Genomic DNA, 56,614 nt, shown 5'->3' on the forward strand with positions numbered 1-56,614 from the left:
AAACTGGGCGGGCGGGCCGCCAGCTGGTTTGCCCTTAAGTGGCTACAGTGTGCGCTGGGCAGCTCAGCTTACCGCGCCGGTTGATGGTCATTATGATTGGTTAATTCATGCCAATGACGGAGTACGTTTTTACCTAGATGGAATACTGCTGATTGATAGCTGGCAGCAACAAGCACAAGTTAATCACAAAGCTAAAAGCCAATTACAGGCGGGTAAAAGTTATGCATTGGTGGTGGAGTATGCTCATTGGCAAGGTTCATCAAAATGCAGCCTTAGCTGGGCTCACCGTGGTTTAAGTCAAACTAAAACGCAACTGTACCCTGCTGAGCGAGAGGTGGTGCTACCGGATGGGGTCGCTTGGTACAACTACTGGAATAAACAGTGTTACCTAGGCGGACAAACCCTATCTATGGCGACCCCGATAGATAGTATGCCTTTGTTGGTAAAAGCGGGAGCCATCATTCCCCATGGCCCTGATGTGCAATATCATGATGAGCTCCCTTATGAGCCATTAAATATTCAAATCTATGCGGGTCAAGATGGCGAATTTATCCTGTATGAAGACGAAGGCGATAGTTATCGATATGAGCAAGGTAAATACAGTGAAATTAGTTTTTTTTGGCACGATGCTAAAGCCTATTTAGAGATTGCTGAGCGCCAAGGCAGCTATAGCGGTATGCAGCAGCAACGCCATTTTGTGATTACCCTTATCAGCGCCAGCGGTACACAGCGACAAAACGTTGGTTATCAAGGAGAGGCGCTAAGTTTGCAGTTTTGAGTATCGGTTGAGTATGTTGTGGCTGGGTAGAACCGTATTTAACTGATTCAGCCATTGTTTTATCCTTGAGGGACTATGTTATCGCAGAGTAGTTATTATTTTAATAAACTAAACAATTACTTGGCTTTTTTTCTATACTAATCGTCATCTGCTAATGGCATTTAATTGAGTGCTGAGCGTTAAATAACCAAGAGAACAGGGATATGTTGAATCAAAAAGGATTTGAACGCGGTGTGCTAGAGGCTGCGGTAAAAATAGGGTTATTGTTTGTGTTGGTGGCGTGGTGTTTTGAGATTATTAGACCCTTTATTACCCCGGTTGTTTGGGCAATGATTCTAGCGGTTGCTTTAAATCCTTTATACATAAAACTTAAAAACATTTTAGGTAAGGGCGGGCTAGCTGCCACCGTGATTGTGCTGGTCTCGCTGGCGATCATTTTGCTGCCAGGAGTAAAAATCACCACGGCAGCAGTGGATAGCATCGCTGCCATTAGCGATAAGATTCAGCAGGGTACTTTTGAAATACCGCCTCCATCGGAATCAATCAAAACCTGGCCCTTGGTCGGTGACAAATTACATCAACAATGGAGCCTAGCTGCCAGTGACCTTCAACGTTACTTAGTCGGTTATGCCAGCCAAGTGGGTGATATAGCTGGAGCGGCTTTGAGTTTTGCGGGGGGGCTTGTGAGTGGCTTACTGATGTTTTGCTTTTCGGTGATCATTGCTGGTGTATTTATGGCAAACGGTGAAAAGTCGGTACATGGTGCGACATTGCTAGCGAAAGCTCTAGCCGGTGATCACGGACCTCAGTTAACCAATTTAGCCAGCAATACCATTCAAAGTGTAGCTAAAGGAGTCTTAGGGGTAGCAGTGATTCAAGCTGCATTATTGTCTATTGGTTTTTTTGCGGTGGGTGTACCTGGCGCTGCGATTTGGTCGGTATTGGTATTAGTATTGGCCATTGCCCAGTTACCACCGATATTGGTGGTTTTACCAATAATCTTATATGTGTTTAACAATGAATCGACGACCGTCGCAGTTGTTTTCGCTGTATGGAGCGTATTGGCTGGATTTAGTGAAAATGTATTAAAACCTTTGTTGTTAGCTCGCGGTGTTGATGTGCCTATGCTAGTGATTTTGTTAGGGTCACTAGGTGGAATGCTAATGTCAGGATTTGTGGGATTATTTTTAGGTGCGGTAGTTCTGGCGGTAAGCTATCGTATTCTACTCGCTTGGTTAGAATTGAATAATCAAGCTAGCACCGATTAAGTCTTTTTGTGTATTTACACGCCAATTTACAACGGAAGTAAGAGAAACATTGATGTCTGAACAAAATGAGCAAGCCCTAGCCACCACCAAGCCCAATCCCATTCGTAATAGCTCTTTAGTGGTGCTGTTACTTTGTGCGCTGGTGTTCATTGTTTATGTGGTCGCTGATCGGGTAACCCCCACAACAGATAACGCTCGGGTCTTTGGATTTGTGGTTCCAATATCTGCCTCGGTGTCGGGTAAATTGGTGAATGTGAGGGTTACGAGTAACCAGCTGGTAAAAAAAGGTCAACCTTTAGCCAAAATAGCGGAAGAAGAATACATCTTAGCAGTAAACCAAGCTGAAGCAGCCTTGGCCACTGCCGGGCAAGAAATCGGCGCAGGAACCGCGGGGGTGTCGGCTGCGCAAGCTCGCTTACTTGAGGCTACGACCTCCTATCAATCGGTGCTAAGCGATGCCAATCGTTTGTTTGCTGTAGAAGATAAGAATGTGGTGCCGCAGCAAAATATTGACCGCGCGCGCAGTGATGTGGCTAAAGCCAAAGCGGGGGTGGCTAAAGCCACCGCCGAGTTAGAACAAGCTAAACATAGTTTAGGGGCTAGCGGTGAAGACAATCCTAAGTTGCAATCGGCCATTGCTAAATTAGGTAAGGCACGTTTAGATTTGAGTAAAACGGTGATCTTAGCGCCGGCCGATGGTGGTGTGACTAATCTACAGCTAGACGCAGGCTACTATGCTAACAAAGGGCAGCCGCTAATGACCTTTGTTACCACCAAGGATGTATGGATTGAAGCGTATATGCGTGAAAATAATATCGCGCACATAAAAGAAGGGGACCCGGTGGAGATTGCGCTAGACGTAGCCCCAGGCAGAATATTTAAAGGTCAGGTTCGTTCTATCGGCTTTGCCGTCAATTTTGGGCAATCCAACAACTTGGGAAGCTTACCTTCTATCCCTCAAACTGCGGGATGGTTACGCGACCCGCAGCGATTCCCAGTGATTATTCAGTTCAGTGATGAAGATGCACATGGCCTGCGTAGAATAGGCGCTCAGGCCAATGTTACGGTATATACTGAAGGCACCGTTGTCATGAAAACTCTCGCTAAACTCTCATTACGAGTGAAAAGCTGGCTGTCGTATGTCTACTAGTTTCATGCCTGAGCAAATTCAGCATGATAGCTTGAAACGGCATATGCTGCGTTTTAGCATTACCAGCTGTTTAATATTGGTACTAGCTGTAAGCGTTGAATGGAGCATGTCGTTTGTAACCGCATTATTCGTAGCGCAGTTTTTGTTACCCGGTAAACCCCCTTTACGTCTTAAAATGGTGAAGGTTCTAGCCTTGGCTGTTTTAAGTTGTTTTGTCGCGGGGCTGGCTATTGTATTGGTGGCTCAACCCTACCCAATACTATTGATGATAATCATCGCTTGGTGCCTGTTCTATGTATTTTATCGCGCTAATACAGGCTTAAATGAGCTGGTGGTGTTGTTTTTGTTGGTGGCTATCATTGCTTTACCTATGTTAGCCAGTATTAGTCGAGCAGTTGCTTTAGGCTTTGTGGTCGATTTTATGCTGGCCTTTGTTTTTGCATTATTGATTGTTGCCTTAGTTCAATATTTAGTGCCAGTAGATGATAGTTTTGCTAGCAAAACTCCGGCTGCCCCAGTATGTGTTGTTGGCACTGACGTAGCGATTCGCAAAGCCTTGGTCAGCACTATGGTGGTGTTTCCTTTGGTGGTTTACTTTTTTGCTTTTGATAAACTCACTGACTTATTGGTTGTTATCTTCGTGGCTATTTTGGCACAGCATCCAGAGCTATCAAAAGGTGCCAAAGCTAGTGTGGGCATCGTGTTCACTAATATTTTGGGCGGACTGATCGCCATTGCGGTGTTTAATCTATTAGTCGCCGTGCCGCACATGCTGTTTTTAACGCTGCTGGTGCTGCTCAGTTTTATGCTGTTAGCCCAAGCCATTTATTTACACCCAAAAGGGGCGATAGTTGCTGCTGGTTTATCGGCCTACCTGGTGATATTAGGTAGCACCATAGGCAGCGATGGTGGTTTAGCCAATGAAAAATTTGTCGGGCGTATTGTTCAGTTATCGATGGTGGGCTTATACATTGTTGGTAGCTTTTATTTGGTACACAAACTTGATGTTTTTAAGTTGTCTAAGCGCGGCTAAATGTTTGTGATTTAGTACCATATATAGGTGCTTATTTAAGGAGTATGTAATGTGGGATGAAAGATATAGCTCTGAAGAGTACGCCTATGGAACACAGCCAAACGAATTTTTAGCCGCTAATTTTGCCGATATTGCTCGAGGTCGTGTTTTGAGCTTGGCTGAAGGAGAGGGGCGAAATGCGGTTTTTCTGGCTCAACAGGGCTTCAGCGTCACTGCCGTTGATTCTTCATTGGTGGGTTTAGCTAAAGCGAAGAAGCTCGCCGATAAACATGGGGTGAGCATTGAGCTTGTTCATGCAGACCTTGCTGATTATGATCTAGGTGAAAGCAAATGGGATGGGATCATCTCTATCTTTAACCCTTTGCCTTCAGCCTTAAGAGCTCAGCTGCATAACCAAGTGGTTGGCGCGTTAAAGGCCAATGGGGTATTCCTGCTAGAAGCTTATACGCCTAAGCAGCTTCAGTTCGCAACTGGTGGCGGTAATTCATTGGATGTAATGCAATCTAAAGAGTCGTTACAGGCTGAACTAAAGGCCTTGGAATTTACACACCTTCTCGAATTAGAGCGTATTGTCGTAGAAGGTATTTATCACACTGGTAAGGGCGCAGTAGTGCAGGCGATTGCTTGTAAAACTCTTTAGATATGTCAGTAAGGTATGGCGACCTTAACCACGATATTAAGTGTGATAGCTTCCGATGTGGTATGCAATGTTTTATCGAATAAAGCCAGCGACAGTCGCTTTTAGTGATTAACTCGAACAATGGCAATAAAAAAAGGCGCTAATCTAGCGCCTTTTTTATCATCGAGCGTTTAATTTACTTGAAGCGTCGAGCAACTAATCCCAACAGCGCCAAAGCAAATAACGCAATGCTACCAGGCTCAGGAACCGAAAACTTAATGTTGTCGATAGCGCCTGAACCATTTAGCTTAATACGTATCGAAGCCACCTCCGCTACATCAAAGTTCAAGCGATCCCAAGTATTGTCTCCGCCAGTATGCGGGGTGAAAAACTCGGTAGGGAATAATTCATTATTCTGCGCATCAAACAAATGAATTGCATTTTCCGGTGTATAGCCGTTTTCAGCCAATTCGATGTCGAAGAAGTCGATGCTCTCTAAATACACCGAGCTTGAAAAATTAATAGTGAAATAACCCGCTGGGCGGCTACCTTCATCATCAGGGTTTTGACAGCTGAGAAGATCACAGGAGCTGGCGTTCTCATGGATAATTAAAATATTACCTGGGTTAGAAATGCCCAATGATGGGTTGTTAATATTAGTGAACGGTGACTCAAGGTCTGGGTCTTCTGTTTGCAGTAAACTTGAATCGAATATAACGGCCATATTATTTTGATTACGCGCCACATTCGTCGCATTAATCGTCACGCCGTAATTGAGCTGGTACTCGTTATCTACGATGGTTCCGTTGCTTAACTCGTTAAAGTCGATAATGGTTGCGTGACTAATTGTACTGCAACATAAGGCTGCAAATGACAATACAAGGTGCTTAAAATTCAAAGTAGAGTTCCTGATTTAACTGATTTAACTGATACGACCAGTTAAAGGCAAAAACTATACCAAAGTGAATGAACCCTTGTGTGGCCGCTCTTTTCTTATTGTTTTTATTGATAATAAGCGCTGTTTGTAAAGAAAGCTGACAAGTTCTGGCTTCCCCGGTTTTTGCTGACTTAGCCGCTGATTATTGATGGGGTGGTACCAGCGCAGGGCTGGATATACGAGCGATTTACAGTCTTCAGACTAAAAGTCTAGTGAAGCGCATGCCTGCCCTTGCATTTTAACCATAGGGCTGAATACCACATCGGGTGCTGTTTCCCGCGATTGGGAGCAATATATCGGTGTTCTTAAGGGCTTTTTAGGTCTGCTGCTAAAAGCACCGATTGTTTATCAAGGCTAGATCGGCGAAAATAGCCGCCAATTACGATTAACTAAACGCTGGGTGATTGTGCTGTAAGGGCCAAGTTGCCGCTTTGCTGCATCCTCGCGTTACTCAACTAGAAGAATCTATTCGATGTCTAACGCTTCACTGTTGCATGATATTTCTTGCAGAAGAACCTTTGCAATCATTTCTCACCCGGATGCGGGTAAAACCACCATTACTGAAAAAGTATTGTTGTTCGGAAATGCGATTCAAAAAGCCGGTACGGTTAAAGGCCGCGGTAATGCTACGCATGCTAAATCTGACTGGATGGAAATGGAGAAAGAGCGTGGTATTTCGGTCACCACTTCGGTAATGCAGTTTCCCTTTAACGATTGCATCGTAAACCTACTGGATACGCCTGGACACGAAGACTTCTCGGAAGATACCTACCGAACACTTACTGCGGTTGATTCATGTTTAATGGTGATAGACGCCGCCAAGGGTGTAGAAGATCGTACCCGCAAATTAATGGAAGTGACGCGTTTACGTGATACACCGATCGTAACCTTCATGAACAAACTGGACCGTGATATTCGTGACCCAATGGAGGTCATGGACGAGGTAGAGAGTGAACTCAACATTATGTGTGCGCCCATCACTTGGCCCATCGGTTGTGGCAAGTTGTTTAAAGGTGTTTACCATATTCTGAAAGATGAAGTGATTTTATACCAAACAGGTAAAGGTCACACCATCCAAGAGCAGCAAATAATCAAGGGTTTAGATAATCCAGAGGTTGAAGCTGCAGTGGGCGAAGAGTTAGCTGAACAAATGCGTGAAGAGCTCGAGCTGGTATTGGGCGCTTCTAATGAGTTTGACCAAGAGCTATTTTTAACGGGTGAACTCACTCCCGTATACTTTGGTACGGCTTTGGGTAATTTTGGTGTAGACCATATGTTAGAAGGTTTAACTAACTGGGCGCCAGCCCCTAAACCACGTGCTACCGATATAGGTGAAGTAAGCGCAAGTGATGACAGTTTTTCGGGCTTTGTGTTTAAAATTCAAGCCAACATGGACCCTAAACACCGTGACCGTATTGCCTTTATGCGCATAGTATCAGGTGAATACAACAAGGGAATGAAAATGCGCCATGTGCGCTTAGGCAAAGACGTCAGTATTTCAGATGCGGTAACCTTTATGGCGGGCGACCGCAGCGCCGCCGAAAAAGCGATTGCTGGCGATATTATTGGCTTGCACAACCATGGCACGATTCAAATTGGCGATACCTTTAGCCAAGGTCAAGCGATGAAGTTTACCGGTATTCCAAACTTTGCCCCTGAAATGTTCCGCCGTATTCGCTTGAAAGATCCCTTGAAGCAAAAACAGTTGCTTAAAGGTTTGATTCAACTCTCTGAAGAAGGTGCAGTGCAGTTATTTCGCCCAATGCGCAATAACGATTTAATTGTTGGCGCGGTAGGTGTATTGCAGTTTGACGTGGTGGTTCATCGCCTACGTACTGAATACAAAGTAGAAGCGGTATATGAGGGTATTAGTGTAGCCACTGCGCGTTGGTGTGCTGGTGATGACACTAAGAAATTTGAAGAATTTAAGAAAAAAGCGCATGACAACTTGGCCCTAGATGGTGGTGACAACCTTACTTACCTCGCGCCTACAATGGTTAACTTAAACTTGGCCACTGAACGCTACCCTAGTGTTAAGTTTTTGAAAACCCGCGAACACTAAATTTGTCATCATTACTGACGCATAAAAAAGGTCGCAATTGCGACCTTTTTTATGGCTATTGGATAGCCTCACACCAATACTATTGGTTCAATGGTGATATTATTCACGTTCTTTAGTATAAGGCACACCAATCGCCTTAGGCGCTACTGCTTTGCCTATGAATCCCGCTAATAAGAACACTGTTAGCACGTAAGGTATGGCTTCAATGGCCTGTACTGGAATGGTAAAGTCGCCAATTGAAACACCTTGTAAGCGAATAGCCATAGCATCCAAAAAGCCAAATAACAAACATGCACCTAAGGCGGTAAAAGGTCGCCATTTACCAAAGATTAGCGCAGCCAGTGCCATGTAACCTTTACCTGCACTCATATTAGGGATGAATTGTGCGGTTTGCGCCACCGATAGGTAAACCCCACCAATGCCCACCAGTAAGCCACAAATAATCACCGCGCTATAACGCATCTTGACCACTGAAATACCAGCGGTATCAACCGCTGCTGGGGATTCGCCAACCGCTCTTAAGCGCAGCCCAAAGCGGGTTTTGAACATCACATACCAGGCTAATGGCACGGTAATTAGCAGCAGGTAAACTAAGGCCGAGTGGCCGCTGACCAGTTCAGAGTAAAGCAAACCAATCACTGGAATATCTGCCACTGCATCGGCACCGGGTAAATGGATTGGGGCAAATCTAGCATCACCACTTAACGCGGGCGTTTGTCCACCTTGGTGAAACCAATGGCGGCCCAAAGTCACAGTTAAGCCAGCCGCTAAAATGTTGATGGCCATGCCACTTACTACATGGTCACCGCGATGGGTAATCGTAGCGAATCCATGGAGCAGTGCGAGTAGCACTGAAATAGCCACACCGGCTAACAGGCCTAACCATGCTGAGCCTGTAACATGAGCGGTGGCTGCGCCAACAAAAGCGGCCGCCAGTAGCTTACCTTCGAGGGCAATATTTACAATGCCAGAGCGTTCGCAGAACATACCTGCTAAGGATGCAAAAATTAGCGGTGTTGCAACTCGAATAGTTGCATCTAGCATTAAGATTATCGTTTCAAACATCTTAAGCAGTTCCTTCTGAATGGCTTTGCTTTTTCCCAAAAATTTTCAGGTAGCTGCGCTCAAGTGAGGGTTTAAACATGTGCTCCAAAGCACCAGAAAATAAAATCACTAAGCCTTGGAGTACCACCACAATGTTACGGTCAACGCCGTATTCAAAGCTCAGCTCAGCACCACCTTGATAAAGAAAACCAAACAGTAAACTGGCTAACAGCACACCTAGCGGGTGGTTACGGCCCATTAATGCAACCGCTATCCCAGTAAAACCAAAACCTTCAACGAAGTTGAGTTTAATTTGGTGCAGTTCACCTTGTAAGACGTTAAGTCCAAAGAACCCCGCCAACATGCCCGATATTAGCATCGCTACTACAACAGTTTTCAGGTAGCTAATACCAGCGTAGCCCGCAGCACTGGGGTTTGACCCCACAGAGCGAACTTCATAGCCCCAACGTGTTCTCCAGATAAATAACCATACAAAGACACAACAAAGCAGCGCAAAGATGAAGCTCAAATTTAGCGGACTACGGGACATGCTAATGCCAAACCAAGCGAGCATTTCGTGCATTTTAGGTAACCACGAAGATACCGCAAATACTCGGCTTTCAGTCGCCATGGTATCGTCTGGCTTTAATACATCTACCAGTAAGTAGGCCATTAAAGACGCTGCGATAAAATTGAACATGATGGTAGTGATGACAATGTGCGAGCCGCGTTTAGCTTGTAAGTAGGCCGGAATAAACGCCCAAGCTGCACCAAATAAACCACCAACAATAATGGCCACCGGAAACACGATATACCAAGGCATATATTCGCCCAATGTTAAGCACACTAGGCCTACGCCCAGCCCGCCTATATAGGCTTGGCCTTCACCTCCGATATTAAATAAACCTGCGTGAAATGCCACTGCTACCGCTAAGCCAGTAAAAATAAAACCGGTGGTGTAGTAGAGGGTATAACCAAAGCCCTCAGCGTAACCAAAAGCACCAGTCCACATTACTTTTATAGCGTCGATAGGCGAAATGTCTATATACATAAACAATAGTGCCGACACCAGAAAAGCTGCAAATACGTTAATAGCAGGTAATAGGGCAACACTTACCCATGCAGGTACTTGTGCTTGACTCATAACCCGCCTCCCTGAGCAGTGTGCTTAATATGCTCTGGCACAATGTTGGCCATCATTAATCCTAAGGTTTTTTCATCAGCTTGCTCGGCACTAACTTCACCGACAATAGCACCGTCAAATACCACTAAAATACGGTCTGCTAGATTGATGATTTCATCCAGTTCTACAGAAACCAGCAGTACTGCTTTACCGGCGTCTCGCGAGTGAATAATTTGCTGGTGAATATATTCAATCGCACCGATATCTACACCGCGAGTAGGCTGGCCTACTAATAAAATGTCTGGGTTTTGTTCCATCTCTCGAGCAATGACCAGCTTTTGCTGGTTTCCGCCAGAGAAATTCGCAGTTTTCAGATTGCTGTCACTGGGGCGAACATCCCATTTCTGCATGCTTTCTTGGCAGGCGTGGTCAATCGCGCTTTTATCTTGCAACAAGCCGTTGTTGTATTGTTCGAGATGATGATAGCCAAGAATGTAAGCTTCTTTTGCCGCAAACTTATTGATCAAGCCCTGTTTATGTCTATCTTCGGGAATATGACCCACCCCCATGGCTCTTACTTCACGAGGGTCTTTGGCGTGCTCATGGCTAATGTGTTTTCCATTGAGGCTAATGCTGCCGCTAGCGGGTTTAAGAATACCGCTAAGTAATGCCAGTATTTCAGATTGTCCGTTGCCCGAAACTCCAGCTATACCGACTATTTCTCCGGCTCGCACCTTGAAAGAGACCTCTTTTACTCGGGCGACACCGGCTGCGTCGGTATAGCTGAGTTGGTCCACTTCAATGAGGGCTTGTTGAGGTTTTGCTTGGCCTCGCTCTACTTGTAGCAGTACTTTTCTGCCTACCATGAACTCGGCAAGCTGTTCTTGATTGGTTTTTGCTGTGACGACATGTTCTACCATTGCACCTTGGCGCATTACCGATACGTTATCGGTAATCGCTAATACTTCGCGCAACTTATGGGTGATGATCATTATCGTCGTGCCTTGATCGCGTAATTTACCCAAAATAGTAAACAGGTGATTGGCTTCCTGAGGGGTCAACACCCCTGTGGGTTCATCAAGGATGAGGATTTTGGCATCTCGATACAGCGCTTTGAGGATCTCTACCCTCTGCTGAAGACCTACCGCTAGATCGCCAACTAAGGCATCTAAAGGCACATCTAGGCCGTAATCTTTGGCCAATTGTTCTAGTTTTTTACGCGCTTTGGAGAGGCTAATGTCTAACTGCCATCCGCCTTCTGCGCCTAAGACAATATTCTCTAATACAGTGAAGGTGTCTACCAACATGAAATGTTGATGCACCATGCCAATACCCGCGCTGATCGCTTCTTGAGAATTTTGCGGTTTATAGGGCTGGCCGTTAACTCGCATTAAACCTGCATCGGCATGATAGAAGCCGTAGATAATGCTCATTAAAGTGGATTTACCGGCACCATTTTCACCAATAATGCCATGAATTGTGCCTTTGGGAACTGCCAGATCGATACTGCGATTAGCGTGAACGCTACCAAAGCGTTTATCGATTTTTTCCAGTTCAATGGCAAAATCAGCTGCTTGTGTCAATTTAGATTTCCAATATCTAGCGAGTAAAAACACGCCAACTCGAGGTTGGCGTGGTGGCTAAGCGCTTACTTAGTAGTTACAAGTATTGTCAGACATGTAGTCATGAACGCTAATCTTTCCAGCGATAATGTCAGCTTTAATAGTCTCAACATAGGCTTCTAATTCAGGCGTGATTAACGCGGCATTGTGCTCATCTTGAGCCCAATCAACAGCATCTTCTTTTAGACCTAAGGCTTTGATACCGGGCTGCCAAGTATCGTTCATGCCTTCTTCCCAGGTGCTGTAGGCTACGGCGCCCACTTTTTTAACCATAGATGTCAGCATAGTGCCTGGCTGCAGGTGGTTTTGGTTTGAATCAACGCCAATCGCGAGTTTACCCGCGTCTTTTGCTGCTTGGTATACACCTAAACCGGTTCCACCAGCTGCTGCGTAGATGACATCAGCGCCTTGAGAAAATTGCGATTTAGCTAGTTCAGAACCTTTAGCTGGATCAGCAAAAGCCGCTGGCGTTGAGCCGGTCATGTTTTCCAGTACTTTGATATCAGCGTTGGCATACAAAGCACCTTGTTTGTAACCACAAGCAAATTTACGAATCAGTGGAATATCCATTCCACCAACAAAGCCAACGGTCGCTGTTTTAGAGGTTTTAGCTGCTAATGCGCCGACCAAAAAAGACCCTTCGTGTTCTTTAAACACCACCGATTGAACGTTTGGCTTATCAATTACCATGTCAATAATAGTGAAATTAGTGTCTGGGAACTCAGTGGCAACTTTCTCAACGGCAGATGCCATATTGAAGCCCACTGCGACAATTGGGCTAAAACCGCGGCTGGCTAGGCGACGTAAACCTTGCTCTCGTTGCGCTTCGTTTTGTGGCTCAAATTCGCGAACATCAACGCCTTTGTCTTTTTTGAATACTTCAACGCCGTTGCGGAACACTGCTTCATTGAAAGATTTATCAAATTTACCGGCGGTATCATAAACAACGGCTGGTTTAGCGGCCAAAGCGCCAAAAGATGCTACTGCTATAGCTGCAGCAGTTAGGTTGGTGGTGAATTTTTTCACGTTAAACTCCCTGTTTGTATGGAAACGTCTACTCTAATTACATCAATATGACTAGTTTGACTTGAGCGCTTTGCAGTCTGGGGTGACACCAATAGCTTGCCTAGAAGCACTTATATTCAATTGCCTATGCATTTTTGGCGATGACTTGGCCAACAATGCAGTAAGTATAATCTATAAGTAGAGGCTTGGTGCGCTGGACTAGATTGCCTGACTCATTAAGTGTAGTCCGCGTCGCGTCATGAAATTATTTTATGTTAATCCCTGCAATCACTATAAAATAGAGTGATTGAGCTTTAGGGTAGGGCTAAGGATAAGTGAATTCAATATCGTTTCCCTAGTATTTCTCTGAATCAATAGCCGAATTAAGAGATATTACCTAGTTATGTGGGTAAAATTCGCATAAACGTTGTGTTAGCCAGCTTAAGGGAAGAATATGTTTGCAGGTATGCTCAAGTTTTTTCGAGATAAGTTAGCAGGTTACGACCATTGGCTAGCGATAAATGGGTTAGATAAGCCTTGTCGTAGCTGTATACCCCAAGAGCATGATAAAACTGTTCATGAAAAAGCTGTTCATGAAAAAACTGATCATGAAACAATAGGGCAATAGTTAATATGGCTTGGTTTGATACGCATTGCCATTTAGATTTCTTGCCGTTTAGTGACGAGCTGGCTAAAAACTTGACTGAGTTTGAGCTGCACGATATTCAGTTATGTATGGTGCCGGCAGTGGGTCCACAAAACTGGCAAACCGTTCTCTCCTTAGCTGAACATCCCATGCTCAAAGTGGGCTTAGGTTACCACCCGTGCTTTTTAGAACGGAGCGCATTATTGGGAAAGCCTGAGCAATTGCTACCGCAGCTAGATACGCTAGACCAGCTAGTTTACAAGCATCGGCAAACACTTAGCGCATGGGGAGAGTGCGGCTTAGATGGCCGTTTTCCTGAAACCCTCGCTCATCAAGAGTTTGCATTTGTTCAGCAAATTGTCGCCGCCAAAAAACATCGACTGCCTCTATTGGTGCACTCTGTTCGTTTGCACGACCGCCTTGCTCAGTTGATTAAACAGCAGCAATTTGATGTGGGGGGTATTATTCATGGTTTTAGTGGTAGCTATACGCAAGCCAGTCGGTTTGTCGATTTAGGCTTTAAGATTGGCGTGGGCGGCGGGATCACTTGGCCTCGCTCAGAAAAAACCCGTAAAGCATTGCGTCGCTTACCTATCGATGCTTTAGTTTTAGAGACTGATGCCCCCGATATGCCGCTATACCAAATGACAACAGAGCATAATACTCCGTTGCATTTGGCCGCTATTTTTCAGTGCTTGAGTGAGTTACGCAGTGAGTCACACGGTCAGTTAAAACACATGCTTTGGTCTAATAGCCTTCAAGTATTAAACTTAAGCACATGATCTTGGTTGACCGCCGCGACCGCGGCATTGACTAATTCGCTACCCGTCATTAGTTTTTGGCTAGCGCCTAACCGCATTGCAGGGCTTACGCCTTGTTGATCTGGAATCACGTAATTAAAAAGGGCTCGGTTGATTTCAAATAGTGCATCGACAGAACTGGCACTTTTCAGCTGCTTCGACATATTTTCTTGCAGATGTGTGAAGTAGTTTTGGCATGCTTCTGGTTGCGGCAATGAAATAGGTGCGGGGACTTGCTGAACAGAAGTAATACCGCAAAAAGCGCCAAAGTCTGCAGGAAACCAACGGTCGTTCCACCAACCGACTTTATTGCCGGTGGTCCCCATATCAGATTGGGTACGAGGGTGGCGGTATAGGTAAAAGATTTCAGCTCTTTGCTGTTTGATTTCGTCTACACAGCACATCAATGCCGCACCTCGAATACTGCTTTCATGCTCAATATAATGATGAAAATTTTCACTATGTTGGGTAAAACCCGAGAGCAGTTGAAAGTGTGCATAAGCACAAACCGAGGGTTGCAATAGTTTGGTTCCCCGCAAGTTTACTGTAGGCCCATAGTGTAAATCTTCAAAATGATAGCGGTTTAATGTGAGTTGATAACGTCGCTTTAGCGCTTCTACGATTGGGCTTTCGGTCAGCGAGGGGAGCAACGTTGAGGCTTTTTGCTGGTAATAAGCATTGTCGTTCAGTTCAAGCTGAGTTTGATTGTGGCTATGAAGTAATACGTAACCCGAGTTCACTTCGGTAGAGCATAAGGTCCAAATTTTCTTTTGTTCAGAAAATGCATGTATCTGACTTTCGGTATGAATCGCAATAAAACTACCGTTTAAGCTTTTTTGTTCTTGCTGGCGAGTATAAAAGCGTAAGCAATGAAATAGTCTTTGTAGTAATTGATAATAAATTTTGGGTGCAATACTTAGCTGCTGCATTATTTTCTGCGGGCTATGCCCCAAGCTTAAACTATTGAATAATGTAGCTAATTGCTCCTCTCCTTTGATACTGACCTGAGTAAAAACTGACTCACATTGCCGACATTGATAACGTTGGCTATTGGCACCTGTTTTACCATAGCGCTTAACGCCAACACTAGGGCCGAGGAAGAAGCCGGGTTCGCAATTACCGCATCCGCAGGGCGCTTTGCTGAGGTATTGCTTAGCACGCTCGTCAATAATGCGATTAACGCTTTCACTGTCTACCAAAGGGGGATAGCTGCCACAGGCTTTGCAATGCAGGGCGGGGTAACCCAGTTGGAAGCTTTCAGCCAAATAATCAGCGCTTTCGACTAAACCAAAATTCTGGCAGCGACAGTTTTTACAACAATTGTAATGCAGCCTGAAGTGTAGGGCTGCAGAGTCTTGCACTGCTTTTGCAGCTTTCAGTTTACTACTTGGCACACAGAAGTCCTTTCAACACTTTTGGTTATTATCTTGTTGTTGCATAGTTATTAACAATAATCTGGTGACTTTCATCACAAATTTTAACCGGTTTAATACCTACACTGCCCATCGTTAACTGATTGAGTTAAAAACAAGCAGCCTCTTTTACCTCTATTTTAAAAAGTAAAAGTACTGAGCCGTTCAGTCAGTTTGTCATTACTTTGTCATCTTAGGCAATTAGTGAATACTTATCAACATATTGGGTTATTAAGCGATGGGAATGCTTATGTAAGTCATTTTGGTTTGATCTGGCTATCATTTTGGGGCAGAAGCCACGGTATGATTGCCGACGAAAATATTGCCACGTTTGGTTTTTTAAATGAGATTGTCTCAATTAGCTACGAAGCGTGAATAAATACTATATTAAATGTTGTGCTAGCTCATCGAAACATCTCGAGATCGAGCAACGCGATGTTGATTCAACTGAAAGATAACTAAACAATTAGGGACATGTATGAACAGTACAGTAATGAGCTTAGTGGGTGTGATTGCGCTACTTGGCGTTGCATTTTTGCTCTCCGACAATAAGAAAAAAATTAATAAGCGCACTGTGTTTGGTGCGTTTGCTATCCAAGCTGGCTTTGGTGCTTTTGTATTGTACCTTCCATTTGGTCAAGATGTACTTGCTGCGGTATCTGGCGGCGTGCAAGCGGTTATTGATAGTGCACAAGCGGGCATTAACTTCTTATTTGGTGGTTTAGGCACCGACGCCATGTTTGGCAACGGTGTCGGCTTTGTATTCGCAATCCGCGTATTGCCTATCATTGTATTCTTCTCTTCATTAATCGCAGTGCTGTACTACTTGGGCATTATGCAGAAGATTATTTTGGTCATTGGCGGCGCACTACAAAAAGCCTTAGGCACGAGTCGCCCTGAGTCTATGTCTGCAACGGCAAATATTTTTGTTGGTCAAACAGAAGCGCCAATTGTCGTTAAGCCGTTCATTCCAAAAATGAGTGAATCTGAATTGTTCGCCATTATGGTTGGTGGTTTAGCTTCAGTAGCAGGTTCAGTACTAGCAGGCTACGCCGGTTTAGGTGTAGAGCTTAAGTATTTGATTGCGGCTTCTTTCATGGCCGCCCCCGGCGGATTGTTGATGGCTAAGATCATCAAGCCTGAAACCGCTGCTTCAGAGCAAGATATGGAAGCCACTTTAGCCGAAGAAGAACGCCCTGCAAACGTCATTGATGCAGCAGCATCAGGTGCGTCAACGGGTTTACACTTAGCCTTAAACGTAGGTGCAATGTTATTAGCCTTTATTGGTTTAATTGCCTTGCTTAACGGTATGGTGGGTGGCATTGGTGGTTGGTTTGGTGTTGATAACCTGACGATTGAGCTTATCCTAGGCTACATTTTCGCGCCGGTTGCTTGGATTATTGGTGTGCCATGGGCTGAAGCGGTTCAGGCAGGTAGCTTTATTGGTCAAAAACTGGTGGTAAACGAATTTGTCGCTTACATCAACTTTGTCGAGATTCGTGAAACCTTATCAGAGCATACTCAAGTGATTATCACCTTTGCGCTATGTGGTTTTGCTAACCTTTCATCAATCGCTATTTTACTCGGTGGTTTGGGTAGCATGGCTCCCACCCGCCGCAGCGACATTGCTCGTTTAGGCCTTAAAGCAGTTGCTGCTGCTTCATTGGCTAACTTAATGAGTGCTGCACTTGCAGGTTTCTTTTTCAGTCTGCTATAGCTAGTAGGGCTTCTTGGTAAATTGCCAAGAAGCCGTTATCAGCCTTGTCTATTACTCGTCTAGTAATAGCTTATATCTTAAATTTTGAGGAATAGTTATGTCTCAGTCTATAAACGCTGTTGCGCGTCAGGCCCTTTCGTTGATGGACCTTACCACCCTAAATGATGACGATACGCGTGAAAGTGTCGCGGCATTATGTGCTCAAGCTAAGTCGGCTCAAGGACAAGTGGCTGCAATATGTATATACCCTCGATTCATCCCGTTTGCGCGTAAAGTATTAGCGGAACACGGCGCAAGCGATGTAAAAATAGCTACAGTGACTAACTTCCCATTGGGTGAAGATGACGTGGCCTTAGCGGTTGCCGAAACCAAGGCTGCAGTCGCTTACGGTGCTGATGAAGTAGATGTGGTCTTCCCATGGCGGGCGCTAATCGCGGGTAATGAGCAAGTAGGCTTTGATTTAGTTCAACAATGTAAAGCCGCTTGTGGCGATGCCATCAAGTTAAAAGTCATTATTGAAAGTGGCGAGCTTAAAACGTCAGCATTGATCGCTAAAGCCAGTGAGTTGGCGATTAAAGCCGGTGCAGACTTTATTAAAACGTCTACCGGAAAAGTACCGGTAAACGCAACCCCTGAAGCGGCAGAAATCATGTTAAATGCGATTGCTGAGTTTAACCCTGACTGTGGCTTTAAAGCTGCCGGCGGAGTGAAAAGTGCCGAACAAGCGAAAATTTATCTCGATATTGCCACTAAAGCACTGGGTGATGAATGGCTGAGCGAAGCGCACTTCCGTTTTGGCGCCTCAAGTTTGTTAGCTGCATTACAAGCAACAATTTCTGGCGATGAAAATGCTCAAGCAGGCGCTGGTTATTAAGGTTAGTCCCGTTTAAGGAATGCTTATGTTGTTACCTCAAGAAATAATTCGACGTAAACGAGATGGCCAAGTGCTATCTCTGGCAGAAATCCAATTCATCGTTGACGGTATTACCAATGGTCAACTGAGTGACAGCCAAATAGGCGCTTTTGCTATGGCGGTCTATTTCAACAGTATGAATGCGAGTGAAGCTACAGCTCTTACTTGTGCGATGCGTGATTCCGGCCAAGTACTCAATTGGGAACACCTCAACTTGCCAGGTCCAGTAGTCGATAAACACTCTACTGGCGGTGTAGGGGATTTAACGTCATTAATCTTGGGGCCAATGGTTGCAGCCTGCGGTGGACATGTGCCGATGATTTCGGGGCGGGGCTTAGGCCACACCGGCGGAACCTTAGACAAACTGGAAGCTATTCCTGGATATTCAATCAGTCCAAGTTCACAGCAATTTGAAACGATCGTCAAAGAGGTTGGCATTGCCATTATTGGGCAAACTGGCGAATTAGCCCCTGCCGATAAGCGTCTTTATGGGATCCGAGATGTAACCGCGACCGTAGAATCTATCCCACTGATTACTGGGTCGATTCTTAGTAAAAAGTTGGCTTCTGGCCTTCAAGCCTTAGTGATGGACGTTAAAGTCGGCAGTGGAGCCTTTATGCCTGATTATGCTCAGTCTAAAGCCCTTGCTGACAGTATTGTTGAAGTGAGTAACGCGGCGGGTGTTAAATGTTGCGCCTTGCTGACCGATATGAACCAACCTTTAGCACCTAGTGCTGGTAATGCGGTAGAAATAGCCGAGACTTTGAGGTACTTAAAAGGGGATACCTCGGCGCATCGTTTGCATCAAGTCACTACTGCGTTAGCAGCAGAAATGCTGTTATCGAGCGGCTTAGCAGAGAGCCAACAACAAGCCGAACAAAAGCTTGCCGACAGTATTAGCTCGGGAGCGGCTTTAGAGCGTTTTGCCAAAATGGTGAGCGCCTTAGGCGGCCCAAATGACTTTGTTGAGCGTAGCGAACACTATTTACCGCAAGCAAAAGTGATTAGGCCTGTAATGGCCAAGCATAGCGGTATGGTGAAACAACTGGATTGCCGAGAGCTAGGTATGGCGGTAGTCGGCTTAGGTGGCGGCAGAAGTGTGCCAGGAGCGGCGATAGATCACAGCGTGGGCATTACTGAACTCGTAGAGTTAGGGGCTGTGGTTGACCAAGGGCAAAACTTATTGATGCTGCACGCCGATGACGAAAATGCTTGGCAAGCGGCAGCAAAACAAATTCAGCAGGCCATCAATCTTGATGACCCTAGCGCAGAGCTGGCCGATGTAAATCCTGTTTATCAGCGGATTGGCCCGCAGTAAGGAGTTCCTATGAAACGTGCAATTATTTTAATGCTAGATTCTTTTGGTATTGGCGCTAGCGATGATGCCGAAAAATTTGGTGACCAAGGTGCCAACACCATGCTGCATATTGCTGAGCAATGTGCCCAAGGTAAAGCAGATATAGGCCGTGCAGGTCCTTTGCATATTCCTAACCTTAATCGCTTAGGATTAGGAAAAGCCTGTGGCGAAAGTGGTGGGGTTTTTCCGCCAGGTTTAGATGCTGACGTTACGCCAACCGGCCATTATGGCTATGCCGCCGAGATGTCTAGCGGTAAAGATACACCCAGTGGTCACTGGGAAATCGCCGGGGTACCGGTATTGTTTGAGTGGGGGTATTTTAGTGAGCCAGAAAACAGTTTCCCGCAGAGTTTGCTTGATGAATTAGTGGAGCGTGCGGGACTACCCGGTTACTTAGGTAACTGTCATGCCTCTGGCACTGAAGTATTAGAGCGCCTAGGTGAAGAGCACATGGCTAGCGGTAAGCCGATATTTTACACCTCTGCTGATAGTGTGTTTCAGATTGCCGCTCATGAAGAAACCTTTGGCTTAGAGCGTCTGCTGAAACTGTGTGAATTAGCCCGTGAACTGGTTGATCCTTACAACATTGGCCGAGTGATTGCGCGGCCGTTTTTAGGTAATAATGCAAGCGAATTTGCTCGTACTGGTAATCGTCGCGACTTATCGGTATTGCCGCCGGCTCCCACCTTATTAGACCGTATGGCTGAGTCGGGTGGTGAAGTGGTTAGTATTGGTAAAATTGCCGATATTTACGCTCAGCAAGGGATTACTCGTAAAGTAAAAGCGACCGGCCTTGAGGGCTTGTTTGATTTAACCTTGAGTGAGATGGCACGGCAGGTAGACAACAGTATCATTTTTACCAACTTTGTCGATTTTGATTCTTCCTATGGTCACCGCCGCGATGTCGCTGGCTACGCTGCAGCGCTTGAATATTTTGATCAGCGCTTACCTGAACTGTTAGCGCAGTTGAGTGATGACGACATTGTTATTCTTACTGCCGATCACGGTTGTGATCCTACTTGGCCTGGCAGCGATCATACCCGTGAACATATTCCGGTTATTTTCTATGGCAAAAATTTGGGCGCTAAAAATGTCGGCAAGCGTGATACTTTTGCTGACATTGGCCAAACCATTGCAGATTACATGAGATTGCCTGCCTTAGAATATGGCAGCAGCTTTTTACAAAAATAATACCGAAAGTGGTAAGCCAATGGCTTACTGCTCTCACACTAACTTTTATTAGGAGACTATATGGCTACCCCTCATATCAACGCTAATCCAGGTGATTTCGCAGAAACGGTATTAATGCCAGGCGATCCGCTACGGGCAAAACACATCGCTGAAACCTTCTTAGAAGATGTGGTTGAAGTTACAGGTGTACGTAACATGCTTGGTTATACCGGCACTTACAAAGGTAAACGAGTATCGGTAATGGGCTCAGGCATGGGCATTCCAAGCTGTTCTATCTACGCCCATGAGCTTTACACCCAATACGGTGTAGAAAATATCATTCGTGTAGGCAGTGCTGGTGCTGTGAGCAATGATATTAAGTTGCGTGACGTAGTGATCGCTATGGGCGCCTGTACTGATTCTAAAGTAAACCGTAGCCGTTTTAACGGCCATGACTTTGCCGCTATTGCCAACTATGAGCTGTTGCGTGCCGCAGTAGATAGCGCTAAAGCGCAAGGTATTGATGCCAAAGTAGGTAACATTTTTTCAGCTGATTTGTTCTATTCACCTGAGCCTGAAATGTTTGATGTAATGGAAAAACACAATGTTTACGCAGTAGAAATGGAAGCGGCAGGCCTGTATGGGGTAGCCGCTGAGTGCGGTAAAGCGGCTTTATGTGTAGTGACTATTTCAGATCATATTCGCAGTGGTGAGCAAACTACTGCTGAAGAGCGTCAAACCACCTTCAATGAGATGATCACCCTAACCCTTGAGTCTCTGCTTTAATTTTTCACTGATTGCTTCTAGCGGCGATGTCCGCTAGAAGTTTATTTGCTTGCTTGGTTTTCTTTCGTCGCGCCCTAGCGTTAATGTTGAACAGGGTCGCTAAATGGCGTTTTCGCGACAATACCCTCGTTAACAAAAATCCAATGCTAATCGACATTAAAAACATAATCATGATCTTAGATTGACCGCGAGTGATGTAAGTATTTGCTTCGGCAAGTAAGGCTGTGTGTTCAAGGGTTATTCGTAAATACCCTAAGTTGTCGCCGTTTTCTCCCCGTATTTCGGCAATATAAGGTCGCCTGCCTAATCCTTCTAAGGGAGTATGGCTATTTCCGGCCAGCGGCAAAATTTGAGAAAGTGGCAAGGCCAGTTGTGAAGCGGCTAGGCGTAAACCTTGATGGTTATATATGGTAGCATCTTTAACAAAGTGCTCTTTAACTAAGGCGTTGACTAATTCAGTGAGGTCATCTTGGTTGTTTTCGCCAATATAACCGGCAGCGTTTAGGGCTGCGAGTGAAGTCAGTGAACGGGCCAGTTTTTCTGTTTGGTTTTCTATTAACTGTTCACCACTGTGTTTTAAGTCAACGTAGTAATAAAGTACCCAAACACAACACGCAATAGCTAACAGCAATTGGGTAAATTGGATAATTCGATAGCGTCTAACAGCTGATTTGGCCACAGTAACCTCTTTTTTATGCCTAAAGCCATTGTAGGTGCTTGCCAAACCAAAAAGCAATACGCTATCTTGATGCGCTGCAATTTTGTTACTAATAAGGAATTAGTTTGCAATCACCACATCTTCTAGACAGCTTGCCGCAGTCATTAACTCAATGGTCTGTGGCATTAAAGCAATTCCCTTATCAAGTTTGCCCAAATCAAGGTTTGCTTGAAACGGATGAGTCACTCTCTGGCGCCTATATATTGGTGTGGGCAAAGGATTTGCTCATTCCCGATTTCGCGGTTCTTCGCCCTTTGTTTGAAGAGTCTATGTCTTTGCATTTATGCGGCGTTATGCCCGAAGCGGGCAACATTTGCGTATTGTTGCGCAGTGAAGCCGATACTCAGTGGTGTAAACAGAAACTTAAAGACCTTGAACTGAGCTTTGACTTAGTGGTGTTGGATGCTTTACCAGACTTAAGTCAGCCGGGTGTGGTATTGATGGATATGGACTCAACCACCATTCAAATTGAGTGTATCGATGAAATCGCGGCATTGGCTGGAGTCGGTGAGCAGGTGAGCGCGGTAACCGCCGCTGCAATGCGCGGTGAATTAGATTTTGAACAAAGTCTACGTAGCAGAGTGGCCTTATTAGAAGACGCGCCAGAGAGTATTCTTAAGCAGGTGGCTGATAGTATGCCCTTAATGCCGGGTTTGGAGTGCTTAATTAAAACTGTGCATCAAGCTGGCTGGAAAGTTGCCATTGCTTCTGGCGGTTTTACCTATTTTGCAGAACGTTTACAGCAAGATTTAGGCTTTGATTTCGTACAGGCAAACTTATTAGAGATCACCAACAAAAAGTTGACCGGACAAGTACTGGGTGATGTCGTTGATGCGCAAGCAAAAGCAGATATCTTAGCTCAACTTAAACAGCAGTACTCGGTGAGTCAAACAATGGCCATTGGCGACGGCGCCAATGACTTGAAGATGTTAGCTGCTGCTGATTTTGGGGTTGCTATCCATGCTAAACCGCTAGTTCAACAGCAAGCCCAGCTAGCGATTAAACACAGTGATTTAGATGGGGTTGTCTGTATTTTGCAAGCCGCTAAATTGCTAACTCGATAAACTAAGTTCTTGCTCTGATGTAACGCTCAAATTAAAGCGTTGCATCAGTTCTTCGGTGACATCGGTCACTTCAATAACGCCTGCAACACTCCACAGCTCATCTTCTAATTGTTTGGCCCTATGTATTGCATAGTGGCTGATGTAATCAAGCTCACGCTGGATATATTCGGTGTCTGGGCGGCCAACTCTGGATAGTTGTAATGAAAAACAATGAACCAAGCCTCGCCCTAAACTTAAATTAACAAATTCCCGTAATTGGCTGGGAGAGCTAAAGCTTTCGGCGTTGCGCACCGAAACGAGTTTGTCTTTTCGCTTGTGAATGACGGCGATAATTTCAATTTTTTCTGGGTTATCGCTTGGCGCATGGCTGCGAAGTTGGGTGGCCAAGAACGAGGCTAAATTATCACTGGCTAATAACTGGCTAAGGTCAGCCTTATGGGTACTGGTGTCGATATTAAATAGTTCGTCAGCACTATGGCCTAATGAGCCATAAGCAATACAACCTACATCTAAGCTACCCGGTACCTTATTGATGAACATGGCTCTACAAAACAGCGGTGCGCACACAATTTGCCGTAAGGCGTCAGATAACCCCGCAACTATTTTTCCTTCAGGAACGGTTGCCAATTTGTTCAGGTTATTGTCGATTAACTGTGTGAAAAAGCGGCTCCCTTGGTGCGTTTGCCCTTTTTGCTCAAGCGCTTTTAAATTATAAATGGTATGGCTGACATTACAGTTGGTGACCACATATTTTAAGTTAACTAACTCAAAGTTTTTGGCGATTTTTTGAAATTGTGGCAGCGCTAAACTGACGGTATCACCGGTTTCATAACTTAGTGGTGCTTCAACTTCTATCTTCATCCCGCTCACTGAGAAATCACTCGTCCAAGCGGCTTCTTTACTCCCTTCGAGCTCTACTTCTACTAAAGAACGATATTGATAACGCATCTCTTTACGAAGCTGTAAGTACTTATAGTTTACCTGCTCAAAGGGCGGAATAGCTTGCTTGCTTTGATTAAACAATGCCAACTTATTAGGGTTGCCTGTCAGTGGGTAATGATGCTGGTAGGTCTGGTCTACATACTGACTGGTAATATCACTGAGCAAGCCAACCATCGCTAAATTTTCGAGCGCTTTGGATACGCGTTCAAGTGAAATTTTAGAATCTTTTTTGGGTAGCGGTGAACTGACCTCTGCATCACTGGCTTGTGCGGTTTGCCACTGAAACTTAAATATTTTCCAGCTGGGTTTACGGCTGCCAAAGGCAAAATAGAGTTCTTTTAATTCAGGGTGTTCGGCCAGTTCTTCTGAACTGGCAGAATAGAAAAACAGCTTATTATTCGCGGTATGAGTAAAGCAATAAATCAGACTTTCACCCTGGGAGGTCGCTTGGTAACGCATCATTCGTGGTGGGTGGAATAGCTGCGAAAGGTGGCTGTTGTTGTTCTCATCTCGCCAATAAGACAGGGCATCCAAATTATTCTGAGTGGCTAGGGCATAACAGAGTTGAGCGGGTAACTCGCCGGAAAAATACAAAGGAATACTGCTGAGTCGCGGCATCAGGTATTGTTCATACCCTTTGGTGATCACTGCGGCTGTAATGTTATCCACATCAACCCGGTAGCGGCCTCGGTAGGAGTTCAAAAAGGTAGCAAAGAAGCTATTAAACTCTTCACTTGGGTCAACCACGATCATACGTACCCATTGCTGGTCATCTTTTTGGTCAATACCTACGACTTGATATTCGCAACCCGCACTAAGGATGCGATTGACGAATTCTTTCTCTAACCCTGTGAAATAGATAAAGTAATGCTCACCTGGAGTAAATACTCGCTGTCGATCAACTTTAGCGCGCAAGCCAGAAACCGACATATTTGAGGTTCTCGCATCAAACAGCACCCCATCAACACCGGCCATTTTTAATGGCGCGGTTAAATGCATTCTCTCTTCACTACGTCCAATGTAATGACCTAAACGCACGGCACGGGCAATAATGCTTTTTTGGCGGCGAGCAGCGGCTTGTTGGGGGCTAACATTGTTCTTCTGCATCACCTTTAAGTTGTTCTCAGTGGTTTGCAGCTTCTCGTAAATACCTAGGGTGTATTGGTCTCGATATAGTTTAAGTTGTTGTTTAAATACCTTAATCGCAACGGCATCTAAAAAATGGCTGATACCTTGATAGTGAAATTCTTGGCAGTCGCCGTCTACCTTACCACGCAAGTCTATTAAACGTTGGCAGGGGGCCGACAGGCGGTTCATCTCCATTTTTAATAAAAAACGTTCGTTGTTGGATAGATCCTGAGTGGCACGACTAAACACCTGGTTAAAGTCGCTGCTTCCCATTACCGGTAATAAACGTTCAATTATCGCGTTGTGCTTGGTATCTGGCATGCCGTTAGTATTGTTCCTAACTGTGTTGTTTTTCTGTCAAATCTTTGGCTTAGTCATTAGACTAAGCAAAGTTTGTGCCCTTAGCTTGAGCTAAGGCGAGTGTTTTGAATACTATTTTAGCACTGGAAGCGTTGGTTCTTTGAAGTATGCAACAAAGTTCAGCTGATCCGGTCGCTAGCGTGGAGCGAAAATGGCAAAAGTGAAAACGGCTTATGTTTGTAATGATTGTGGAGCCGATTTTCCGCGTTGGCAAGGGCAATGCGGCGAGTGTAAAGCTTGGAATACTGTTAGCGAAGTGCGCTTAAGTGCTGCGCCCGCACGGAATGACCGTTTTAGCGGTTATGCCGGCACCAATGTGGGTAAAGTGCAAACCTTAGACAGTATTGATCTTGCCGAGTTACCTCGATTTTCTACCGGTTTTAAAGAATTTGACCGGGTGCTTGGTGGTGGGGTCGTGCCGGGAAGCGCCATTTTAATTGGTGGTAGCCCTGGAGCGGGTAAAAGTACCTTGCTACTGCAAACCATGTGTGGTCTGGCCCAAACCATGGACACGTTGTATGTCACTGGTGAAGAATCTTTACAGCAAATAGCGCTGCGTGCACAGCGTTTGGGCTTACCCAAAGACAAGCTTAAGCTGCTCGCCGAAACCAGTGTTGAACAAATTGGCCAAGTCGCGTTGGAAGTTAAACCCAAAATGATGGTGATAGACTCGATTCAGGTAATGCATATGGCGGATATTCAATCAGCCCCTGGTGGGGTAAGCCAAGTGCGTGAAAGTGCCGCATGGTTAACCCGTTTTGCCAAGCAGCACAATATCGCGATGTTTATGGTGGGCCATGTGACTAAAGATGGATCATTGGCTGGTCCTAAAGTTCTCGAACACTGCATTGATTGCTCTATCATGTTAGAAGGTGATGCCGATGGGCGCTTTCGTACCTTGCGTGGAAACAAAAACCGTTTTGGTGCGATTAACGAATTGGGTGTCTTTGCCATGACAGAGCAAGGTATGCGTGAAGTGTCCAACCCTTCAGCTATCTTCTTATCAAGAGGCCAAGAAGCGGCGCCTGGCTCGGTGGTAATGGTTGTGTGGGAAGGTACTCGCCCGCTCTTAGTGGAGATACAAGCCTTGGTCGATTACAGTCAAATGGCTAACCCGCGACGGATTGCGGTTGGTTTAGAGCAAAATCGCTTGGCGATGCTGCTGGCGGTGATGCATCGCCATGCCGGTGTGCAGATGTCTGATCAAGACGTGTTTACCAACGTCGTGGGCGGTGTACGGGTGGCTGAGACGGGCGCCGACTTAGCCTTGCTGGTTGCGATGATCTCGAGTTTTCGCAATCAAATATTACCGCAAGAATTAGTGGTATTTGGTGAAGTGGGTTTATCGGGAGAGATTCGCCCAGTGAGCAATGGTCAAGAGCGCTTAAATGAAGCCGCTAAACACGGCTTTAAACGTGCTATTGTCCCCTTAGGCAATCGGCCTAAGCAGCCAATTGCTGGGTTAGAGGTCATCGCCGTGGGTAAACTGGCTGAAGCCTTAGAGGCGGTTTAATCTGCTTCTTGCTGCTGGTCTACCAAGTGCTCTAATTCTCGATGTAATAAGCCATCGTCACCTAGATTTAGCTCAATTAAGCGTTTCAGATGGCTAACGCTCTCAATATCAATATGAATACAACGTAAGCCGAGCTGATCGTTACGCACGTGCTTAACTTCCACATCCATAGTGATGCTCAATTCTTCTACAGCAACATCGCTCAAACTAAAGCTTAAGGTGAGTTGCGTCAATTCCGCATCCCAGTCATTAGGCAGCGTAACTAGTGCACCTTGCAAGGATAAATCCAACAACTGGCATGACCATGACTGCTCCCCATGGTTTAGGTAGGCGGGGCGGTCAAAGAGTACTCGCAAAAATTGCCGACGCTCATGCATACAGGTTTCCTATTTGTCTTTTAATCTAAGTGTAAGCCTAGCTTAAATAGGCTTTATTTGCAGCTAGCACTTTATTGTTTGCGGCTCGGCGTCAGCAATTTTTACTCAGTATGTGATGCTAATTCGACTATCCTCGATAGGGGACATAAGGGACCGGAATTCGGCGCGGCTGCAGATATTGCTATATTAAGTTAGCCTATCGGTTAGCGGCCATTTGTAGTTTCCTTTATCTCAAATCACTCTAAACAAGGCGCTAAGCAATTGACGTAGCATTTGCCTATGCTTATTTGAGTTGCAGTGCTAAATAATCACGATATGAAGAATTCACTATGACCAAGACACGCAATCAACTATCTATTTTATTGATTCAGATCCGCGATGATGTAGATACGCGCATTGAAGAGCTGGCGAGCTTTAGTCATTTTTGTGGTTTACCCGTAGAGCAATTCACGGTGCTCAACGTATTTGATACACCTCATTGTGAAAATTTCGCCGTGGAGGATTTTGATGCAGTACTGGTGGGAGGCTCTAGTGAGGCGAGCGTTCTGCAGCCAGAGCGTTACCCCTTTGTGCTCGATATCCAAGAATTACTGCTACGCTGCATTGAGAAAAAAATAGCGACTTTCGCATCTTGCTTTGGTTTTCAATTAGCGGTTTTGGCCTTAGGAGGAGAGATCCATCATCAGCAGCAAGGCTTTGAGATGGGAACTTTGCCAATAAAGTTAAGCGGTTCAGCGGCTAGTGATCGTTTATTTACGGATTTACCTAACCCTTTTATGGCGGTGTCGGTCCATCGTGATAGTGCTTGGCAAGTTCCTGATAGCTGCCTAGCCTTGGCCTATACTGAGCAATGCGTACACGCTTTTAAACATAGTAAGGCGCCATTTTGGGCAAGCCAGTTTCATCCAGAGGTCAATCGAAGTATTTTGGTGCAGCGCTTAACTCAATTTAGTCGGCACTATACCAAGGGTTCTCAGCACTTACAGCAGCTACTGGCTGCTGTTGAAGAAACACCGCATAGTAATGCTTTGTTAGCCAAGTTTATTGATAGGGTGGTACTTAAATGAATGTTGGCCTAAGGCCTTGGTTGCTTTTGTTAGCCGCCAGTTTGTTGATGGCGGCGAAACCAAATCTTGGGGCTTTTCGCTCTCCACAAATATGCCAAGCGGCTATTGCCAGCTTACAAGGAGTGAAAGCAAACCAAGTAAAGCTCTACCGTAATCTTAAAGAGGGCTGGCAATTTAGTTTGGATCACCTCGGTAAAACCGATAGCTATTTTTGCCAATTACAAGCCGACACGGTGCTTTGGCGGCGGTCTCAAGATAGCCGTTGGCAACACAGTCCCAGTATTCGCTATCAATTTAATAGCAGTGCTAGGCAATTGTTTATTCGTCACTATTTAGGCGAAGCACAGCTTGCTGAATTTAGTTTTCGTAGCAATGACTTTTAACTTTTATTAACGGCATGGCTTATCATTGACCATTTTAGTCAGATGATAGCCTTAGCTTCTTATTTTTAGTTTAAAATTTTTGTTTTTGTGTTTTGTGTAGTTTAAAAATCTTGATTGGCTGTTCATTTGCTTGTATTCTTTCGCGAAAATTTATTCACCTTTAATGAATACAATCCACAGTTATCTTGATTAGAGTGATTTTCTATGCGTGATGCGGAGTCGGCACAGATGCCAAATACCAGCCAATTAAAGCCCCAAAAACATGCTAGCGCGTGGAAGTTCGTATTACCGTCTTTATTAGGCATTTTCCTTTTCATGTTGCCGTTACCCTATGATGGCTCTTACACCATTCCGGTGGCTATTTTAGCTAAATCCCTCGTGGCCGCCTTGGGCGATAGCGCTCTGTGGATACTGGTTGGCTTAATTAGTATTAGCGCAGTCATGTCAAGTTATGTGCTATTCGCTAAGCCCCGCTGGTTAGGCAAAAATGCTTTGCTTACTTCGTTATTTCAAGTGTCTAAAGCTTGGTATGCAGTGAGAATGTTGGGCTGGTTGTTGGTAGTGGTATGTGCCTTTGAACTGGGTCCTGAAGCCCTTTGGTCGGGGGATACCGGCGGCCTGATATTGGGCGATTTATTACCAACCTTACTGAGCGTGTTTATTTTTGCCGGTTTGTTACTGCCTTTATTGCTGAATTTTGGTTTACTTGAGTTTGTGGGAACGTTAATGAGTAAAGTGATGCGTCCAGTATTTGGTTTACCGGGGCGCAGCGCTGTTGACTCTATGGCATCATGGCTAGGCGATGGCAGCGTAGGTGTATTACTAACCAGTAAACAATACGAAGAGAAGCATTATACTCAGCGAGAAGGGGTAGTGATAGCGACAACATTTTCAGCGGTATCCATCACCTTTAGCTTGGTCGTCTTAGCTCAAGTAAACTTAGAACATATGTTTGCGCCATTTTATTTAACGGTGTGTGTAGCCGGTTTTGCTGCAGCCATTATTGTGCCCCGCTTACCGCCCTTGTCTCGCTTTAAAGATCAATTTATCGACGGCAGTGAACGGGATAAAGACGAAGCAGTGATCCCTAGTGGTTACAACAGTGTTACTTGGGGTTGGCAGCTTGCCTTGCAACAAGCGAGTCGAGCCAGTCATCCCAAGCTGTTGGTTAAGCAGGGCATTCACAATGTATTAGACATGGTGTTAGGTGTATTACCGGTGATTATGGCGGTAGGCACTGTGGCGCTAGTGGTAGCAGAATATACACCTGTATTTAGTTTGTTGGGTAAGCCGTTTATTCCTCTGCTGGAGTTACTGCAACTTCCTGAAGCCGCCAAAGCCTCAGAAACTCTAGTGGTCGGTTTTGCGGATATGTTTATCCCTTCGATTTTGGCCGCGTCCATTGAGGCTGACATTACTCGCTTTGTTATTGCAGCGGTATCGGTAACGCAATTGATTTACTTGTCTGAAGTGGGGGCGTTAATCATGGGCAGCCAGTTACCGGTTAAACTTTGGCAGCTGTTTGCTATTTTTCTGATTCGCACTTTGGTGACCTTGCCGATTATTACGTTAATGGCGCATCTCTTTTTTAGTTAATTAGGCTTGCTTTACCGGTGAGTAAAGTGAGTGTTTTTTGGTGCTAAAGTCGCCAAATTTTTTAGTACCGGAGAATAAATGACTTATCACGCTGCCGTGTTTGATATGGATGGACTGTTACTGGACAGTGAACGCGTATCATATGACACCTTTGCTGAGACTTGTGCTGAGCTTGGCATTGAATTTAAAGAGCAGGTTTATTTGGGAATAATCGGTACCAATGCTGGACAGATAAAACGAATTTTGTGCGCTGGCTATGGTGATGATTTCCCTTATGATGAAGTTAGGGCGTGTTGGTTGGAAAAGTATCACGCTATTACTATGCATCAAGCGCTACCGATCAAAGATGGGGTTGTAGAGTTACTGGCTTGGCTAAAAAGTCAGTCGATACCATTGGCCGTAGCGACGTCTTCAGGCAGGCCTGCAGCCGAAGCCAAATTACAGCATGCAGGCTTAAGCCAATATTTTGATAGTGTCTCAACGGGTTGCGAAGTTAGTCATAGTAAGCCCCACCCAGAAATATTTTTAATGGCCGCCAGTGCGTTAGATACACAACCACAGCATTGCTTAGCGTTTGAAGATTCTGACAATGGCGTGCGGGCGGCGGTGGCAGCTGGCATGCGGGTTTACCAAATTCCTGATCTTATACCGCCTAGCCCTCAGTTAAAGCAGCTTGGCCATCAAATTCGTCACTCCTTGGCGGACGTTTTAAGTGAATTAAGCTAATAGCGTTTTTTTGACGCTAAGTGCTGGCATTGTTTTTGCTCATTGAAGATTATTAGAATCAGCAATGAGCAAATTATGATTGAACTTCAAATCAGTAACGATGTACAAGCCTGCTTGCCGCGTGAGTTACCTTCTTTAGAAAACGCCTCAGTTCGCCACAGCTGGAGCGCCCATGCCTTTGCTGTTGGCCGCCATGAATGTTTAGCGGTTATTGAGCGCGCCAGCGGTTACGTTATGTTGTTCTTCAATCTTAGCCAAGACGATTACCAACACTTCGCGCGGGTTTGGCAACTGCGTGTTCTTACTGAAGCGATTGCTGTCGCCGATTTACAAGATGAGGAGATTGATGCCCTCAAGCAAAATATGCTAGCGGATTTTCAGAATGTCCTGGTCACTGACGGGGTTAATCACCCAGTTGCGCCTCAGTTAGCAAAAGTAAAAGCCTTGGTATTGGCCATGGCCAAACGCGAAGCAAAAATACCTCAGCAACAAATGGATGAATTTCGTTGGGGGGTCATCTTGAACGATTACGCTCAGCGTCAAGCTGGCCTGAGCCCCTATCAAAAAATGCAGCAGCAATGGCAAGCAATGGCGGCATCGGCGCAATGTCGTCAATTAGCAGCAAAGCCTGCTACTAAAATGGTCATACACTAGGCTAAAGTTGTTCAAATAACTTGCGGCCAAGTTTTATTTGCTGCTTAATCAGTTCTTTAAGCGAATGATTGAGCAGTAAATTGGCCTTATCTTCATCTCATCAAACTCAGTTTTACCTGGGCTTATTTAGCTCTGTGGCAGCCTCTTGCATGTTTGCTTTTCTGCCTTGGTATATTCATCAATTTCCTTTAGACCAAAACAGCGGTAATTGGCTGGCAGCGCAGCGCATAGTATGGAGTTGTCTGTTGATGCTGGTGGGGCTGCTATTGATGAAACAGCTGCCATTAGTGTTGAGCCAATTGAGTAAAGTAACAGCTTGGCCGCGATTGATACTGGCATCAGTACTGGTAGGTTTGCAGTTTTGGTTATTTATTTGGGCTCCAGCTAATGGTCAAACTCTTCCTGTAGCCTTAGGCTATTTTTCTTTACCTTTGGTATTGGTATTAGTAGGGCGATTTGTTTACAAAGAGCGGCTCAGTCGCTTGCAATGGAGTGCTGTGAGCATTGCCGGTGTGGGTGTTGCTTACGCCTATTTAAAGGCTGATGGTTTGTCTTGGGTGGTATTGCTGGTGGCTTTTGGTTACCCCTTATATTTTATGTTACGCCGTAAGTATCCTTTGCCTAGCCACATAGCCTTTACTATCGATAATTTGTTGTTATTACCTTTGGCTGTGCTTTATTTATTTTTTAGTGACGGTGTCAGCCCAGAACAAAGCCAAATGGTCACTTTTTATCATCACTTCCCCTGGTTATATTATTTTGGGTTGGGTCTTGCTGGCACCATCCCCATGTTGTTGTTTTTATTTGCAGCTAATCGCTTGCCAATGAGTTTGTTTGGTCTAATGGGCTATTTAGAGCCTATCTTAGTATTCAGTGTCGGCTGGCTGTTGGGCGAGCGTTTGTCAGCTGAACAATGGCCAACCTATTTGCTCATCGTTGTTGCCCTAATGCTGTTGGCTATTGATGGGGTCAGACAAGGGTTTAGGCGGCGTAGGCCTAGTTAAAGTTTAGGCTGACGGTTACTGGACGGTGATCACCGCCAACGGAGGCGAGTACCTTTGCCTGGGTGAAGGTAAACGTTTGGGATGCTAAGACGTGATCAATTCTAGCACCGTGCCATGAGGTGTATTTAGTGTAATTAATACTGCTACCCACCAAATCAATAGCGTTATTTAGACCTGCTAAATGGCGCTGATAAAGGTTTTCTTGGGTGGTCATATTGAAATCACCCGCAGCGACAAAAGAGATTTGCTGCTTAGCCCACGAGGCAATTAAGGATGCTTGCATGTTGCGAGCAAAGTGCAAATTCGCAAACTCTTCTGCTTCAACACTGCGATGAAGCAGTGCGTTAATGGTAGGCCTTGGCGTGTCCATATGGATATTGGCTATGCTCAGTGTTTTATTGCCAATTTGGGTATGATAGAACACCGCAAATTTACCCCAGCCGCCGAAGGTTTCTCTAGAAAGGCTGCCTTGATGTTCAAGAGGTGTTTTACTGACCGTGCATAAGTGGTCACAATGGCTATACCAGGAATCGTCAAAGACTTGCTCAACCCGTTCGGGTTTAGATTCCTGCATGAAAACAATATCGGGTTGTATCTCTTCGACCAATAAGCGAATCTTTTCAGAACTCGCACCATTGCCGTTATTTAACGACAGTATAGTGAGCTGGCCAACTTGTTGATTGGGCAGCTGTAATTGTAGATCTTGAAATTGAACAAAAATAACGCTGGTTAAGGCCCAAACCAGATATTGCCATTTAACCATCTGAGCTAACAACACTGTGGGAGCCAAAATGACCAATAAGGCCCACCAGCGAGGTGAGAACAGCATTAAGTAACTTAAGGATATGCCCCAAGTAGTATCGGGTAAATATTCTAAGGCTACAATTAGCGCGGCCAACAGTATGCTAGCTAATGAAACTAGCGTAGAGCTTGTTCTTAAAAGTGTATTCATTAAGTTACTGGAGCTTTCCCTGATCAATATAGGAGCAATGCATTTATGGCGAGCGCAACTGTCACAATATAGCAAACCGATGCCGTTTAGGTGTAATTAAAAACGCTTGTTGGTCGCCCCACTAATAACGTAAACAATTGCGAACAGTGTATATGCCGGTTTTTTGCGCTTATTGGGGGATTTGTTAAAAACTAAGTTGCTTTCATATCTTATCTAGGCAAGGATCTAGAGCGTAAATTGAACTCGACATAGAGTTCTTAAGCGATAGAAAAACCAAGGTGGCTATTTTGTTCCAACTGTTGTTGATATTGTTCGGCTCGGTGGCACTGTATTACTACAGACGGGATAGTAATGAGCGGGTTTGGTTACGTTTACCTACTTTCGAAGACTACCTGCGTAACAGTCTGCAACAAGCTGAAAATGGCGCCCAACATGCTTGTATCTATTGTCATAGCGATCAAACTTGGGAATACGGTTTAGCCAGTTTAATGGATTATCGTCGAGAGTGTGTTTGTTTAGGTTGCGGCCATCGGCTTTGGCGTAAAGAGCAACAAAGCTTGCCTCTCTAATCACTCAATCATCTCTTAGAATATTTAACAGTACCGGTGAGTTGAGTAAAGCCAAACGTTCGATTCGGCAGCTTATAAACTGATAACGCTTCCCCTGATGTTTTATCCCTAGCTCAATATTATCACTGGGCGGACCCAGCGCTTCTAAGGTATGAGGAATGCTCTCCAGCATCACATGTGCAATGTCTCGGCGAACGCGCATGCCAAATTGGGCTAATGAAGGGTCATTGGCGATAGCTTTAAATAGGTGCTGATAAATCTGGTTGATAGCTTGTATCCTGCCAGCATAAACAGAGTAAATATATAAACCGGCTGGCTCACTAGGTAACGCCAGCATCTCTGGTTTTACGTCTGTTTCATCTATTTCGCAGTGCAGTAATTGCTCAAAGTATTTTGGCTTAACCCTTAATGCATAGCTGTGCCCAGCCAGTTGCCCAAAGTAGAAGTAATAGCTAACTAATGAACTCTCGGTATTTTGCAGTTGTTGTAAGTACTGTGGGTCCCATTGCTCGCAACCAAAAGACAAATTGGCAATATAATGGCTAAGGTGTTGGCAGCTACGATCGGCCAGTTCATCAGGTGGGCATACTTGTTGGTAGCGTAGATCTTGTTGCGGCAGGTAGGGGTGTGCCCCTAGATAGTGTTTAAACTTAGCGCGAGCCACTAATAACTTATTCATCGCATCAATGGACGGTAAGTTCTTTGAGTGAAACTCAGCAGCAGTGATAATTTGGTAGGGCTCATCACCAAAATAACGAATGATTTCAAGCTGCCGATTTAAACTAGGTTCTACTTTACCACGCTCCCAGCGGCTAACCGCTAGTGGGTCTAAATCGCCAAACTCAGGGCTAAACGCAGTTAATACTTGGCACAACTGTTCCTGAGTTAAATCTGCTTTTTTACGCTGCTGCTGAATGTAATCGGATATATTTTTATAGTTGGTCATTAGATGTTAGCAAAGTATTGTTCCTATTGATTTTATCTTAGCAGAACTTTTGTTCTCTCCCCATCTTGCTACGCCCATATACCTGTTGTTGGTAGCCCTAGGCATTCGCGGCATAAAACTTTTTACGGCGTGCCCTGATGTTTATTTGAGCAATTGATTATCTTTATCTCATCAAGTATTTCAATTAGCGAGAGAGATTAATGCATAAACTAGGTAGCTCTATCAGTATCATTTTGTTAGCCGGCACAGTATTAGTTGGTTGCGCCTCAACCGATGATGAAGCGAATTCGAATCAAGGAATGAAAACGGGTGCAATAGGTGGAGCTCTAGTGGGCTTGGTGATGGGGGCTGTAACCGGTGAAGCTGATCTTGCTGTTAAAGGTGCCGCAGTGGGGGCTGCCGCAGGGGGGGTTAGTGGAGCGATGCGCGATTACGAAAACCAACAAGAAAATCGCCGTACAGACACGACCGCACAGGCAATCAGCCAGCCAAATACGGTTATTTTGAATGGTGATAGCAATAGCAAGCAAAGTGATCATCTTAACAAATTGTTAGGGCATTGGCAGGTAAGCATTTGGGCTATTAAGCCTGACGGTAGCACTATTGAAGCGGAAGGTTTAGCGAGTGGAAAAATGTTACAAAGTGATACCGCTACCATCGAATTAGACCAACTACACATGGCGGGACAGCCGCTTGAACTGCAAGCTAGCACCTCCATTAGTTATAGCGAGCAACAAGGCCATCAACTTAGAGTTAATGCTTCATCTTTAGATAATGAACAGCTGTATGCTGGTGAATATCAGGCGGGCATGAATCGATTTAGTTACTATCCTTTAAGTCAGGTTAAAAACAATAATATGCGTATGGAGTTACGTGTGGTTAGCCCACAGCTCTGGTTAGTGGAAACGTACGCCCAGCAAGGTAATGAAGAAAAGATGATTCAGTCTTACCGTTTCAGTAAAGCTGGGTAAGCGGCTGACTGAATAAGGTCCATTAGAGCAATGGGCCTTAGCTTGTTTACTGTCGGTTTCACGTCTCTATGCTGGTAAACTGCACCGGCCAAGTTTGCCGGCGGCCGGCTTGTTTGGCTTGGTATAAACCTAGATCGGCTCGCTGTATCCAATCATCTATGCTTTCATCATCTTTTATGCAAGATATACCAGCACTAAAGCTTATGCTGAGTTGCAGTGGTGCTTCACGCTGCGAGATCGCCTCAACCAGCTTTTCACTGGCTTGATAAGCCATATCAAAGTCTGCGTCGTGCAATAAAATCAGAAACTCTTCACCGCCATAACGAAAAACGCGGTCGTTACCCCGAGTGTTATTTTGCAAGAAATGGGAGAACCATACCAAGATTTGGTCGCCTGCATGATGCCCATGCTGATCATTGATGAGTTTAAAGTGGTCTAAGTCCAATAAAATGAGGGTGGCTTTAATACTACTACGTTTGTGTTGTTGTTTGGCTTTTTGCAGCTCGTCAAATAAGGCGCGGCGGTTGTAACAGCGGGTTAAGGAGTCTTTGAAGGCGAGTTCTTTAAGTTCGTTGTTTTGCTTCACTAATACTCTGGCTAAGCCCCAAGCAAAAATGTGTGAAGCCACTACGCCAAGGCTAAAACGGATCCCTTGATGGATCCCAAGATGTAAGGTGCCTAGGATAATGGCGACAAGGCTAACCAATAATACTAAGCGTTCAGCAACTTTTAGAGGCAGGTGAATAAAACAAGCCAAAATTAGCGCTGGTACAAAAAACTCCCCATGCATGCTGTCCTGAGTAAGGGCCAATAATACAGGAGGGATGGCTAACAACAAAAACCAAGCATCTGCCACTTTGTAGCCCTGAGAGTTTGGCTTGGTAAAAAGAAGAAATAAGGACACCAGAATAGCCAATGCACAAGGCAGAATACTCAATCCATACCAAAAAATGCCATCAACTAAGTGGTGAATTGAAAAATAGGCACTAGGAATGAAACCCGCTAAGTGCATCACTAAGCTCATTTTTCTTTCTGTAAATTCTGCTGGAGACCAGTCAGACACCATAGAGTTGAACCTTTGCCAAACAATCTAATTGATGAGGAGGACAGCTAGCCTTATGTTATTAAAAGTAAACTCATTTTGCCTGTCCCGTCAAATAATTAGTGATGATGGTTTTTTGCTCGCACCCGTCGTGTCCCTTCTAGATGTTCTAAGGCTTGGTGTAAAACCAATTGGATAAAGGCTTGCAGGGCCAAGCAAGTATGTCGGTTTTTAGTATATGCAGCATACATTGGCCTCCATAGTGGTCGTTCAAATGAGCGTAGTTGTACAAACTGTTGCCTTGCATAGTGCTCTACGGCCCAATAAGGCATAGCTGCTACCCCCATACCCGCTGCCACCATTTGCAATAACATGGCAGGGTTGTCGGCATGTTTCCATTGCTGAACTTGGATCTTGGCTGGCTGCAAAATATGCTGATATAAGTCGAGGCGTTGTAAGGCTATGGGGTAACTAATGATGGTTTCTGATTTTAGATCCAATGCCTGAATACTGGCTTGTTTACTGAAGTGATGTTTAGGTGGAAAAATGAGTACCATTTCATATTCAAACAAGGCTTTATAATGGATTTGCTCCTCTATCTTCACGCTAGATGTAAGCAGTAAATCAGTCTCTCCTTGCTGTAGTAAGGGCAGTCCGTTGTAGTCTTTATCTTGGCAAAAGTGACTACTTATTTCAGGCCATGCTTGCTGAAATTGTTGCAAGCTGGGTAATAACCATTGAAAACAAGCATGGCAATCTACGCTTATATTGAGTCGACTCTGTTGCTGATGAGGTTGCAATAATTGCTGTTCGGCTTTTTCTATTAGCGGTAAAACATGTTCCGCTAACTTGAGTAATTGACAACCTTGTTGGGTTAGCTGCAAGGGGTGCTGTTTTCTGACAACCAATGTCGCGCCAACCCGTTGTTCCAGGTCTTTTAGTTGATGAGACAAGGCTGAATCGGTAATGAATAATTTGGCTGCAGCGGATTTTAACGAAGGACCACCAGCCAGAGCTTGTATGCTACGTAGGTGTTTCAATTCGAGCATCGTTATTTACCCTTGGCATTTTGTTAAATGTGATATCAGAGCTTAGATAGCGAGCCATAGCTTGTATAGATGACGTGATGCTTGCTTATCTTAACTTGAATATATTTCACCTGAAATTAGTCACTGTGATGAACGCGCCCCTTTTTAGACCTATAAAGCAAGGGTTGTTGAAATATATTCATTTTGGTTTGCGTTTTTTTCAATTGTGTTACTACACCTTGCTAGCCACTATTGTTCTATATACATCTAGACGGCTAAAAGGATATTCAGATGAGTACAACACATATATTAGGCTACCCACGAATTGGCAAGCAGCGAGAGCTAAAATTTGCACTAGAAGCTTATTGGCGAGGCGAATCTTCGCAGCAGCAATTACTTGAAGTGGGGAGAACAATTCGTCAGAAAAATTGGCAAGTTCAGCAAGATAACGGTCAAACATGGGTAACCGTGGGCGATTTTGCATGGTACGACCAAGTACTTAATACGTCGTTATTGTTGGGCAATATACCGGAGCGTCATCAAGTCGATAATCTTAACTTAGACAGTATGTTTGCTATCGCTCGTGGTCAGCAAAGCTGTGCTTGTAATCATGCCGCTTCTGACATGAGCAAATGGTTTAACACTAATTACCATTACATTGTGCCTGAATTTTCCGAGAGCAGCTGCTTTAGCCTACAGTGGCAGCAGTTGTTCGATGAGATTGAAGAAGCGCTAGCACTGGGGCATGCGGTTAAGCCGGTGATTCTTGGTCCGGTATCTTACCTATATTTGGGCAAAAATGACGACGCTGCGACAGCCGGTTTTCAACGTTTATCACTGTTACCGCAGCTATTAAAGGTTTATCGTGAAATCTTTCAGAAAATGGCTGCTTTAGGTGTTGAATGGGTTCAGCTAGACGAACCCGTATTGGGTTTAGAGTTAGAGCCACAGTGGCAAGAAGCGCTTTTAGATGCTTATCGTACCCGCATTAGTCCAACTAAGTTACTGTTAACCAGCTATTTTGCCGACGTACTCGATAATGCCGATGTCATTAAACAATTAGCGGTAGACGGCTTGCATCTTGACCTGAGTGCGGCACCAGAGCAACTACAGCAAGTGCTTACTTGGTTACCTGAAAAATGGGTGTTGTCGGCAGGGATAATTAATGGGCGCAATGTATGGCGTGCGAATTTGCCAGACTTAATTGAGCGCTATCGTTCACTAAAAGTACGTTTAGGCGAGCGCTTATGGCTTGCTTCATCGTGTTCTTTACTGCATAGCCCGCTAGATTTAGACAATGAAGATGGTTTGGGTGATGCCAAGTATCGTCTTGCATTTGCGCAACAAAAGTTGACTGAACTACAGCTATTGGATGACGCTATTAGTGGTGATGCTGATGCTTTACGGTTATCTCGTCAATACAGCGCAGCCTTACAAACACTTAACAAAAAGACCAACTCAGCGCTTCAGCGACGCCTTGATCAGCTTAACCCCGAACAGCGCCAACGTAAATTGACCTTTATTAAACGTCAAGCAATTCAGCAGCAAAGTCTGCAGTTACCTCTGCTACCAACCACGACTATTGGTTCGTTTCCGCAAACTGATCAAATTCGCCGCCAGCGTCGCGAGTATAGAGTGGGTACTTTAAGTCAGGTTGATTACGATGCCGCGTTGGCCAAACATATTGCTGATGCGATTAAGCGCCAAGAAAAGCTTGGCCTTGATGTATTGGTGCATGGAGAAGCGGAACGAAACGACATGGTGGAGTACTTTGCAGAGTTGTTAGATGGCTTTATTGTTAGCCGTTTTGCTTGGGTGCAAAGTTATGGCTCTCGCTGTGTTAAGCCGGCGATTATAGTTGATGATATTGAGCGTTCTAAACCGCTCACTATTGAGTGGACTCACTATGCTCAATCTCTCACCACTAAGCCGGTGAAAGGTATGTTGACTGGGCCTGTGACTATTTTAACTTGGAGTTTTGCTCGAGAAGACCTCAGTCGTGCTGAGATTGCAGAACAAATAGCTTTAGCTTTAAATGATGAGGTCAATGAGTTACAACAAGCAGGCATCAAGGTGATTCAAATTGACGAGCCGGCCATTCGCGAGGGGATGCCGCTTAAACGTAGCCAGTGGGAAAGCTACCTAGATTGGGCTGTATCAGCATTTAAATTATCAGCCGCTAGCGCTAAACCTGAGACTCAAATTCACACACATATGTGTTATAGCGAGTTTAATGACATTATGCCTGCTGTAGCTGCACTGGATGCTGACGTGCTAACTATTGAAACCTCACGCTCTGCCATGAGCTTGTTACAAGCCTTTGAGCACTTTGCTTATCCTAACCAAATTGGGCCCGGAGTATATGATATTCACTCGCCTAATATTCCAAGTGTGGCTGAGATCAAAAACTTGATTGATAAAGCTGCACAGTGGATCCCTTTGCAACGCTTGTGGGTAAACCCTGATTGCGGCTTAAAAACACGAAATTGGCAAGAAACTGAAGCGGCGTTAGAAAACATGGTACTGGCTACTAAAGAACTGCGGGTTAATTGGCCTAAGGGCCTAGCATTATGATCACTTAGTGTCACTTGCTGAAGCTTATAGCCCCTATAACTTAGGGGTTATTTGGCCAATGACTCCGGAGAGTTTTGCGCCTACACTAAACACTATCTTGTCGTGTCGTGAGTTTCTATGCCAAAGGCAAAGTTCATTTCTGGTGATATCTTCCGCCACATTGTGGTGATGTCTTCCACCAATGCTATTGGTTTAACCGCTTTATTCTTAGTTGATCTAGCCGATCTGTTTTTTATTAGTTTGTTGGGTGAAGCAGAATTAGCCGCCGCGGTCGGTTACGCTGGCACGATTGCTTTCTTTACTACCTCTATTTCGATTGGCCTATCTATCGCTATGACTGCCTTGGTCTCCAAGGCGATAGGTCAACAAGATAAGGCTCGAGCCAAACAATTAGTCACTAACATTTTATTTACCGGCTTTTTGATCAGTGCGTCTTTTGCTGGTTTGGTGTGGTATTTCTCACCCGAATTGTTAAGCCTGATTGGCGCAAAAGCTAGAACCCATGAACTGGCGGTAGGCTATTTGCGTATATTATTACCGTCATTACCTGTGCTGGGGTTAGCTATGAGTGCGGGAGCAGCCTTGCGCTCGGTTGGGGATGCTAAGCGGGCTATGTGGTCTACTCTTGCAGGTGGCGGTGTTAACGCTATTCTCGACCCGATATTTATCTTTGCTTTGGGTCTGGGCCTACCAGGCGCGGCTATCGCGTCGGTAATTGCACGGTTTGTGGTGGCAGGCGTGGCATTGTCAGGGGTGGTCTATAAGCATCAATTATTTGCTAGGTTTAGTGTTACTAAACTATTGGAAGACTTACGCGCTATTTTAAAAGTGGCTGCCCCGGCCATGATGACCAATGTAGCTACACCTTTGGGTAATGCCTACGTTACCGCAGCAATTGCGGTTTTTGGCGATGCCTATGTGGCTGGTTGGGCGGTGGTGGGACGAATAATGCCAGTGGCTTTTGGCATGATTTTTTCTTTATCGGGGGCGATAGGGCCGATTGTGGGGCAAAATTTTGGTGCGCATAATTACTCAAGAGTACGAGAAGCACTCACCAAAGCCTTGTGGTTTAACGGAGGGTTTGTGATCGCCGTGTCTTTCATTTTATTGCTTAGTCAAAATCTCATTATTAAGGTCTTTGGTGTTGGCGGTGAAGCGGCCACTGTGATTGGTTTTTTCTGTACTTGGATAAGCTTTAGTTTTGTATTTAACGGCGCCATGTTTGTGGCAAACGCTGCTTTTAATAACCTAGGTTACCCTAGTACTTCTACCATGATTAATTTCGGCAAGGCCACCTTAGGCACCATCCCCTTTGTTTATTTAGGTGGGCAGTGGTTTGGTCCCTTGGGAGTTCTTGGCGGGCAAGCGGTAGGCACTATTGTATTTGGTTTATTAGCCTTGCGAATGGCCTATTACATATTGGACCGTGTAACCAACAAACATCAAATTCACATAGCTGATCAGGAGCAAACGTTAGAGCCGAATGTTCCACTTACACCATTTAGCTCTAGTCGTGCTTATATGTGTGCAGAGGCTGAGGTAGATGGTATGAGCGCAAAGCAGACCGACGTTATAGATAGCAAAACTTAAGCGGCTGACAGTGGCTGAACATTGAAGCGGTCACCCAGCATATTAAGTAGCTCAACCTGACCGCTAATTACCGCCACTATTATCTTACCTTGCCGATGTTCAGCACTAATTACCACTCTGCCTTGCTGGTTTTTAACTTGGTTTTTAAGTAGTAAAGCGCGCAAGTGGTAGGGGTTATCATCAGGATAATAGAGAATGGTAACGTCAGTTAAATTGACTGTTTGAGTATTCATGTCTATCCCTCGGTTTTGCTTGTCTCCCTATCCAAACGTTAGCACTACAGGAATAGATCACTGCATTTATTCGCTATGAGAGACTCGTATGCTGTAAACAATCGTTGACTTATCTTTTGGGCTCGCTAATCTGGCTGAAAATTAGCGAGGCGATTTATGACACATCCAACTCCGGCGAGCATGCTGTTTTTCGATTTAGACGATACTTTGGTTGACGATACGGTGGCTACTGAAGCGGCGGTTATTGCTTTGTTTAAGCATTACCAACCCGAGCAACTGTCAGATGCCTTAAGTCACTGGAAGCGCGCACTTAAATTATATTATCCAGCATTTTTGCAGGGTAAATTAACTGCTGCAGAAATGCGTCAAGCTAGAATTCGCGAAGCTCTCCAGCTTCCAACAATCAGCAGCGAACGGGCAGAACAAGCTTTTGAGTACTTCATGCAACAATACATCGCCGCTACCCAGCTTTATCCTGATACTTTAGCCTGTTTAGAAGAACTACTACAGCATGGCTGGCGCTTAGCCTTGGTGTCTAATGGGCCTGAAGATATGCAACAGCGCAAGGTTAAGGCTGCTGGCTTACAGCCTTATTTCGAGTTTGTATTGACTGCAGAAGTCGCTGGAGCTGCAAAACCTGATGCGGCTATTTTCGAGCAGGCTTTAGCGCGCGCCAAGCTAAATGCAAACGCTGGTTGTTATGTTGGCGATAACTTAACTAATGATGCCAAGGGGGCAGTAGCCGCAGGGCTAAGCAGTGTTTGGTTGCAACGTCAATCGACAATCAGCCATGAGTTTCAGCCTTTGGCTGGCGTAACCTGGAAAATTTCAAGTTTGGCTCAGTTAACCCAGTGCATAAGCTTAAGGTAATTGTTTTGTTTTTTGGTCTGAATGGTTTGGTGAAGGGGTAACATGGCGATTAGCGGTTTATGGAATTGGTTGGCTGACAGTTTACGTTTTTATCGACAGCATTTTATCCCTTTGGCGTTGATGGTGTTGCCTTTTGCCATCCCTTTCGCCGGTATACAAAGTGGTTATGTGCAAAACTTGCCTGAGCAACCGACGACCCATTATTGGATGTTTGTGGGTTTAGGTTTGTTAATGCAACCGGTCTACCAAGGTGCCATCATCCTGTATATGCGTGGTCAAATAAAGCAACAGGTTTGGTCAATCAGTCGCTGTTTTCAAGCCTCTTTAAGCATCTGGCCAAGTTTGTTCTTGGTCGTGAGTGTAACTTTTGTTTTAGTCATGTTAGGCCTTAGTTTCTTCATTTTGCCGGGGGTTATCATTGCGAGTCGTTTGATTGTGGCTGATATACATTGCGTGTTACATAAAGCTTCACCCATGCAGGCAATTAGTCAAAGCTGGCGTCAAACCGAAGCCTATAAATGGCCACTGTTGGCTGGGGTGATTATTGTTGCGGGTATTACCACTATTCCAGTGTGGGGGATTCATCATTGGTTACTTGAACAACATGCCAGTGGCGTTTTAATATTTGCAAATCGGGTGATTGGCCAGTTGCTTGAAACACTATTATTAGTATTTGCCTATCGGGCTTACAGTGCAATTAACACTACTGCTGAAGAGTAGTCGTTTTATTATTGATACCAGCATCAAAGAAGCGAAACCCTAGACATAACTTACTCTGCAGTAAATTGTTGGTTGCTCTGCAGTGTATATCCGGCTTCAGTCAGCCGTTGTACTAGCGGTTGTGGTTCAAGTTCATAGAAGCTGCATAATTCACTAAAGCTAGAAAATTCATTTCTAATTTGCATATTAATAATACTAAGAAGAATATGAAGGTCCATGGTTTGAACCCGTTCTTGATCTAACATTTAGATGCTCCTTTAGTGAATTTGGGCTGAGTTTAAGCCCCATTTCAACCACGCTTTTTCGTGGAAGAAATAGGCCACGCTATTTACCGCTGGTTCTACGATGGCGACTAAACCGCCAATCATCATATCACCGGTCAATAACCAAGTGACCAAAAAGGCGATGGTAAAGTGCATGCTGGCAAAAGTAAGTGTTTTAGTCATCGTGTTGTTCCTCTTATTTTCCACATCTAAATGATAATCATTATCATTTAGATATTCAAGAAGTTTATCTGTTTTTTTATGTAACGCTGTGCTCATAACTTAAGCACATGTTTGATTAGTTGGCTTTGCTAAATTTTTGCTGAGTTGATGTATACTTAAAGCTCTAATAGTGGCGCATTTATGCCACTATTCGCGAAATCAGGAATGGACTATGTTTCGACGTTTTAATGTGTTCTGGGTGCTGCTGTTAGTCGCAGGTTGTTCCACCATTATTGTTAATCAGTTTGACCAGCGCTTTGGTAAAGCGTCGGTACAAACGCGTATGTATTCTGAGAGTTACCCTCCAGCGGCTGAGTTTATTAGTGATGTAAAACCGATCCTCGACCAACGCTGTGTCATGTGTCATGCCTGTTACGACGCGCCTTGCCAATTAAAGCTTACCTCAGCAGCAGGTATTGACCGCGGAGTGACAACAGCGAGGGTCTATCATGGTAGCCGGGTAACTGCAGCACCAACCACTCGTTTGTATACGGACGCTAGGTCTACTCAAATGTGGCGACAAAAAGGGTTTAATCCGGTACTGAACGAGCGCATTCAAACTGAGCACGCTAACTTGGAAGCGGGGGTTATGTACCAAACGCTTCAACAAAAGCGTGTTTATGGCGAGACCACAGACGAAATATTAGATCCTAAAGCTTATGATTTTTCACTTGATCGCGCTCAGCAATGTGTCGGTATAGAAGGTTACGCCAAGGTACAGGCCTCTCACCCTGAATGGGGCATGCCATATGGTTTACCCGCAATTAGCGATAAAGAGTTTGATACATTAACGGCTTGGTTAGCCAGTGGTGCGCCAATGGCAGATGATTTAAGTGCTCATCATAAACTCACTGATGAAGTTGAACGGTGGGAAGCTTTTTTAAATGGCGATTCTTTAAAAGAACAGCTAATGGCGCGTTATATCTACGAGCACCTGTTTATTACTCACCTGTATTTTGGTAACGATTCAAACAGTCGACCTGCATTTTTCAAAATGGTGAGGTCTCGTACCGCTCCGGGTAGCCCGATTGATGAAATTGCTACCCGCAGGCCTTACGATGACCCCGGTGTTGACAAGGTGTATTACCGCCTAGCGCCAGAGCGTGAGAGTATCGTGGTGAAAACGCATATTCCTTACCGCTTAGATCAAGCCCGTGCTGACCGCTGGACCGAGTGGTTTTTAAGCGATCAGGTGCAAGTTAGTGAATTACCCAGTTATCAGCCTAGTGTTGCGGGTAACCCTTTTGTTGCTTTCAAAGATCTCACGGTAAACGGTCGCTATCGTTTTCTGCTAGACGACGCTGAAACCTTTATTATGGGTTTTATGAAAGGGCCGGTTTGTCGCGGGCAAGTCGCGCTTAATGTCATTCAAGATCATTTCTGGGTGTATTTCGCTAATCCTGACAATGGTTATGAAAAGCAGCAGTCTCTATTTTTAGCTGACCAGAGTGAACATTTGCGCATGCCTTCTGTTGAGCAAAGTAACGTATTACCAATAAGTACTTGGGTAAGTTATTCAAAGCGCCATCATAAGTATTCGCAAGCTAAATTTAATGAAATTAAAAATTGGCTGAAAGAAGGTAAAGAATCACTCGATCTTCATTTGTTATGGGATGGTGATGGAGCGAACCAGAATGCGGCACTGACTATATTTAGGCACTTTGACAGTGCTAGCGTAGTAAAGGGGACCGTCGGAAAACAGCCTAAAACGGCATGGGTGATTGATTATTCTTTGTTTGAACGGATTCACTATTTATTAGTCGCCGGCTTCGATCCCTATGGCAATTTAGGGCATCAATTAGTGACACGCCTATATATGGACTTTTTACGCATGGAAGGTGAGTTTAACTTTGTGTCTTTGTTACCCGCTGAAGTACGTTATGACGAAATACGTAGTTGGTATGTGGGGGCAGATAAAGAAATTATTAAATTTGTTGAAACGCGCCCAGAAGAAGCCTTTTTCAAAAGCTCGGTTCAATATACCGATGACCGCGATTACAAGAGCCAGTTACACAATCAAATTCGCCAACAACTAGCGAAGGTGCTAAGTCGTAAGTACCAGATGAGTGCGCTTAACTACTCTAGGGAAGTGGCCGACTTTGCCACGCAATTAGAGGTTTGGCAAGGAGGCTCGATTAAGTGGCTACCTCAGGTAGTGTTTATTCAAGTCGATGACCCTGATGTGGCTGAACCAGCGTATTTCACGTTATTAAGGCATAACGCTCATGCTAATATTTCTAGTTTGTTTTTAGAAAATGATAACCGCTTACCTGATCAAGATACCGTGTCGGTTTTACCGGGCTTAGTGGGGGCTTACCCTGGTGCATTTTGGCAGGTCCAAAAATCTGAACTTAAGCAGTTACAACAGCAATTAGTGCAAGTGAGCAGTGAAGAAAGTTATCAAGCCTTTATGAAGCGTTATGGTATTCGCAGAACCAATCAAGAATTTTGGCCTTACAGCGATCGTTTACATAAGGCCTATTTGCAAGCTGAGCCCTTGGATTCGGGCATATTAGATTATAGCCGTTTAGAGAACCGTTAATCTCAGCGCCTCTAATAAGCTCAGGTTTACTTGGGCTTATTGGGCTTGAGGCAGTACCCAGAATAATGCCAGTGGAATAACAATTAAACTGGCTATGTTGCCTAACATTACGATTGAAGCGACCCGTTGAGGCTCAACCTTATATTGCTCGGCGACGATAAAGTTGAGCACTGCTGGTGGCAATGCGGAAAATAGAATCAGGCAAGACTGCTGTAATGGGGATAAAGGTAATACCAATATAGCGATACCCGCGCAGGCCAGGCCACTCAAGGGGCAAGCAATTGCCCCCAAGAGGCCTACTCGCCAATCTTTTAGGTTAACGTCGATTAACCTCACTCCTAGCGTAAACAGCATCAGAGGCACAGAAATTTTGCCAAGCATCTCGATAGGAATAGCCACGATGGCGGGTAAGCCTAAACCTGATGCGCTCCATAACAAGCCAGCTGCTGCGGCCACGATGACGGGAATGCGCAATGTACTGAATAACTTGGCATTTGACTCAATAAAGTACAATCCCACTGAAAAATGCAGCACCATTTCTACCACAAATAAAATCACCGCAATGGGCATAGCGGCTTCGCCAAAAGCCAGAATAATCAGCGGCAACCCTAAATTACCCGCGTTATTAAACATCATCGGAGGAAGAAAAGTACGGGCTTTTAGTTTGCAAGGTTTTAGTATGGGCCACAGAAGTAAACCTGAGCCCAGCACCACCCAAATACTGGCCACAAGTAGTTCTGAGTAATCAGCCAGCTGCAGCTCGGTGGTGGCTAATACCGAAAAAACCAGCGCAGGGCAGAATATTTCCATATTCATTCGATTAGCGGCACTAATATCAGGGCGATGTTTACGTCCATAGAGTAGTCCTAATACCACGATAAGGACTAGCGGAGCCACAATATTAATTATTTGCCAGATCACAAACTCTACCTGTAAGTAAATGCTCGCTCAGCTTAGCAGAAAAAAGATTTAACACTAGTTAGCGAAAGGGCTAATGCTTGAAGCTTGCTAGTGCAGGCGTTAAGCAGCTATGCTAAATAGTATTGTTTAATCAAAGAGGCATCGATGTTTAATCGTTCAGGTGTATTTGTGTCACTGATTATCGTTTGCATACTGGGTTTACCTTCAGCCGCAGCTGAAGATGAATTTGATATGGATATGGATATGGATTTCCCTGAGCCAGATATCAGTGAAGCTTTTCCTGAACAATACCCAGAACAACCAGAGGCGGAAGTGTTGCCTGAAATAGACGCCCCAGAAGTAGAGCTGCCGATAGCTCCTCCTCCCGGAGAAGTTATCCCGCCTGAAGAAATTTTACCGCCGATCATTGTATTGCCTCCGCCAATTTATTGGTTAGATGATCCTTGGGATAATTGGTATCCTCACGATTATCCGCGCCATTATTATCGGCCAGCGTCTATTAGTGTTCGGGTCAATGGTGGGGTGAGAATTCGTATTGTTGATAGTGAGCAGCGTACCTTGGTCAATGACACTTTGTCCGAAGGGGCTTTTATGCAATGGCAAGGCCAGGCTCCTTTTGCCGTAACAGTGAGTGACCCCGCGTTAATCGCCATTAGCTACCAAGGAAAAACAATTGATTTAAGTGCTTACAAAGAAGCTGAAAGTGCCTATTTTCAGGTGCCGCCGAATCCGTAATCGTGAATTTAGTTATAAAAAAACAGAGCTTGTGCTCTGTTTTTTTATGCTGAAGCCTCGGTCTACTTGCTTGGTGGTGTGTAGCCTTCAATATCAACTTCACCATCTTCAAATAAGTATTTTACCATTTCAGCTTGTAGTAGTTCTCGATCGTCTTGATTCATCAAATTGAGTTTCTTCTCGTTGATGAACATGGTTTGTTTTTTCTGCCAATCAGTCCAGGCTTCTTTACTGATGTTGTCGAATACGCGTTTACCAATATCACCGGGGATCAATTGAAAATCTAAGCCATCGGCTTCTTTTTTTAAACGTTGGCAAAATACTGTTCTAGCCATAATTATCCCTTATTGCTATATGGTGGCTTAAGTTGTCCCGAGCCGAGCTTATTAAACACAGCCTCAATGGAAACCGTGCTGATCTGTGAACATTTCAGTTAAAGCGCTTTAGCGGCAATGTTTAACAGTTTTTCGGTAACTGCGGCTAAGCCGACTTTCGACGGTTGTTGCATGTTATACCAAAGATGTTGATTGCCTTCCATTACTTGTAAAGTCGGCGCTTCGCTTAGCTCAATTAAAGAAGCTTGAATATCTAAATGGTAATGACTAAAAGTGTGGCGCAGTGGAGCCAATTCATAAATAGCGTCAGCGGACATATTCCGCTGGCTTAACCATTCAGTGATACTGTCTTCTAGCTCTATTTCAGGAAAACAGTATAAGCCGCCCCATAGGCCTTGCATGGGGCGTTGATACAGTAAAAATTGCTGACCCCAGTGTAAAATTAGCATTTGTACAGGTTTTTCAGGGAGTACTTTTTTAGGTTTTTTCCCTGGGAAGTCGGTTTGTCGCTGAAGCTTTAGTGCTTGGCAATCTTCGGCGACAGGACAGTCTTCACAGCGTGGTTTACTGCGAGTGCATATCATTGCCCCTAAATCCATCATGGCTTGATTATAAGCGGTGGTTTGCTGCTTGGGGGTATTCGCTTCGGCAAGCACCCATAATTGATTTTCAACGGGCTTTTTACCGGGCCAACCGGCAATGGCTTGGTGGCGCGCTAATACCCGCTTTACGTTACCATCTAAAATGGCATGTTCTTGACCTAGCGATAGCGATAACACCGCGCCAGCGGTAGAACGGCCTATGCCGGGTAGGGCAATGACTTGCTCGATACTTTCAGGAAATACGCCCTTATAGTCGTTGGCAATGGTTTGTGCTGCTTTGTGCAGATTACGCGCACGCGCGTAATACCCCAACCCCGTCCAGAGGTGCAGCACTTCGTCAGTATCGGCTTGTGCAAGGCTGGTTACGTCAGGGAAGCGCTGCATGAAACGTTCAAAATAGGGGATCACTGTGGCGACTTGAGTTTGCTGCAGCATAATTTCAGACAACCACACCTTATAAGGGGTTTTGTCTTGTTGCCAAGGCAGGTGTTTACGTCCTGCACGATGGTACCAATCCACCACTCGTTCAGAGAAGGCTGGAATATAGTTGCTCATGATGGGGATATTAGCTCAAATAATGGGTAGGTAGGGAGGTGGTAGATTTCATAACCTCCATAGAAAAGGCCGAACTGACATCGGTAAAAGCCAAACGTTCTATCAGCTTTTTGTAAACCTTGTCGTAATCATTAATGCTAGGCACTACCACTTGCAGCAAGTAATCGATACTGCCGCTCATTCGATGGGCTTCAATGATCTCTGGAATGTCTAGAATTGCTTGTTTGAATTGATCAAGCCATTGTTGATCATGCTGTGAAGTTCGAACGCTAACAAACACGGTGACACCTAAGTTAAGTTTATTACGATCTAACAGCGCTACTTTGTGGCGAATAAAACCGGCTTGCTCAAGTTTTTGGACCCTTCGCCAGCAAGGGGTTGCAGACAACCCAACCCGCTCGGCAATGTCATTGAGCGGAATACTCACATCTCGTTGCAGCAAATCGAGTATCAACTTGTCTTTACTATCGAGTTTCATATTTTACACATTGAACAATTAGTGGAAGTAAGTTCTATTTTTACGCGCTTAGCTTGAATTAACAACCGCTAACTTTGTGAGGCTAATTGGGTTTGGAGAACAAGGCCTGCTCTAACCAAAGCGCTTTGCTTGCATCGAAGCCACCTAGCTTAACAAACTCGGCTTTGCTGAGATGGCCGCGAAACTGCTCAATCATCATTGCGGTAGAGCGTTGGTTTGCTTCAATCCAGCAATCAGCTTGACTAAACTCACCTTGGTTTTGTGGTTTATTATTTAACATGACAGGCGAGAATCGCCAAGGTCGGCCAGGAAATGTACTCGCCTTCCACGGAGAGTTTTTCAGCGCCAAAAGCAATCTCTATTTGATGAAAAATACCGAGTTCTCCACCCAAAGTGAAATCGATATCTATGCGGTTGTTGGCACATTCAAGTTGCAGCGATAAGTGTTGCCCATCTGAGGTTTTACGCGTTTGCTTTGGCTGGCCAAAGCGATGTAATAACCAAGATAAGGGGTGGCTGGAGGTTTCTAAAAACCATTGCTCAAGGGTGAATTTAAGCGGCAAATTAACTTGCGAGCTTAGTGTTATATGAACGGGTTGTGATTGTTCAGCGACAATGCGATCAACTAATCTAGCGCTGGCAAGATGGCTAAAGGCGTAGTTCACCCACAGTCTTTCTGGCCAAGCATAATCGCTTGTTGAAGGGCTCAAGCCCAGCAATGGCTTCTCGCAAATAATGGCGCAATGCTGAAAATGTTGGATAAGGGCTTGGTGAGTCACAGCAGGGCTTGCCACAATCACCAAATCCACGGTGGGGATTTGCTGAACGTCATTACAGGCGTGGGCTATGTTGTGTTGCTTTGCTAGATGTTGAGCTTTAGATAAATCTAAATCGACAATGGCGCTGACGTCAATATTGCTGTTACGCAGAGCGCCTAAATGCACCAAGCCCCAATTACAGCCAATAATCGCCGCTGAGTTAATCTGATACTTGTTATCATTTGCTACCACTGGTTTATCTCTACGTGTTGGCTTTTGCTGCAACCACAATAAAGCGAGCGCCTTTAGCTCCCGCTTTTACAAAATGGCTTTGTCCTGGATGAATGCAATGGGAGTCGCCAACTTGCAAACGCTCGGTTTGCTGCTCTTTGCCATCGACTAAGGTGATGTGTAATTCGCCACTCAGTAAGTAATAGACTTCTTCGGTGTTAATATGCTGATGCAAACCAATGCTGGCGTTCGCCTCGAGACTTGAATCCATGACTAGCTCGATACCGCTGTGTAAAATGCCTTCTGCTTTGTCTGGCTCTTCACTGTATATCCAGGTGCCATCTAAACGTCCTTCACCTTGCATATCATTGGGTGCCTCAGAGTTTAAATGGGCTGGTTGGTAAACCACAGAGGCCATATTTTTAGCTTGCTTAAAACTCTGCCCGTCACCTTGATAAGCGGGGGCGTCACCATCATGAAATTGCTGTTCGTGAAATACTCGTGAAGAGGGTTTTGATTTCATGTTTGTTTCCTTAATGGTGTTGCGTTTAGTGTAGTTCAATCGCCTAGCGGGGAGAAGTGCAAACTCAGTTTAACAATCACTGGTTTTAATGGTGACCGAAGGGCCGCTGCCATTTTCTTGATTGGTGTAAAGCGCATGGCAATTAAAAAAAACACTTTTGTCGGCTAAATCCTCAGAGTAAAAAATGTAGATACGGTTAAGTGCGGTAGATTTATCAACAAAAAATGGGGCTGCATCGTTATCTGCTATGATGGTGGTTAGCGCCACTGAGTCAATATCTAGCCAAGCTTGCACCTGTTGATTGAGTTCTTCAAAACTATCGCCACCATCTACCGCGGGGTAACCGTTGTATATCGGCAAAGGGTGACCAAGGTAGGTGATTTCAGTATTGCCCGTCGTTTTGTTTTCTAAGGCTGACTGAATATAGACCAGCCTTAAACCTTCCTGCATTGCCCCCCCAAGGGATTCCAGAATAGCCGTTTTACTATCGGTTTTTAAGTTAATAAATTTGGGCGCAACTACCACAGCCAACACGGCTAGAATAATCATCACCATAACCAGCTCAATGAGAGTAAAAGCTTGCTGGCTCCAGCTATTAATTCTCACTCCTTGAACCTCCCTCTGATTGTATAATGATCCGTTTATTGTTTTATTATAGATATTAGGTAACAAATCGGAGTATTTATGCTGGAATTACGCCCTTGTTGTGAGCACTGTAAAACAGACTTAGCTACCAATGCGACTAATGCGATGATCTGCGCTTTTGAATGTACTTTTTGCGTAGATTGTGTCGAGCAGGTATTACATAATGTTTGCCCTAATTGTGGCGGCGGCTTTTGTTCTCGGCCAATTCGGCCTAAGCACGATTGGGTAAATGGCAATAACGTGGAAAATTACCCAGCCAGCTCAGCGATGGTGTTTAAACCGGTCAACTCTGCAAGTCAGCAAGCCTTAATAAAGCGCTTGGCTGGCATCTTACCCGAGCAGCGTTAACAGAAAACTTCTCACGCTTTGGCGTGCAAAGCTTGCACAAATGTCAGAACTTTGGATAATGCCAGCCCTGTTCTACATTTAGAATGTCCCTGCAAAATCTAGTCTGGAATTATCATGAGCGAGCAAGACCAAAATTCATCTCCTGAGGCCTCTCAAGAGCAAGTCGAAGACAAACGACTTCGCAAAATTCGTAGCTTTGTAAAACGCGAAGGTCGCTTAACTAAGCGCCAAGAAAACGCGTTGACCGAGTTTTGGCCAAGCTTAGGCTTAGATTATCAAAAAACCAATTATTCGCTCGAGCAAGTGTTTGGCCGTGATGCTAAAACGGTATTAGAGATTGGTTTTGGTATGGGTGCATCTTTAGTCGAAATGGCAAAAAATGCCCCAGAGACTAATTTTATTGGGATTGAAGTTCACCGCCCAGGTGTGGGCGCTTGTATGGCCGATGCGATTGACGCAGAGATTAAAAACCTACGGGTATTTGAGCACGATGCGGTTGAAATTTTAAACGATAGCATTCCTGATAACAGTTTAGACACCGTGCAATTGTTCTTTCCTGACCCATGGCATAAATCTCGCCACCACAAGCGCCGTATTGTTCAGCTTGAGTTTGTTGACGTATTGCGCAAAAAACTAAAGATTGGTGGTGTATTCCATATGGCAACAGATTGGGAAAATTACGCAGAGCACATGCTTGAAGTAATGCAAGCAGCGCCAGGCTATAGCAATACTTCTGAAACGAACGACTATGTGCCACGCCCTGACTGGCGCCCACTGACTAAATTTGAAAACCGCGGCCATCGATTAGGCCACGGTGTATGGGATTTAATTTTCGCCCGTAAAGCGTAAGCTTAATCCGTAAAACAATTAAGGAGGTCGTTTAGAAATAAACGGCCTTTTTTTGTAACCTGCCAGTGGTCAAGATTGTCAGTTAGTAGACCCTGCTGTTTAGCATCACTTAGTGATTGCTCAAGCTCTGTCAAGCCTAAGCCCGTTAAGTCAATAAACTCAGCCTTAGGAATGTCCTCAAATAAGCGTAAGCGATTTAAGAAGAATTCAAAAGCCAAATCATCAGCGTCGACAGACCACTGTTTAAACATAAAATCACGGCTTGCTTCTAAGTAACCTTTTGGGTGTTTTACCTTCTCAGTTCTGATTAATTGCTGATTCGTTAAGTCAGTAATTTTACCGTGAGCACCACAACCAATACCTAAGTAGTCGCCAAAACGCCAATAATTAAGGTTGTGCTGTGAACGATCATTTTCACGACAATAAGCAGACACTTCATACTGATCAAAGCCAGCCTGTTGCAGTTGCTGATGACCTTGCTCATAAATATCCCACAATAAGTCTTCATTGGGCAGTTTAGGTGGGCGAGAGGCAAAGGCCGTGTTGGCTTCGATAGTGAGCTGATACCAAGACAAATGGCTAGGCCCAAGAGCAAAAGCTTGTTGTAAGTCTTGCATCGCTTGCTCAAGGCTTTGATTGGGAAGTCCATGCATCAAATCGAGATTAATTCGCTTAAAACCCGCCTGCTGAGCAAACTCAAAGGCGCGCATCGCTTCATCACCGTTATGAATTCTACCTAGCTTAGCTAAATGTTGCTGCTGAAAGCTCTGTACCCCAATGGATAAGCGATTCACTCCAGCCTGGAAATAGCCTGCGAAACGGTCTGCTTCTGCGGTACCGGGATTTGCTTCCATCGTCACTTCTGTGAGTGGGCCAAGCGTTAAGCGTTGTTTGATACCATGCAGTAAGTCATCAATGGCGTCGGCAGAGAGTAGGCTAGGCGTGCCTCCGCCGATGAAAATACTATGTAATGCCCGCCCGTTCATTGCTGGGAAACGGGCTAAGTCTGCGTCTAAGTCTGCCAGTAAGGCTTGGATGTAAGCCGTTTCAGGAAGCGCTTGTTTTAAGCCATGGGAATTAAAATCACAATAAGGGCATTTTTGTACACACCACGGTACATGAATATATAGGCTTAGCGCGGGGCTTAGCGTTAGCATATCTCGGTTTCCATCTGAGCAAGCAACTGGCGCAGCGCCTTACCGCGATGGCTGAGAGCATTTTTTTCCATTTTAGTTATTTGTGCGGAGGTAGCTTGGTGTTGTTCAACCCAAAACACCGGATCGTAACCAAAACCGCCGGCTCCGTGGATTTGTTCTGTGATAGTTCCACGCCATTTTCCATGGCAAATCAGCGGTGCGGGGTCATCGGCATGGCGCAAATACACTAATACGCAGTGAAACTCTGCACCACGTTGCTCTTTGTGAGCATCTTGCATGGCGTCAAGTAGCTTTAACACGTTGTCGTGGTCACTGGCATCGCTACCTGCATAGCGTGACGAATACAAACCTGGCGCACCATTTAAGTAATCGACCGCCAACCCTGAATCATCGGCTATGGCGGCTAAGCCGGTAATTTTTGCGGCATGACGCGCTTTAATAATGGCGTTTTCAACGAAGGTTGTACCGGTTTCTTCAGCATCCTCAATGGCAAATTCACTTTGGGCGATGATGTGTTTTTGCAAAGGCTTAAGTAGGTCTGACAATTCGGCTACTTTGCCTGGGTTACCCGTGGCGAGTACAACTTTTTGCATGAGGGATCCTATGATTGGTTTGACGGATGAGGCATATACTATGCGAGTAAATGGTTAGCAAAAAGCCCTAAGTAAGTCGATCTAGTCTGATTGAAGCGCTATGGTACTAATCAACGTAAAACTTTTGTTGAAACTCGAGTGTTTGTTGGCGTTTACCGTCATCGATGATGATTTTAAAACGAAAGGTTTCTTCATTGCTATGGCGCAGTTGTGCGATGTAGTAAACCGACTCGCCTTCACGAATTTCTTTAAATTCTAACTCGCTTTGGCTACCAATTAGGTTACGTGCGGTTCCGGAGATTTTTACCGCAACCGCGTTTTTATCTGCTGACTTGCTGTCTAACACTGAAATATTAATCAAGCCGTTATAACGGCTACGCTGTAGACC

General features: G+C 44.9%; 58 protein-coding genes (2 of these 58 only partly in view). 31 read left to right on the forward strand and 27 right to left on the reverse strand.

Translation table 11 applies throughout. The annotated features are described in order from the left end of the window. From ACVFI8_RS14680 to ACVFI8_RS14700, 5 genes are all read left to right on the forward strand, one after another. Positions 1 to 778, forward strand: the end of a protein-coding gene (locus ACVFI8_RS14680) for a TIM-barrel domain-containing protein (RefSeq protein WP_457871750.1). 1,943 nt of this gene lie to the left of the window's left edge; only the last 778 of its 2,721 coding nucleotides appear in the window; its start codon lies beyond the left edge, outside the window; its stop codon occupies positions 776 to 778. 203 nt (positions 779 to 981) lie between these two features. Next, positions 982 to 2,046 carry an AI-2E family transporter gene (locus tag ACVFI8_RS14685; RefSeq protein WP_457871751.1) on the forward strand — a complete coding sequence of 355 codons (1,065 nt, stop codon included), beginning with the start codon at positions 982 to 984 and terminating at the stop codon, positions 2,044 to 2,046. A gap of 52 nt (positions 2,047 to 2,098) precedes the next feature. Then, positions 2,099 to 3,196 carry an HlyD family secretion protein gene (locus ACVFI8_RS14690; RefSeq protein WP_248712826.1) on the forward strand — a complete coding sequence of 366 codons (1,098 nt, stop codon included), beginning with the start codon at positions 2,099 to 2,101 and terminating at the stop codon, positions 3,194 to 3,196. Further along, positions 3,186 to 4,229 (forward strand): DUF2955 domain-containing protein, encoded by a 1,044-nt coding sequence (locus ACVFI8_RS14695; protein ID WP_457871752.1) that lies wholly within the window; start codon positions 3,186 to 3,188, stop codon positions 4,227 to 4,229. The genes ACVFI8_RS14690 and ACVFI8_RS14695 overlap by 11 nt, the downstream gene beginning before the upstream one ends. 49 nt (positions 4,230 to 4,278) lie before the next feature. Then, entirely contained in the window at positions 4,279 to 4,869 is a 591-nt protein-coding gene (locus ACVFI8_RS14700; protein ID WP_457871753.1) for a class I SAM-dependent methyltransferase, read from the forward strand. A 175-nt stretch (positions 4,870 to 5,044) separates the two neighbouring features. Here ACVFI8_RS14700 and ACVFI8_RS14705 read toward each other — a convergent pair whose 3' ends face one another. Then, a complete protein-coding gene (locus ACVFI8_RS14705) occupies positions 5,045 to 5,746 on the reverse strand; it encodes a PEP-CTERM sorting domain-containing protein (RefSeq protein ID WP_457871754.1) in 702 nt (233 codons plus the stop codon). A 511-nt stretch (positions 5,747 to 6,257) separates the two neighbouring features. Here ACVFI8_RS14705 and prfC point away from each other — a divergent pair. Further along, positions 6,258 to 7,847 (forward strand): peptide chain release factor 3, encoded by a 1,590-nt coding sequence (gene prfC, locus ACVFI8_RS14710; RefSeq protein WP_248712822.1) that lies wholly within the window; start codon positions 6,258 to 6,260, stop codon positions 7,845 to 7,847. Positions 7,848 to 7,946: 99 nt separating this feature from the next. Here the strand turns inward: prfC and ACVFI8_RS14715 are convergent, their stop codons facing one another. The 4 genes from ACVFI8_RS14715 to ACVFI8_RS14730 all read right to left on the reverse strand — a co-directional run bounded on the left by ACVFI8_RS14715 (position 7,947) and on the right by ACVFI8_RS14730 (position 12,662). Further along, complete coding sequence (locus tag ACVFI8_RS14715; protein ID WP_457871755.1) at positions 7,947 to 8,912, reverse strand: ABC transporter permease; 966 nt, start codon at positions 8,910 to 8,912, stop codon at positions 7,947 to 7,949. Between the two features lies 1 nt (position 8,913). Further along, the gene (locus tag ACVFI8_RS14720) at positions 8,914 to 10,035 is read right to left on the reverse strand and encodes an ABC transporter permease (RefSeq protein ID WP_248712820.1); all 1,122 of its coding nucleotides are present in this window, start codon (positions 10,033 to 10,035) and stop codon (positions 8,914 to 8,916) included. Then, entirely contained in the window at positions 10,032 to 11,597 is a 1,566-nt protein-coding gene (locus ACVFI8_RS14725; protein ID WP_457871756.1) for an ABC transporter ATP-binding protein, read from the reverse strand. Before ACVFI8_RS14725 ends, ACVFI8_RS14720 begins: the two co-directional genes overlap by 4 nt. A gap of 69 nt (positions 11,598 to 11,666) precedes the next feature. Then, positions 11,667 to 12,662, reverse strand: coding sequence for a BMP family lipoprotein (locus ACVFI8_RS14730; RefSeq protein ID WP_248712818.1), 996 nt, complete (start codon positions 12,660 to 12,662; stop codon positions 11,667 to 11,669). A gap of 433 nt (positions 12,663 to 13,095) precedes the next feature. On the opposite strand from ACVFI8_RS14730, the gene ACVFI8_RS14735 reads away from it, so the two are divergent. Further along, positions 13,096 to 13,269: a hypothetical protein gene (locus tag ACVFI8_RS14735; protein WP_457871757.1), complete on the forward strand. Its 174-nt coding sequence runs from the start codon at positions 13,096 to 13,098 to the stop codon at positions 13,267 to 13,269. A gap of 5 nt (positions 13,270 to 13,274) precedes the next feature. After that, positions 13,275 to 14,069, forward strand: coding sequence for a TatD family hydrolase (locus ACVFI8_RS14740; RefSeq protein ID WP_457871758.1), 795 nt, complete (start codon positions 13,275 to 13,277; stop codon positions 14,067 to 14,069). Here ACVFI8_RS14740 and ACVFI8_RS14745 read toward each other — a convergent pair. Then, on the reverse strand, positions 14,045 to 15,481 hold the full coding sequence (locus ACVFI8_RS14745) for a hypothetical protein (protein ID WP_457871759.1): 1,437 nt from the start codon (positions 15,479 to 15,481) through the stop codon (positions 14,045 to 14,047). The genes ACVFI8_RS14740 and ACVFI8_RS14745 overlap by 25 nt on opposite strands. Before the next feature lie 496 nt (positions 15,482 to 15,977). On the opposite strand from ACVFI8_RS14745, the gene ACVFI8_RS14750 reads away from it, so the two are divergent. The 5 genes from ACVFI8_RS14750 (at position 15,978) to deoD (ending at position 21,442) form a co-directional block, all read left to right on the forward strand. Further along, positions 15,978 to 17,216, forward strand: a complete 1,239-nt coding sequence (locus ACVFI8_RS14750) for a NupC/NupG family nucleoside CNT transporter (protein ID WP_248712815.1) — start codon at positions 15,978 to 15,980, stop codon at positions 17,214 to 17,216. Positions 17,217 to 17,313: 97 nt separating this feature from the next. Beyond that, a complete protein-coding gene (gene deoC / locus ACVFI8_RS14755) occupies positions 17,314 to 18,090 on the forward strand; it encodes a deoxyribose-phosphate aldolase (protein ID WP_248712814.1) in 777 nt (258 codons plus the stop codon). 25 nt (positions 18,091 to 18,115) lie between these two features. Continuing rightward, positions 18,116 to 19,447: a thymidine phosphorylase gene (deoA, locus tag ACVFI8_RS14760; RefSeq protein ID WP_457871760.1), complete on the forward strand. Its 1,332-nt coding sequence runs from the start codon at positions 18,116 to 18,118 to the stop codon at positions 19,445 to 19,447. Between the two features lie 9 nt (positions 19,448 to 19,456). Then, complete coding sequence (locus ACVFI8_RS14765) at positions 19,457 to 20,677, forward strand: phosphopentomutase (protein WP_457871761.1); 1,221 nt, start codon at positions 19,457 to 19,459, stop codon at positions 20,675 to 20,677. Between the two features lie 60 nt (positions 20,678 to 20,737). Next, the gene (deoD, locus tag ACVFI8_RS14770; protein WP_248712811.1) at positions 20,738 to 21,442 is read left to right on the forward strand and encodes a purine-nucleoside phosphorylase; all 705 of its coding nucleotides are present in this window, start codon (positions 20,738 to 20,740) and stop codon (positions 21,440 to 21,442) included. Positions 21,443 to 21,446: 4 nt separating this feature from the next. Here the strand turns inward: deoD and ACVFI8_RS14775 are convergent, their stop codons facing one another. After that, positions 21,447 to 22,121 carry a YtjB family periplasmic protein gene (locus ACVFI8_RS14775; protein WP_248712810.1) on the reverse strand — a complete coding sequence of 225 codons (675 nt, stop codon included), beginning with the start codon at positions 22,119 to 22,121 and terminating at the stop codon, positions 21,447 to 21,449. Between the two features lie 104 nt (positions 22,122 to 22,225). On the opposite strand from ACVFI8_RS14775, the gene serB reads away from it, so the two are divergent. Then, positions 22,226 to 23,224, forward strand: coding sequence for a phosphoserine phosphatase SerB (gene serB, locus ACVFI8_RS14780; RefSeq protein WP_457871762.1), 999 nt, complete (start codon positions 22,226 to 22,228; stop codon positions 23,222 to 23,224). Here serB and ACVFI8_RS14785 read toward each other — a convergent pair. Then, entirely contained in the window at positions 23,213 to 25,615 is a 2,403-nt protein-coding gene (locus ACVFI8_RS14785) for a PilZ domain-containing protein (RefSeq protein ID WP_457871763.1), read from the reverse strand. The two genes, serB and ACVFI8_RS14785, sit on opposite strands and share 12 nt — an antisense overlap. A 190-nt stretch (positions 25,616 to 25,805) precedes the next feature. Here ACVFI8_RS14785 and radA point away from each other — a divergent pair, with 190 nt between their 5' ends. Continuing rightward, entirely contained in the window at positions 25,806 to 27,167 is a 1,362-nt protein-coding gene (radA, locus tag ACVFI8_RS14790) for a DNA repair protein RadA (RefSeq protein WP_457871764.1), read from the forward strand. Here the strand turns inward: radA and ACVFI8_RS14795 are convergent. Next, positions 27,164 to 27,544, reverse strand: coding sequence for a PilZ domain-containing protein (locus ACVFI8_RS14795; RefSeq protein ID WP_248712806.1), 381 nt, complete (start codon positions 27,542 to 27,544; stop codon positions 27,164 to 27,166). The two genes, radA and ACVFI8_RS14795, sit on opposite strands and share 4 nt — an antisense overlap. Positions 27,545 to 27,873: 329 nt before the next feature. Here ACVFI8_RS14795 and ACVFI8_RS14800 point away from each other — a divergent pair, with 329 nt between their 5' ends. The 6 genes from ACVFI8_RS14800 (at position 27,874) to rarD (ending at position 32,974) form a co-directional block, all read left to right on the forward strand. Then, positions 27,874 to 28,611, forward strand: a complete 738-nt coding sequence (locus ACVFI8_RS14800; RefSeq protein ID WP_457871765.1) for a type 1 glutamine amidotransferase — start codon at positions 27,874 to 27,876, stop codon at positions 28,609 to 28,611. Continuing rightward, positions 28,608 to 28,994, forward strand: coding sequence for a hypothetical protein (locus ACVFI8_RS14805; protein ID WP_457871766.1), 387 nt, complete (start codon positions 28,608 to 28,610; stop codon positions 28,992 to 28,994). The genes ACVFI8_RS14800 and ACVFI8_RS14805 overlap by 4 nt, the downstream gene beginning before the upstream one ends. A 228-nt stretch (positions 28,995 to 29,222) precedes the next feature. Further along, positions 29,223 to 30,590: a YjiH family protein gene (locus tag ACVFI8_RS14810; RefSeq protein ID WP_457871767.1), complete on the forward strand. Its 1,368-nt coding sequence runs from the start codon at positions 29,223 to 29,225 to the stop codon at positions 30,588 to 30,590. Between the two features lie 78 nt (positions 30,591 to 30,668). Beyond that, the gene (locus ACVFI8_RS14815) at positions 30,669 to 31,316 is read left to right on the forward strand and encodes an HAD family hydrolase (RefSeq protein WP_248712803.1); all 648 of its coding nucleotides are present in this window, start codon (positions 30,669 to 30,671) and stop codon (positions 31,314 to 31,316) included. A 75-nt stretch (positions 31,317 to 31,391) separates the two neighbouring features. Next, positions 31,392 to 31,970 (forward strand): DUF6933 domain-containing protein, encoded by a 579-nt coding sequence (locus tag ACVFI8_RS14820; protein WP_248712802.1) that lies wholly within the window; start codon positions 31,392 to 31,394, stop codon positions 31,968 to 31,970. A gap of 68 nt (positions 31,971 to 32,038) precedes the next feature. Continuing rightward, a complete protein-coding gene (gene rarD / locus ACVFI8_RS14825; RefSeq protein WP_457871768.1) occupies positions 32,039 to 32,974 on the forward strand; it encodes an EamA family transporter RarD in 936 nt (311 codons plus the stop codon). Here rarD and ACVFI8_RS14830 read toward each other — a convergent pair. Then, on the reverse strand, positions 32,967 to 33,926 hold the full coding sequence (locus ACVFI8_RS14830) for an endonuclease/exonuclease/phosphatase family protein (RefSeq protein WP_457871769.1): 960 nt from the start codon (positions 33,924 to 33,926) through the stop codon (positions 32,967 to 32,969). The two genes, rarD and ACVFI8_RS14830, sit on opposite strands and share 8 nt — an antisense overlap. Positions 33,927 to 34,213: 287 nt before the next feature. On the opposite strand from ACVFI8_RS14830, the gene ACVFI8_RS14835 reads away from it, so the two are divergent. Further along, the gene (locus ACVFI8_RS14835) at positions 34,214 to 34,495 is read left to right on the forward strand and encodes a hypothetical protein (protein WP_457871770.1); all 282 of its coding nucleotides are present in this window, start codon (positions 34,214 to 34,216) and stop codon (positions 34,493 to 34,495) included. Between the two features lie 4 nt (positions 34,496 to 34,499). Here ACVFI8_RS14835 and ACVFI8_RS14840 read toward each other — a convergent pair whose 3' ends face one another. Further along, positions 34,500 to 35,441, reverse strand: coding sequence for a helix-turn-helix transcriptional regulator (locus tag ACVFI8_RS14840; RefSeq protein WP_248712798.1), 942 nt, complete (start codon positions 35,439 to 35,441; stop codon positions 34,500 to 34,502). Between the two features lie 200 nt (positions 35,442 to 35,641). Here ACVFI8_RS14840 and ACVFI8_RS14845 point away from each other — a divergent pair, with 200 nt between their 5' ends. Then, positions 35,642 to 36,412 carry a YMGG-like glycine zipper-containing protein gene (locus ACVFI8_RS14845; protein ID WP_457871771.1) on the forward strand — a complete coding sequence of 257 codons (771 nt, stop codon included), beginning with the start codon at positions 35,642 to 35,644 and terminating at the stop codon, positions 36,410 to 36,412. Between the two features lie 58 nt (positions 36,413 to 36,470). Here ACVFI8_RS14845 and ACVFI8_RS14850 read toward each other — a convergent pair whose 3' ends face one another. After that, complete coding sequence (locus tag ACVFI8_RS14850; protein WP_457871772.1) at positions 36,471 to 37,478, reverse strand: GGDEF domain-containing protein; 1,008 nt, start codon at positions 37,476 to 37,478, stop codon at positions 36,471 to 36,473. Between the two features lie 95 nt (positions 37,479 to 37,573). After that, positions 37,574 to 38,503 carry a LysR substrate-binding domain-containing protein gene (locus ACVFI8_RS14855; RefSeq protein WP_457871773.1) on the reverse strand — a complete coding sequence of 310 codons (930 nt, stop codon included), beginning with the start codon at positions 38,501 to 38,503 and terminating at the stop codon, positions 37,574 to 37,576. A 270-nt stretch (positions 38,504 to 38,773) separates the two neighbouring features. Between ACVFI8_RS14855 and metE the strand changes: the two genes are divergently transcribed. Together metE and ACVFI8_RS14865 are read left to right on the forward strand one after the other, a co-directional pair. Further along, the gene (gene metE, locus ACVFI8_RS14860; protein WP_457871774.1) at positions 38,774 to 41,056 is read left to right on the forward strand and encodes a 5-methyltetrahydropteroyltriglutamate--homocysteine S-methyltransferase; all 2,283 of its coding nucleotides are present in this window, start codon (positions 38,774 to 38,776) and stop codon (positions 41,054 to 41,056) included. Between the two features lie 117 nt (positions 41,057 to 41,173). Continuing rightward, positions 41,174 to 42,646 carry an MATE family efflux transporter gene (locus ACVFI8_RS14865; RefSeq protein ID WP_457871775.1) on the forward strand — a complete coding sequence of 491 codons (1,473 nt, stop codon included), beginning with the start codon at positions 41,174 to 41,176 and terminating at the stop codon, positions 42,644 to 42,646. Here ACVFI8_RS14865 and ACVFI8_RS14870 read toward each other — a convergent pair. After that, positions 42,643 to 42,879: a DUF2375 family protein gene (locus ACVFI8_RS14870; RefSeq protein ID WP_248712792.1), complete on the reverse strand. Its 237-nt coding sequence runs from the start codon at positions 42,877 to 42,879 to the stop codon at positions 42,643 to 42,645. The two genes, ACVFI8_RS14865 and ACVFI8_RS14870, sit on opposite strands and share 4 nt — an antisense overlap. Before the next feature lie 156 nt (positions 42,880 to 43,035). Between ACVFI8_RS14870 and ACVFI8_RS14875 the strand changes: the two genes are divergently transcribed. Then, a complete protein-coding gene (locus ACVFI8_RS14875) occupies positions 43,036 to 43,749 on the forward strand; it encodes an HAD family hydrolase (RefSeq protein WP_457871776.1) in 714 nt (237 codons plus the stop codon). Positions 43,750 to 43,791: 42 nt separating this feature from the next. Next, complete coding sequence (locus ACVFI8_RS14880) at positions 43,792 to 44,469, forward strand: hypothetical protein (RefSeq protein WP_248712790.1); 678 nt, start codon at positions 43,792 to 43,794, stop codon at positions 44,467 to 44,469. Between the two features lie 50 nt (positions 44,470 to 44,519). On the opposite strand, the gene ACVFI8_RS14885 is transcribed toward ACVFI8_RS14880, so the two are convergent. Next, positions 44,520 to 44,714, reverse strand: a complete 195-nt coding sequence (locus tag ACVFI8_RS14885; protein ID WP_248712789.1) for a DUF4250 domain-containing protein — start codon at positions 44,712 to 44,714, stop codon at positions 44,520 to 44,522. Positions 44,715 to 44,726: 12 nt separating this feature from the next. Beyond that, the gene (locus tag ACVFI8_RS14890) at positions 44,727 to 44,915 is read right to left on the reverse strand and encodes a DUF2061 domain-containing protein (protein ID WP_248712788.1); all 189 of its coding nucleotides are present in this window, start codon (positions 44,913 to 44,915) and stop codon (positions 44,727 to 44,729) included. Between the two features lie 211 nt (positions 44,916 to 45,126). Here ACVFI8_RS14890 and ACVFI8_RS14895 point away from each other — a divergent pair, with 211 nt between their 5' ends. After that, positions 45,127 to 47,496: a fatty acid cis/trans isomerase gene (locus tag ACVFI8_RS14895; protein WP_457871777.1), complete on the forward strand. Its 2,370-nt coding sequence runs from the start codon at positions 45,127 to 45,129 to the stop codon at positions 47,494 to 47,496. Between the two features lie 36 nt (positions 47,497 to 47,532). Here ACVFI8_RS14895 and ACVFI8_RS14900 read toward each other — a convergent pair whose 3' ends face one another. Then, a complete protein-coding gene (locus ACVFI8_RS14900; RefSeq protein ID WP_248712786.1) occupies positions 47,533 to 48,417 on the reverse strand; it encodes an AEC family transporter in 885 nt (294 codons plus the stop codon). A 144-nt stretch (positions 48,418 to 48,561) separates the two neighbouring features. On the opposite strand from ACVFI8_RS14900, the gene ACVFI8_RS14905 reads away from it, so the two are divergent. Next, positions 48,562 to 49,152: a DUF4115 domain-containing protein gene (locus ACVFI8_RS14905; protein WP_248712785.1), complete on the forward strand. Its 591-nt coding sequence runs from the start codon at positions 48,562 to 48,564 to the stop codon at positions 49,150 to 49,152. Between the two features lie 62 nt (positions 49,153 to 49,214). Here ACVFI8_RS14905 and ACVFI8_RS14910 read toward each other — a convergent pair whose 3' ends face one another. From ACVFI8_RS14910 to ACVFI8_RS14940, 7 genes are all read right to left on the reverse strand, one after another. Further along, positions 49,215 to 49,487, reverse strand: a complete 273-nt coding sequence (locus ACVFI8_RS14910) for an oxidative damage protection protein (RefSeq protein WP_248712784.1) — start codon at positions 49,485 to 49,487, stop codon at positions 49,215 to 49,217. Between the two features lie 98 nt (positions 49,488 to 49,585). Next, a complete protein-coding gene (gene mutY / locus ACVFI8_RS14915) occupies positions 49,586 to 50,644 on the reverse strand; it encodes an A/G-specific adenine glycosylase (protein WP_248712783.1) in 1,059 nt (352 codons plus the stop codon). A gap of 10 nt (positions 50,645 to 50,654) precedes the next feature. Then, positions 50,655 to 51,122 (reverse strand): Lrp/AsnC family transcriptional regulator, encoded by a 468-nt coding sequence (locus ACVFI8_RS14920; protein WP_248712782.1) that lies wholly within the window; start codon positions 51,120 to 51,122, stop codon positions 50,655 to 50,657. Between the two features lie 82 nt (positions 51,123 to 51,204). Then, entirely contained in the window at positions 51,205 to 51,402 is a 198-nt protein-coding gene (locus tag ACVFI8_RS14925; RefSeq protein WP_457871778.1) for a hypothetical protein, read from the reverse strand. Beyond that, positions 51,392 to 52,171, reverse strand: a complete 780-nt coding sequence (locus tag ACVFI8_RS14930) for a Gfo/Idh/MocA family oxidoreductase (protein WP_457871779.1) — start codon at positions 52,169 to 52,171, stop codon at positions 51,392 to 51,394. The genes ACVFI8_RS14925 and ACVFI8_RS14930 overlap by 11 nt, the downstream gene beginning before the upstream one ends. After that, positions 52,143 to 52,634, reverse strand: a complete 492-nt coding sequence (locus ACVFI8_RS14935) for a cupin domain-containing protein (protein WP_457871780.1) — start codon at positions 52,632 to 52,634, stop codon at positions 52,143 to 52,145. Before ACVFI8_RS14935 ends, ACVFI8_RS14930 begins: the two co-directional genes overlap by 29 nt. A gap of 69 nt (positions 52,635 to 52,703) precedes the next feature. After that, positions 52,704 to 53,240 (reverse strand): type II secretion system protein, encoded by a 537-nt coding sequence (locus ACVFI8_RS14940; RefSeq protein WP_305883135.1) that lies wholly within the window; start codon positions 53,238 to 53,240, stop codon positions 52,704 to 52,706. Positions 53,241 to 53,318: 78 nt separating this feature from the next. Here ACVFI8_RS14940 and ACVFI8_RS14945 point away from each other — a divergent pair, with 78 nt between their 5' ends. Continuing rightward, positions 53,319 to 53,627, forward strand: coding sequence for a DUF1272 domain-containing protein (locus ACVFI8_RS14945; RefSeq protein WP_457871781.1), 309 nt, complete (start codon positions 53,319 to 53,321; stop codon positions 53,625 to 53,627). A 114-nt stretch (positions 53,628 to 53,741) separates the two neighbouring features. Continuing rightward, complete coding sequence (gene trmB, locus ACVFI8_RS14950; RefSeq protein ID WP_248712778.1) at positions 53,742 to 54,476, forward strand: tRNA (guanosine(46)-N7)-methyltransferase TrmB; 735 nt, start codon at positions 53,742 to 53,744, stop codon at positions 54,474 to 54,476. A gap of 2 nt (positions 54,477 to 54,478) precedes the next feature. Here trmB and hemW read toward each other — a convergent pair whose 3' ends face one another. From hemW to ACVFI8_RS14965, 3 genes are all read right to left on the reverse strand, one after another. Continuing rightward, positions 54,479 to 55,633 (reverse strand): radical SAM family heme chaperone HemW, encoded by a 1,155-nt coding sequence (gene hemW, locus ACVFI8_RS14955; RefSeq protein WP_248712777.1) that lies wholly within the window; start codon positions 55,631 to 55,633, stop codon positions 54,479 to 54,481. Continuing rightward, positions 55,627 to 56,226 (reverse strand): RdgB/HAM1 family non-canonical purine NTP pyrophosphatase, encoded by a 600-nt coding sequence (rdgB, locus tag ACVFI8_RS14960; protein WP_248712776.1) that lies wholly within the window; start codon positions 56,224 to 56,226, stop codon positions 55,627 to 55,629. Before rdgB ends, hemW begins: the two co-directional genes overlap by 7 nt. Before the next feature lie 106 nt (positions 56,227 to 56,332). Then, a protein-coding gene (locus ACVFI8_RS14965; protein ID WP_248712775.1) for a DUF4426 domain-containing protein crosses the window boundary here: on the reverse strand, positions 56,333 to 56,614 show its 3' portion. Its footprint extends 153 nt past the window's final position; only the last 282 of its 435 coding nucleotides appear in the window; the start codon falls outside the window, past its right edge; the stop codon is at positions 56,333 to 56,335.

Source organism: Agarivorans sp. MS3-6, from assembly GCF_054112545.1.

Bases quoted from the DNA above. Each gene is read 5' to 3' on its own strand.
- ACVFI8_RS14875 (WP_457871776.1), top strand. From the start codon at position 43,036: ATGACACATCCAACTCCGGCGAGCATGCTGTTTTTCGATTTAGACGAT.
- radA (WP_457871764.1), top strand. From the start codon at position 25,806: ATGGCAAAAGTGAAAACGGCTTATGTTTGTAATGATTGTGGAGCCGAT.
- ACVFI8_RS14925 (WP_457871778.1), bottom strand. From the start codon at position 51,402: ATGTTAAATAATAAACCACAAAACCAAGGTGAGTTTAGTCAAGCTGAT.
- ACVFI8_RS14905 (WP_248712785.1), top strand. From the start codon at position 48,562: ATGTTTAATCGTTCAGGTGTATTTGTGTCACTGATTATCGTTTGCATA.
- ACVFI8_RS14920 (WP_248712782.1), bottom strand. From the start codon at position 51,122: ATGAAACTCGATAGTAAAGACAAGTTGATACTCGATTTGCTGCAACGA.
- ACVFI8_RS14685 (WP_457871751.1), top strand. From the start codon at position 982: ATGTTGAATCAAAAAGGATTTGAACGCGGTGTGCTAGAGGCTGCGGTA.
- ACVFI8_RS14850 (WP_457871772.1), bottom strand. From the start codon at position 37,478: ATGGTGTCTGACTGGTCTCCAGCAGAATTTACAGAAAGAAAAATGAGC.
- ACVFI8_RS14800 (WP_457871765.1), top strand. From the start codon at position 27,874: ATGACCAAGACACGCAATCAACTATCTATTTTATTGATTCAGATCCGC.
- ACVFI8_RS14945 (WP_457871781.1), top strand. From the start codon at position 53,319: ATGCTGGAATTACGCCCTTGTTGTGAGCACTGTAAAACAGACTTAGCT.
- deoD (WP_248712811.1), top strand. From the start codon at position 20,738: ATGGCTACCCCTCATATCAACGCTAATCCAGGTGATTTCGCAGAAACG.
- prfC (WP_248712822.1), top strand. From the start codon at position 6,258: ATGTCTAACGCTTCACTGTTGCATGATATTTCTTGCAGAAGAACCTTT.
- ACVFI8_RS14910 (WP_248712784.1), bottom strand. From the start codon at position 49,487: ATGGCTAGAACAGTATTTTGCCAACGTTTAAAAAAAGAAGCCGATGGC.
- metE (WP_457871774.1), top strand. From the start codon at position 38,774: ATGAGTACAACACATATATTAGGCTACCCACGAATTGGCAAGCAGCGA.
- ACVFI8_RS14890 (WP_248712788.1), bottom strand. From the start codon at position 44,915: ATGACTAAAACACTTACTTTTGCCAGCATGCACTTTACCATCGCCTTT.
- ACVFI8_RS14785 (WP_457871763.1), bottom strand. From the start codon at position 25,615: ATGCCAGATACCAAGCACAACGCGATAATTGAACGTTTATTACCGGTA.
- ACVFI8_RS14795 (WP_248712806.1), bottom strand. From the start codon at position 27,544: ATGCATGAGCGTCGGCAATTTTTGCGAGTACTCTTTGACCGCCCCGCC.
- ACVFI8_RS14740 (WP_457871758.1), top strand. From the start codon at position 13,275: ATGGCTTGGTTTGATACGCATTGCCATTTAGATTTCTTGCCGTTTAGT.
- ACVFI8_RS14895 (WP_457871777.1), top strand. From the start codon at position 45,127: ATGTTTCGACGTTTTAATGTGTTCTGGGTGCTGCTGTTAGTCGCAGGT.
- ACVFI8_RS14870 (WP_248712792.1), bottom strand. From the start codon at position 42,879: ATGAATACTCAAACAGTCAATTTAACTGACGTTACCATTCTCTATTAT.
- ACVFI8_RS14765 (WP_457871761.1), top strand. From the start codon at position 19,457: ATGAAACGTGCAATTATTTTAATGCTAGATTCTTTTGGTATTGGCGCT.
- ACVFI8_RS14805 (WP_457871766.1), top strand. From the start codon at position 28,608: ATGAATGTTGGCCTAAGGCCTTGGTTGCTTTTGTTAGCCGCCAGTTTG.
- ACVFI8_RS14820 (WP_248712802.1), top strand. From the start codon at position 31,392: ATGATTGAACTTCAAATCAGTAACGATGTACAAGCCTGCTTGCCGCGT.
- ACVFI8_RS14750 (WP_248712815.1), top strand. From the start codon at position 15,978: ATGAACAGTACAGTAATGAGCTTAGTGGGTGTGATTGCGCTACTTGGC.
- ACVFI8_RS14865 (WP_457871775.1), top strand. From the start codon at position 41,174: ATGCCAAAGGCAAAGTTCATTTCTGGTGATATCTTCCGCCACATTGTG.
- ACVFI8_RS14935 (WP_457871780.1), bottom strand. From the start codon at position 52,634: ATGAAATCAAAACCCTCTTCACGAGTATTTCACGAACAGCAATTTCAT.
- ACVFI8_RS14715 (WP_457871755.1), bottom strand. From the start codon at position 8,912: ATGTTTGAAACGATAATCTTAATGCTAGATGCAACTATTCGAGTTGCA.
- trmB (WP_248712778.1), top strand. From the start codon at position 53,742: ATGAGCGAGCAAGACCAAAATTCATCTCCTGAGGCCTCTCAAGAGCAA.
- ACVFI8_RS14830 (WP_457871769.1), bottom strand. From the start codon at position 33,926: ATGAATACACTTTTAAGAACAAGCTCTACGCTAGTTTCATTAGCTAGC.
- rdgB (WP_248712776.1), bottom strand. From the start codon at position 56,226: ATGCAAAAAGTTGTACTCGCCACGGGTAACCCAGGCAAAGTAGCCGAA.
- ACVFI8_RS14810 (WP_457871767.1), top strand. From the start codon at position 29,223: ATGCCAAATACCAGCCAATTAAAGCCCCAAAAACATGCTAGCGCGTGG.
- hemW (WP_248712777.1), bottom strand. From the start codon at position 55,633: ATGCTAACGCTAAGCCCCGCGCTAAGCCTATATATTCATGTACCGTGG.
- ACVFI8_RS14690 (WP_248712826.1), top strand. From the start codon at position 2,099: ATGTCTGAACAAAATGAGCAAGCCCTAGCCACCACCAAGCCCAATCCC.
- ACVFI8_RS14855 (WP_457871773.1), bottom strand. From the start codon at position 38,503: ATGCTCGAATTGAAACACCTACGTAGCATACAAGCTCTGGCTGGTGGT.
- ACVFI8_RS14845 (WP_457871771.1), top strand. From the start codon at position 35,642: ATGCATAAACTAGGTAGCTCTATCAGTATCATTTTGTTAGCCGGCACA.
- ACVFI8_RS14880 (WP_248712790.1), top strand. From the start codon at position 43,792: ATGGCGATTAGCGGTTTATGGAATTGGTTGGCTGACAGTTTACGTTTT.
- mutY (WP_248712783.1), bottom strand. From the start codon at position 50,644: ATGAGCAACTATATTCCAGCCTTCTCTGAACGAGTGGTGGATTGGTAC.
- ACVFI8_RS14815 (WP_248712803.1), top strand. From the start codon at position 30,669: ATGACTTATCACGCTGCCGTGTTTGATATGGATGGACTGTTACTGGAC.
- ACVFI8_RS14735 (WP_457871757.1), top strand. From the start codon at position 13,096: ATGTTTGCAGGTATGCTCAAGTTTTTTCGAGATAAGTTAGCAGGTTAC.
- deoC (WP_248712814.1), top strand. From the start codon at position 17,314: ATGTCTCAGTCTATAAACGCTGTTGCGCGTCAGGCCCTTTCGTTGATG.
- ACVFI8_RS14720 (WP_248712820.1), bottom strand. From the start codon at position 10,035: ATGAGTCAAGCACAAGTACCTGCATGGGTAAGTGTTGCCCTATTACCT.
- ACVFI8_RS14695 (WP_457871752.1), top strand. From the start codon at position 3,186: ATGTCTACTAGTTTCATGCCTGAGCAAATTCAGCATGATAGCTTGAAA.
- ACVFI8_RS14885 (WP_248712789.1), bottom strand. From the start codon at position 44,714: ATGTTAGATCAAGAACGGGTTCAAACCATGGACCTTCATATTCTTCTT.
- ACVFI8_RS14840 (WP_248712798.1), bottom strand. From the start codon at position 35,441: ATGACCAACTATAAAAATATATCCGATTACATTCAGCAGCAGCGTAAA.
- deoA (WP_457871760.1), top strand. From the start codon at position 18,116: ATGTTGTTACCTCAAGAAATAATTCGACGTAAACGAGATGGCCAAGTG.
- ACVFI8_RS14700 (WP_457871753.1), top strand. From the start codon at position 4,279: ATGTGGGATGAAAGATATAGCTCTGAAGAGTACGCCTATGGAACACAG.